Annotated in this window: 51 protein-coding genes and 1 pseudogene (2 of these 52 running past the window's edge); 12 read left to right on the plus strand and 40 right to left on the minus strand. The window is 46.9% G+C overall.

All coding sequences use genetic code 11. From position 1 onward, the window contains the following. Together gcvPA and gcvPB are read left to right on the plus strand one after the other, a co-directional pair. On the plus strand, window positions 1–460 hold the 3' end of the coding sequence (gene gcvPA, locus MHI55_RS24075) for an aminomethyl-transferring glycine dehydrogenase subunit GcvPA (protein WP_340387306.1). The gene continues 896 nt to the left of window position 1, outside the view; 460 of the gene's 1,356 nt are visible here — the last part of the coding sequence; its start codon lies off the left edge, out of view; the stop codon is at window positions 458–460. Between the two features lie 137 nt (window positions 461–597). Continuing rightward, window positions 598–2,037 (plus strand): aminomethyl-transferring glycine dehydrogenase subunit GcvPB, encoded by a 1,440-nt coding sequence (gcvPB, locus tag MHI55_RS24080; RefSeq protein WP_253509277.1) that lies wholly within the window; start codon window positions 598–600, stop codon window positions 2,035–2,037. 237 nt (window positions 2,038–2,274) lie between these two features. Here gcvPB and ptsP read toward each other — a convergent pair whose 3' ends face one another. The 8 genes from ptsP to MHI55_RS24120 form a co-directional block, all read right to left on the minus strand. After that, window positions 2,275–3,987: a phosphoenolpyruvate--protein phosphotransferase gene (ptsP, locus tag MHI55_RS24085; RefSeq protein ID WP_047844045.1), complete on the minus strand. Its 1,713-nt coding sequence runs from the start codon at window positions 3,985–3,987 to the stop codon at window positions 2,275–2,277. Then, a complete protein-coding gene (locus MHI55_RS24090; protein WP_036617010.1) occupies window positions 3,980–4,255 on the minus strand; it encodes an HPr family phosphocarrier protein in 276 nt (91 codons plus the stop codon). Before MHI55_RS24090 ends, ptsP begins: the two co-directional genes overlap by 8 nt. Before the next feature lie 77 nt (window positions 4,256–4,332). Next, window positions 4,333–6,384 carry a glucose-specific PTS transporter subunit IIBC gene (gene ptsG, locus MHI55_RS24095; protein WP_036617007.1) on the minus strand — a complete coding sequence of 684 codons (2,052 nt, stop codon included), beginning with the start codon at window positions 6,382–6,384 and terminating at the stop codon, window positions 4,333–4,335. 287 nt (window positions 6,385–6,671) lie between these two features. Next, the gene (locus tag MHI55_RS24100; protein WP_047844046.1) at window positions 6,672–7,526 is read right to left on the minus strand and encodes a PRD domain-containing protein; all 855 of its coding nucleotides are present in this window, start codon (window positions 7,524–7,526) and stop codon (window positions 6,672–6,674) included. A 165-nt stretch (window positions 7,527–7,691) separates the two neighbouring features. Next, window positions 7,692–9,242 carry a flotillin family protein gene (locus MHI55_RS24105; RefSeq protein ID WP_340387308.1) on the minus strand — a complete coding sequence of 517 codons (1,551 nt, stop codon included), beginning with the start codon at window positions 9,240–9,242 and terminating at the stop codon, window positions 7,692–7,694. Between the two features lie 63 nt (window positions 9,243–9,305). Then, window positions 9,306–9,842 (minus strand): hypothetical protein, encoded by a 537-nt coding sequence (locus tag MHI55_RS24110; RefSeq protein WP_017686844.1) that lies wholly within the window; start codon window positions 9,840–9,842, stop codon window positions 9,306–9,308. Window positions 9,843–10,120: 278 nt separating this feature from the next. After that, on the minus strand, window positions 10,121–11,284 hold the full coding sequence (locus MHI55_RS24115) for an iron-containing alcohol dehydrogenase (RefSeq protein ID WP_076252929.1): 1,164 nt from the start codon (window positions 11,282–11,284) through the stop codon (window positions 10,121–10,123). Between the two features lie 92 nt (window positions 11,285–11,376). Beyond that, a complete protein-coding gene (locus tag MHI55_RS24120; protein WP_256720106.1) occupies window positions 11,377–11,964 on the minus strand; it encodes an MSMEG_1061 family FMN-dependent PPOX-type flavoprotein in 588 nt (195 codons plus the stop codon). 238 nt (window positions 11,965–12,202) lie between these two features. On the opposite strand from MHI55_RS24120, the gene MHI55_RS24125 reads away from it, so the two are divergent. Further along, the gene (locus tag MHI55_RS24125) at window positions 12,203–14,230 is read left to right on the plus strand and encodes a leucine-rich repeat protein (protein WP_076252930.1); all 2,028 of its coding nucleotides are present in this window, start codon (window positions 12,203–12,205) and stop codon (window positions 14,228–14,230) included. A 62-nt stretch (window positions 14,231–14,292) separates the two neighbouring features. On the opposite strand, the gene MHI55_RS24130 is transcribed toward MHI55_RS24125, so the two are convergent. Genes MHI55_RS24130 through MHI55_RS24140 form a run of 3 tightly spaced genes read right to left on the minus strand, consistent with a single transcriptional unit; the run spans window position 14,293 to window position 18,078 of the window. Continuing rightward, on the minus strand, window positions 14,293–15,891 hold the full coding sequence (locus tag MHI55_RS24130; RefSeq protein WP_076252931.1) for a UDP-glucose--hexose-1-phosphate uridylyltransferase: 1,599 nt from the start codon (window positions 15,889–15,891) through the stop codon (window positions 14,293–14,295). Window positions 15,892–15,905: 14 nt separating this feature from the next. Continuing rightward, on the minus strand, window positions 15,906–16,895 hold the full coding sequence (galE, locus tag MHI55_RS24135) for a UDP-glucose 4-epimerase GalE (protein ID WP_340387310.1): 990 nt from the start codon (window positions 16,893–16,895) through the stop codon (window positions 15,906–15,908). 1 nt (window position 16,896) lies between these two features. After that, window positions 16,897–18,078 (minus strand): galactokinase, encoded by a 1,182-nt coding sequence (locus MHI55_RS24140; protein WP_340387312.1) that lies wholly within the window; start codon window positions 18,076–18,078, stop codon window positions 16,897–16,899. Window positions 18,079–18,231: 153 nt separating this feature from the next. On the opposite strand from MHI55_RS24140, the gene MHI55_RS24145 reads away from it, so the two are divergent. Further along, window positions 18,232–19,206, plus strand: a complete 975-nt coding sequence (locus MHI55_RS24145) for an AraC family transcriptional regulator (RefSeq protein ID WP_243391440.1) — start codon at window positions 18,232–18,234, stop codon at window positions 19,204–19,206. An 81-nt stretch (window positions 19,207–19,287) separates the two neighbouring features. On the opposite strand, the gene mgrA is transcribed toward MHI55_RS24145, so the two are convergent. From mgrA to MHI55_RS24175, 6 genes are all read right to left on the minus strand, one after another. After that, window positions 19,288–20,295 (minus strand): L-glyceraldehyde 3-phosphate reductase, encoded by a 1,008-nt coding sequence (mgrA, locus tag MHI55_RS24150; protein ID WP_036616991.1) that lies wholly within the window; start codon window positions 20,293–20,295, stop codon window positions 19,288–19,290. A 78-nt stretch (window positions 20,296–20,373) separates the two neighbouring features. Beyond that, a complete protein-coding gene (locus tag MHI55_RS24155; RefSeq protein WP_340387315.1) occupies window positions 20,374–21,114 on the minus strand; it encodes an NAD-dependent protein deacylase in 741 nt (246 codons plus the stop codon). Between the two features lie 42 nt (window positions 21,115–21,156). Further along, window positions 21,157–21,924 carry an HAD family hydrolase gene (locus MHI55_RS24160; protein WP_340387318.1) on the minus strand — a complete coding sequence of 256 codons (768 nt, stop codon included), beginning with the start codon at window positions 21,922–21,924 and terminating at the stop codon, window positions 21,157–21,159. A 69-nt stretch (window positions 21,925–21,993) separates the two neighbouring features. Continuing rightward, on the minus strand, window positions 21,994–22,758 hold the full coding sequence (locus tag MHI55_RS24165) for an alpha/beta fold hydrolase (RefSeq protein WP_340387320.1): 765 nt from the start codon (window positions 22,756–22,758) through the stop codon (window positions 21,994–21,996). Window positions 22,759–22,852: 94 nt separating this feature from the next. After that, window positions 22,853–23,518, minus strand: coding sequence for a bifunctional 2-keto-4-hydroxyglutarate aldolase/2-keto-3-deoxy-6-phosphogluconate aldolase (locus MHI55_RS24170; protein WP_017686833.1), 666 nt, complete (start codon window positions 23,516–23,518; stop codon window positions 22,853–22,855). Between the two features lie 86 nt (window positions 23,519–23,604). Further along, the gene (locus tag MHI55_RS24175; RefSeq protein WP_340387322.1) at window positions 23,605–24,570 is read right to left on the minus strand and encodes a sugar kinase; all 966 of its coding nucleotides are present in this window, start codon (window positions 24,568–24,570) and stop codon (window positions 23,605–23,607) included. 222 nt (window positions 24,571–24,792) lie between these two features. On the opposite strand from MHI55_RS24175, the gene MHI55_RS24180 reads away from it, so the two are divergent. From MHI55_RS24180 to ilvD, 3 genes and pseudogenes are all read left to right on the plus strand, one after another. Then, the gene (locus MHI55_RS24180; RefSeq protein ID WP_340387324.1) at window positions 24,793–25,833 is read left to right on the plus strand and encodes a fucose 4-O-acetylase; all 1,041 of its coding nucleotides are present in this window, start codon (window positions 24,793–24,795) and stop codon (window positions 25,831–25,833) included. 122 nt (window positions 25,834–25,955) lie between these two features. Next, window positions 25,956–26,198 (plus strand): annotated as a pseudogene (locus MHI55_RS24185) (general stress protein); the annotation flags it as partial. 317 nt (window positions 26,199–26,515) lie between these two features. After that, complete coding sequence (gene ilvD, locus MHI55_RS24190) at window positions 26,516–28,201, plus strand: dihydroxy-acid dehydratase (protein WP_036616973.1); 1,686 nt, start codon at window positions 26,516–26,518, stop codon at window positions 28,199–28,201. A gap of 85 nt (window positions 28,202–28,286) precedes the next feature. Here ilvD and MHI55_RS24195 read toward each other — a convergent pair whose 3' ends face one another. Further along, window positions 28,287–29,690: a polysaccharide deacetylase family protein gene (locus MHI55_RS24195; protein ID WP_340387326.1), complete on the minus strand. Its 1,404-nt coding sequence runs from the start codon at window positions 29,688–29,690 to the stop codon at window positions 28,287–28,289. A 174-nt stretch (window positions 29,691–29,864) separates the two neighbouring features. Here MHI55_RS24195 and MHI55_RS24200 point away from each other — a divergent pair, with 174 nt between their 5' ends. Next, complete coding sequence (locus MHI55_RS24200; protein ID WP_340018259.1) at window positions 29,865–31,061, plus strand: AI-2E family transporter; 1,197 nt, start codon at window positions 29,865–29,867, stop codon at window positions 31,059–31,061. On the opposite strand, the gene MHI55_RS24205 is transcribed toward MHI55_RS24200, so the two are convergent. The 14 genes from MHI55_RS24205 to MHI55_RS24270 form a co-directional block, all read right to left on the minus strand. Beyond that, on the minus strand, window positions 31,040–32,851 hold the full coding sequence (locus tag MHI55_RS24205; protein ID WP_340018260.1) for a penicillin-binding protein 2: 1,812 nt from the start codon (window positions 32,849–32,851) through the stop codon (window positions 31,040–31,042). The two genes, MHI55_RS24200 and MHI55_RS24205, sit on opposite strands and share 22 nt — an antisense overlap. Before the next feature lie 122 nt (window positions 32,852–32,973). Further along, on the minus strand, window positions 32,974–35,256 hold the full coding sequence (locus MHI55_RS24210; protein ID WP_340018261.1) for a methyl-accepting chemotaxis protein: 2,283 nt from the start codon (window positions 35,254–35,256) through the stop codon (window positions 32,974–32,976). Window positions 35,257–35,496: 240 nt separating this feature from the next. Beyond that, window positions 35,497–36,825, minus strand: a complete 1,329-nt coding sequence (locus tag MHI55_RS24215) for a U32 family peptidase (RefSeq protein WP_100529071.1) — start codon at window positions 36,823–36,825, stop codon at window positions 35,497–35,499. 17 nt (window positions 36,826–36,842) lie between these two features. After that, window positions 36,843–37,772 carry a peptidase U32 family protein gene (locus MHI55_RS24220; RefSeq protein WP_222215759.1) on the minus strand — a complete coding sequence of 310 codons (930 nt, stop codon included), beginning with the start codon at window positions 37,770–37,772 and terminating at the stop codon, window positions 36,843–36,845. Between the two features lie 14 nt (window positions 37,773–37,786). Then, window positions 37,787–38,827: an endolytic transglycosylase MltG gene (gene mltG / locus MHI55_RS24225; protein ID WP_243391439.1), complete on the minus strand. Its 1,041-nt coding sequence runs from the start codon at window positions 38,825–38,827 to the stop codon at window positions 37,787–37,789. 76 nt (window positions 38,828–38,903) lie between these two features. Then, complete coding sequence (locus MHI55_RS24230; protein WP_047844066.1) at window positions 38,904–39,218, minus strand: DUF1292 domain-containing protein; 315 nt, start codon at window positions 39,216–39,218, stop codon at window positions 38,904–38,906. Further along, window positions 39,219–39,518, minus strand: coding sequence for a DUF1292 domain-containing protein (locus MHI55_RS24235; RefSeq protein ID WP_017686820.1), 300 nt, complete (start codon window positions 39,516–39,518; stop codon window positions 39,219–39,221). Window positions 39,519–39,530: 12 nt separating this feature from the next. Beyond that, the gene (ruvX, locus tag MHI55_RS24240) at window positions 39,531–39,947 is read right to left on the minus strand and encodes a Holliday junction resolvase RuvX (protein WP_036616953.1); all 417 of its coding nucleotides are present in this window, start codon (window positions 39,945–39,947) and stop codon (window positions 39,531–39,533) included. A 128-nt stretch (window positions 39,948–40,075) separates the two neighbouring features. Next, complete coding sequence (locus MHI55_RS24245; protein WP_036616950.1) at window positions 40,076–40,336, minus strand: IreB family regulatory phosphoprotein; 261 nt, start codon at window positions 40,334–40,336, stop codon at window positions 40,076–40,078. 242 nt (window positions 40,337–40,578) lie between these two features. Beyond that, window positions 40,579–43,209: an alanine--tRNA ligase gene (gene alaS, locus MHI55_RS24250; protein WP_074096207.1), complete on the minus strand. Its 2,631-nt coding sequence runs from the start codon at window positions 43,207–43,209 to the stop codon at window positions 40,579–40,581. Window positions 43,210–43,645: 436 nt separating this feature from the next. Beyond that, entirely contained in the window at window positions 43,646–44,713 is a 1,068-nt protein-coding gene (locus tag MHI55_RS24255) for an AI-2E family transporter (RefSeq protein WP_036616947.1), read from the minus strand. Between the two features lie 295 nt (window positions 44,714–45,008). Next, window positions 45,009–45,218 (minus strand): hypothetical protein, encoded by a 210-nt coding sequence (locus MHI55_RS24260; RefSeq protein ID WP_017686815.1) that lies wholly within the window; start codon window positions 45,216–45,218, stop codon window positions 45,009–45,011. 10 nt (window positions 45,219–45,228) lie between these two features. After that, on the minus strand, window positions 45,229–45,750 hold the full coding sequence (locus MHI55_RS24265; protein WP_017686814.1) for a PRC-barrel domain-containing protein: 522 nt from the start codon (window positions 45,748–45,750) through the stop codon (window positions 45,229–45,231). 164 nt (window positions 45,751–45,914) lie between these two features. Then, complete coding sequence (locus MHI55_RS24270) at window positions 45,915–47,066, minus strand: cysteine desulfurase family protein (RefSeq protein WP_340387328.1); 1,152 nt, start codon at window positions 47,064–47,066, stop codon at window positions 45,915–45,917. Window positions 47,067–47,198: 132 nt separating this feature from the next. Here MHI55_RS24270 and MHI55_RS24275 point away from each other — a divergent pair, with 132 nt between their 5' ends. Next, window positions 47,199–47,573, plus strand: coding sequence for a hypothetical protein (locus MHI55_RS24275; RefSeq protein ID WP_076252947.1), 375 nt, complete (start codon window positions 47,199–47,201; stop codon window positions 47,571–47,573). Window positions 47,574–47,750: 177 nt separating this feature from the next. On the opposite strand, the gene MHI55_RS24280 is transcribed toward MHI55_RS24275, so the two are convergent. Then, window positions 47,751–48,170, minus strand: coding sequence for an Rrf2 family transcriptional regulator (locus MHI55_RS24280; RefSeq protein WP_017686811.1), 420 nt, complete (start codon window positions 48,168–48,170; stop codon window positions 47,751–47,753). A gap of 321 nt (window positions 48,171–48,491) precedes the next feature. On the opposite strand from MHI55_RS24280, the gene mnmA reads away from it, so the two are divergent. Continuing rightward, window positions 48,492–49,616, plus strand: coding sequence for a tRNA 2-thiouridine(34) synthase MnmA (gene mnmA, locus MHI55_RS24285; protein WP_047844071.1), 1,125 nt, complete (start codon window positions 48,492–48,494; stop codon window positions 49,614–49,616). 130 nt (window positions 49,617–49,746) lie between these two features. Here the strand turns inward: mnmA and crcB are convergent, their stop codons facing one another. From crcB to MHI55_RS24305, 4 genes are read right to left on the minus strand one after another with little or no spacing between them, the layout of a single operon-like run. Further along, window positions 49,747–50,106, minus strand: a complete 360-nt coding sequence (crcB, locus tag MHI55_RS24290; protein ID WP_340387330.1) for a fluoride efflux transporter CrcB — start codon at window positions 50,104–50,106, stop codon at window positions 49,747–49,749. Then, on the minus strand, window positions 50,103–50,504 hold the full coding sequence (locus MHI55_RS24295; protein WP_340387332.1) for a CrcB family protein: 402 nt from the start codon (window positions 50,502–50,504) through the stop codon (window positions 50,103–50,105). The genes crcB and MHI55_RS24295 overlap by 4 nt, the downstream gene beginning before the upstream one ends. A gap of 33 nt (window positions 50,505–50,537) precedes the next feature. Beyond that, on the minus strand, window positions 50,538–51,845 hold the full coding sequence (locus tag MHI55_RS24300) for a replication-associated recombination protein A (protein WP_282320419.1): 1,308 nt from the start codon (window positions 51,843–51,845) through the stop codon (window positions 50,538–50,540). A gap of 42 nt (window positions 51,846–51,887) precedes the next feature. Next, on the minus strand, window positions 51,888–52,778 hold the full coding sequence (locus tag MHI55_RS24305; RefSeq protein WP_076252950.1) for a LysR family transcriptional regulator: 891 nt from the start codon (window positions 52,776–52,778) through the stop codon (window positions 51,888–51,890). 136 nt (window positions 52,779–52,914) lie between these two features. On the opposite strand from MHI55_RS24305, the gene MHI55_RS24310 reads away from it, so the two are divergent. Then, window positions 52,915–53,658, plus strand: a complete 744-nt coding sequence (locus tag MHI55_RS24310; RefSeq protein ID WP_076252951.1) for an SDR family NAD(P)-dependent oxidoreductase — start codon at window positions 52,915–52,917, stop codon at window positions 53,656–53,658. Beyond that, window positions 53,655–54,557, plus strand: coding sequence for an EamA family transporter (locus MHI55_RS24315; protein ID WP_076252952.1), 903 nt, complete (start codon window positions 53,655–53,657; stop codon window positions 54,555–54,557). The genes MHI55_RS24310 and MHI55_RS24315 overlap by 4 nt, the downstream gene beginning before the upstream one ends. A gap of 123 nt (window positions 54,558–54,680) precedes the next feature. Here MHI55_RS24315 and MHI55_RS24320 read toward each other — a convergent pair whose 3' ends face one another. From MHI55_RS24320 to MHI55_RS24330, 3 genes are all read right to left on the minus strand, one after another. Next, complete coding sequence (locus MHI55_RS24320; protein ID WP_076252953.1) at window positions 54,681–56,861, minus strand: UvrD-helicase domain-containing protein; 2,181 nt, start codon at window positions 56,859–56,861, stop codon at window positions 54,681–54,683. A gap of 137 nt (window positions 56,862–56,998) precedes the next feature. Then, entirely contained in the window at window positions 56,999–57,169 is a 171-nt protein-coding gene (locus MHI55_RS24325; protein ID WP_164783408.1) for a hypothetical protein, read from the minus strand. 45 nt (window positions 57,170–57,214) lie between these two features. Then, window positions 57,215–57,671, minus strand: the 3' portion of a protein-coding gene (locus MHI55_RS24330; protein WP_164783407.1) for a DUF4097 family beta strand repeat-containing protein. Its footprint extends 335 nt past the window's final position; 457 of the gene's 792 nt are visible here — the last part of the coding sequence; the start codon falls outside the window, past its right edge; it ends in the stop codon at window positions 57,215–57,217.

The following is a 57,671-nucleotide window of genomic DNA, read 5'->3' on the forward strand; positions in this document are numbered from 1 at the left end:
GACCACGGATCGCAATGGCAAGCGTGGTTTTGTACTGACATTGCAAGCACGTGAACAGCACATCCGACGCGAAAAGGCGACATCCAACATCTGTTCCAACCAGGCTTTGCTTGCACTCAGCGCATCTGTATATATGTCCATCATGGGTAAACAAGGAATGATCGATGTCGCGGATCTGAATTTGCAAAAGAGTCATTACACCCTCAATACATTAACTGCGATTTCTGGAGTTAGCCTTACTTTTAATGCACCAACATTTAATGAGTTTGTTATTAAGCTTCCTGAAGGAACCGACGTGGATACTCTTCAGTTGAAACTGCTGGATGCAGGCTTTATTGGTGGCTACGAACTCGGACGTGATTATCCGGAGCTTGCCGGACATATGCTGATTGCTGTTACGGAACGGCGCACTAAGGAAGAGATTGACGAATTCGCACGAGCATTGGAGGGATCGCTGTGACTCAGGAAACGACGACGACAACGACAACATCGGTACACGGACAATCGGAAACAGGTACCTCTGTCTCCACTTCGGTTCAACCTGAGACGGATACAACATTTAGTGCACAGACCTTATCTCCTGCTTCGGAACAATCATTGATTTTTGAACTCAGCAGCCCTGGGCGTGTCGCTTATTCCTTGCCAGAATGTGATGTTCCTCGTCAGGCTGCCGATACGTTGATTCCCCGGGAAATGCTCCGTTCGGAAGCAGCGGCACTGCCGGAAGTGTTTGAGGTAGATGTTATTCGACACTATACCGCGCTATCCCGTCGCAACTTCGGCGTAGATAACGGATTCTATCCACTGGGCTCTTGTACGATGAAATACAATCCAAAGATCAATGAGGATGTTGCTCGTTATAATGGATTCGCCAAAATCCATCCGTACCAGCATGAATCCAGCATTCAAGGTGCACTAGAACTGTTATATACGTTGCAAAACGACCTTGCAGGTCTGACAGGTATGGACGCTGTGACCTTGCAACCAGCAGCTGGTGCCCATGGAGAATGGACTGGACTTATGATGATTCGTGCCTACCACGAAGGTCGTGGCGAACAACGTACCAAAGTCATCGTGCCCGATTCTTCGCATGGTACCAACCCGGCAAGTGCAACCGTTGCAGGATTTGAAACTGTGACGATTCCATCCCGCGCAGACGGACTGGTCGATCTGGACGCACTCCGTGCAGCAGTCGGTTCGGATACGGCAGCATTGATGCTGACAAACCCGAATACACTTGGTCTGTTTGAGAAAGACATTCAGGAGATTGCATCCATCGTACACCAGGCTGGTGGCTTGTTGTATTACGACGGAGCCAACTCCAATGCCATTATGGGCATTACCCGTCCAGGTGATATGGGCTTTGACGTGGTGCATCTGAACTTGCACAAAACGATGAGTACGCCTCATGGCGGTGGTGGACCAGGTGCCGGACCAGTTGGTGTGAAGAATCGCCTGATTCCATTCCTGCCTAAACCAATGGTGATCAAGAATGATGATGGTATGTATGCATTCGATCGTGAAGGCGATCAATCCATTGGCCGGGTGAAAGCCTACTACGGCAACTTCGGTATTCTGGTACGTGCCTATGCCTACATTCGCACCTATGGACCGGAAGGGTTACGCCGCGTCTCTGAATGTGCGGTACTGAATGCCAACTATATGATGGCCCGTCTTGCACCTTACTACGAGATTCCGTATCCGGGTGTATGCAAACATGAATTCGTCATGTCTGGTCGGGGTTTGAAGCAATACGGTGTGCGCACACTTGATGTTGCCAAGCGATTGCTTGATTTTGGATATCACCCACCTACGGTGTACTTCCCGCTCAACGTGGAGGAATGCATCATGATCGAGCCGACAGAAACCGAAAGTAAAGAAACGTTGGATGGATTCATTGATACGATGATACGGATTGCCAAAGAAGCGGAAGAGACACCAGAATTGGTACTCAACGCACCTTACGGAACACCGGTCACTCGTCTGGATGAAACCACCGCCGCTCGCAAACCTGTACTGAATTGTGCTTGCAGTTAAGCACTAAGTGTATTACTAATCATGCTCTTGCTGATGTTAACTACACCAGTAAGAGCATTTTTTTGGCTAGACATTACAGGACCTTTCTCCTCGTACTCCCCTTCTAATTCCTATACGTTCGAGCAACAAAAAAAGCCAGTACCCGCTGTAACAGCGGATACCGGCAAAATCGCTGCATCAATGCAGCTCATTATCGGAAAAAGAAAAACCTCAAATCCGGAGGAAACCCCGGCAAAATTACGCTTGAATGCTTTGAACCAATTCAACAACTTGTTCAGCCGTTTGCATATCCAGAGCTTTAGCAGCCAGTTCCTGCATATCCGCACGGGACAGCTTGGTAATCTGACTACGAGCTGGCAGAATGGAGGTTGCGCTCATGCTGAACTCATCCAATCCAAGACCAAGCAGCAATGGAATTGCTGTTTCGTCTCCTGCCATCTCACCACACATGCCAACCCATTTGCCTTCACGATGCGCTGCATCGATAACCATTTTAACCAAACGCAAAATGGCTGGGTTGTAAGGCTGGTACAGATAAGCCACTCGTTCGTTCATGCGGTCAGCAGCCATCGTGTATTGAATCAGATCGTTCGTTCCGATACTGAAGAAATCCACTTCTTTGGCAAATTGATCCGCCAGAACTGCAGTCGAAGGAATTTCGACCATGATTCCGAGTTGAATGCTGTCAGAAACAGCAATACCTTCAGCAACCAGCTTCTCTTTCTCTTCGAGCAAGACAGCTTTTGCTTCACGGAATTCACCGAGTGTTGCGATCATTGGGAACATGACACGCAGGTTTCCATGTACGCTTGCACGCAGCAATGCACGCAATTGTGTACGGAAGATATCCAGACGGTCCAAACACAGACGAACTGCGCGGAAGCCGAGGAATGGATTCATTTCTTTTGGCAGATCCAGGTATGGAAGCTCTTTGTCTCCACCGATGTCGAGTGTACGAACAACGACAGGTTTGCCTTCCATTTTTTCCAGTACCGCTTTGTAAGCATTATACTGAATGTCTTCGGAAGGAAGCTTGTCTCTGCCCATGTACAAGAACTCGGTACGGTACAGGCCTACAGCCTCGCCGCCGTTTTCCAGAACACCCGTTACGTCATTTGGTGTACCAATGTTAGCTGCAAGTTCAACATGAACGTTGTCCACCGTTACCGTTGGCTCATCACGAAGTTTTCTCCACTCTGCACGTTGTGCATCATACTGTTCCTGTTTGGCACGGTATTCAGCAATAACTTCATCAGTAGGGTTAACCAGTACGTGACCATCCAGACCGTCAACGATAATCATATCGCCTTGTTTCGCTTGAGCCAAGATGTCCTTGGTTCCAACAACAGCCGGAATCTCAAGAGAGCGAGCCATAATTGCCGAGTGAGAAGTACGTCCACCAATGTTGGTTGCAAAACCTTTAACAAATTGGCGGTTCAATTGAGCCGTGTCGGAAGGTGTTAGATCCTCCGCAAGCACAATCACTTCTTCATTGATCTCAGCCGGACTCATGAAGTCGATACCAAGCAAGTGATTTAGCACACGTTTGGTAACGTCACGCATATCTGCCGCACGTTCCTGCAGGTAAGCACTCTTCATGTTCTCAAACATGGAGATAAATTGCGATGCCGTTTCGTTCAAAGCAAATTCTGCATTGATCATGTCATCCGCAATTCTAGCTTTAACCGGATCAATTAGTTCCGGGTCATTCAGAATGAGCAAATGCGAAGCAAAAATCTCTGCTTTTTTCTCGCCAAGCTCTTGTAAAGTACGCTCTTTGATCGCCTCAAGCTCAGCCTGGGATTTACCCAGAGCTGAGTCGAGTTTCGCGATCTCTGCGTCAACGTCGTTAATTTGGCGTTTTTCTACAGAGTAGTCAGGATGCTCCAAGATAAACGCCTTGGCGATAGCAATACCCGCCGAAGCCGCGATCCCGGAGACATTAAGCATTAATTTCGCCCAACCCTTCGTTAACCATAACGTCAGTCAAAGCTTGAAGAGCTTCAGCTTCGCCTTCGCCTTCAACGATAATGCTGATAGTGTCGCCTTGTTCCAATCCGAGGGAAAGAACACCCAGGATGGATTTCAAAGTTACTTTTTTACCGTTAGCTTCTGCAAAGGATTCTGCACCTTTGAATTTGTTTGCTGTATTAACCAGGGCTGTCGCCGGACGTGCGTGGATACCATCTTCGTCTGTAATTCTGAATGTTTGTTGCATTACAATCATCTCACTTTCAGTAGTTTGGTTTAGGCATTGCATATATTTACACTTGCTTGCCATCGTCGTAACACTTCTTATTTTATCTCAATGATTGGCTGTTCGCCAACTTTCAGCACTCCACTCTTCTTCAGAGTTACTGTAGAGCCCTCTGGAAGGTTAGTGAAAATAACTGGTGAAATGATCGAAGGAGCATTTGCTTTGACATACTCCAGATCCACTTCCATAATCGGCTGACCTGCCGATACCAGATCACCTTCCTGTACCAGTACGTTAAAGCCTTGACCTTTCAGCTTCACCGTATTAACACCTATATGAACAAGCACTTCCTTACCACCATCGGACATGATGCCCACGGCATGTTTGCTTGGAAATACATTAAACACTTTACCATACACAGGAGAAGTTATCGTACCATCATGTGGCAAAATTGCGAATCCATCACCTGTCATTTTCTCAGCAAAGACCGGATCAGGTACGTTTGTAATGTCCAGCAATTCACCATTGACTGGCATGACGATATCCTCAGCAACGATGCGCTCGCCCTGCTCACCTTGTGCCTTCTCCTCTTCAGGAGTTGGTTTGGCAGCTGCTGGCGTTGGTGCTGGAGTTCGTCCTGCAATAATATCCTGCATCTGAGATTTGATCGTGTCGGAACGTGTTCCGAAGATGGCTTGAACATTATTACCCACTTCAAGTACACCAGATGCACCCAATTGTTTCAAACGATCTTTTTTCACATTGGATTTCTCATTAACTTCAATCCGCAAACGAGTAATACAAGCGTCTAGATGTTTGATATTTTCCTTGCCACCAAAAGCTTCGAGAATGTTATGTGGCAGGTCATCCGTTGAACCAGATCCTCCGCCAGATTCGGTTTCAGGCGTTGCATCTTCACGTCCTGGTGTTTTGAGATTGAATTTGCGAATGATAAACCGGAAACCGAAGTAATAGATCACCGCAAGAACCAATCCGACAATAATAACGTCCCACCAAGGTGTACGGTTCGGAATAATCCCGAAGATCAGGAAGTCAATGAACCCACCGGAGAAGGTCATACCGATCTTGACACCCAGAATTTGCATCGTCATGAAAGACAAACCTGCAAAGATACAGTGTACTGCAAACAGGATTGGTGCTACAAACAGGAACGAGAATTCAAGTGGTTCTGTGATACCTGTCAGGAACGAGGTTAGCGCAGCTGAACCCATGATCCCTGCAACATACTTTTTGTGCTCCGGTCTTGCTTCATGGTACATCGCAAGTGCCGCTGCTGGCAAACCGAACATCATGAACGGGAATTTACCAACTTGGAATGTTCCTGCTGTGAGAGCAACGCCATCACGTAACTGGCTGAAGAAAATCTTCTGATCCCCACGAATAACATCTCCGGCTTTATTCACATACTCACCAAACTCAAACCAGAATGGGGAGTAAAAAATGTGATGCAAACCGAACGGAATCAATGACCGTTCCACAACTCCAAAGATGAACGCCGACAAGGTCGGACTTGTATCTACCATGAAGTGTGATACAGCATTCAGTCCATTTTGAATCGGAGGCCAGATAATCACCAGAAGCAACCCGATTACAAGGGATACTACCGATGTGATAATCGGAACGAAACGTTTACCTGCAAAGAAACCGAGGTAAGACGGCAGTTCGATTTTGAAAAACCGATTGTAACATAGCGCGGCGGCAATACCTATGATAATACCTCCGAACACGCCTGTACTTAATGTTGGGATACCCAAGATGCTGGCATAACCCGGTACTTCACCGATCATGGCCGGAGTAACACCTACCGCAGATCCTAATGTAACATTCATGACCAGGTAACCGATGATCGCTGCAAGACCTGCAACGCCTTCGCCACCGGCCAATCCGACGGCTACACCGACGGCGAACAGCAATGCCAGATTATCAAATACGATCTGACCTGCGTTCATCATAATTGTTGCGATCGAGTTCACCCAAGGGGTGTCGAGCGCCGTTACATATTGCAAGAAATCTGGATTAACCAGCATGTTACCAATTCCGAGCAGCAAACCTGCCGCAGGTAGAATGGCTACAGGCAGCATGAGAGCTTTACCTACTCTTTGCAATACACCAAAAAGCTTTTTGAACATCGCGTCGTTTCTCCCTTTCGTCTAATTTATATGTTGTGATGCAAGCAAGGGAACACAAAAAAAGGCATGAATTAATAAAGTAAACTGTGCCAACCTTGGGGTATAGCATACCCTGTACAAGGAAAGAACAATCACACTTTAATTAACTCATGCCTGATCGAGTCAGTAACACGTCGCTTATGTTTATTCAGTTGCTTGATTACGGAAACCATTGTAGCACCAGTTCTAATCTATTGCAAGCCTTTACACCAAAAAAATAAATTCCGCATTCCATCACTGGAATGATCTCACTTATTCTCTTCTTCCTTCCGCTGATTCAGCCTTTGCAGATGAATGGTCAGATAACCTACTTCCGCAGGATAAACCGGCAGTTTCAGTCTTTTCTCCATTACTTTGGTCAGTTTCCATGCAAGCGAGTACATTTCGGGATACTCCAACTTAAGCAGGGAATCCAACTTATGAAGCTCTTCCACTTTGTCTCCACGGCGAACACGCTCAAGGGCAAAACGAAGATGCGTCAGCAAACGAGAGTAATCCAGCGATTCCGTTTCAAACGAATAATCGAGTTGATCGGACACCAGGTTCACCAAATCAGTGATTAATTGTGAATGCTCACGTACCTGGGATATATTTTGATTGGTCATTGCGCTATAGATATGGAGGGCAACAAAACCAATCTCGTCCATCCCCAGATCTACACCCATTTTCTCTTTGATCAGACGAACAGCGTATTCTCCCATTCGATATTCTTCAGGATAAATCTCGCGGGTTTCATATAAAAATGGATTTTGTATGATAATGCCCTGCTCCTTGCGTTTTAACGCAAAAGAAATGTGATCGGTTAATGCAATATGAATATGTTCATTCAGAGGAACGTCCGTACGCTCTGCAATATACGTAATAACTTCGTTAATAATCTCGATCAGTGCTTCATCCACCTGTGGAAGAAGCTGTTTGTACTGCTCTTGCTCCTGCTGGTTTTTCAAAATGAACATTTTCTCCACAGCCATCAATGGAATGTGATCACTCGGTTTTCGGTTAAAGCCAATGCCTTTACCAATAACAACGACTTCCCCGTGTTCTGGATGCTGTGCAATGATTACATTATTATTTAGCGCTTTATCTACATGCAAGCTGCTCATTGTTTGCACCTCTTTTTCACACCATCTTAGGTGTGATTAAGTCACACCCTGTTACGAACGAAAAGACACCCGGAGCGGGCAAACCGCGCCGGACGTCTCGCTTAAAAAGTAACAAAAATTCGCCTTAAGGTCAATAGAGCAACCATGCAAGATTGGAAGTGCTTCTTACTCGTCAACTCCAGCTCTTTCCACAATCTTGTCGATTATAGAAGGAGTTGTAACAGCCTCGCTCTGTTGAATGGCAACTGGCGCAGGTGTTTTAGACTTCGTAAGGCCTTTAATCAGCTGCTCTACATCGATGCCGGATACACTTTTGAGCATCTCTGGAGCGGTCGCCATAAGTTCAGTAACATAGTTACTCACTCGCGCTGCACCTTCACCTTTACCTGTATCTACCACCGTCAGTTTATCAATGGATGCAATTGGCTCTGCAATTTTGCCAGCCAGTTCAGGCAGCATTTTGACAATGATATCGAGTACAGCTGCTTCGCCAAACTTCTGGAACGCTTCGGCCAGTTTTTCTTTTGCTTCTGCTTCTGCAAGACCACGCAAACGAATAACTTCTGCATCTGCTGTACCTTTGGCAAGTTCCGCATCCGCCATGGCCTGACCTTCAAGTCGCTTCTGCTCAGCTGTTGCTTTGGCATGTGTTTCGATGGAATACTGTACTGCATCGGCTTCACGCATTCTTTTGGCTTTATCCGCTTCGGCAGCCTGCTCTACCGCATAACGATCCGCTTCTGCCTTTTTCTTCACTTCGGCATCGTATTGCTTCTCACGTACGACGATTTCTTTTTCCTGGAGGTCAATCTCACGTTCTTTACGAACGAGTTCAACCTTCATTTCTTCTTCCACCACGGTCTGTCTCGCACGAGCTTCATGGATATGGTACGCCTGGTCGGCTTCCGCTTTGGCTGTATCCTGATCCCGCTTAAACGTGGCTACTTTCAGTTCTTTCTCTTTGGCTGCCTCAGCGATATTGGTATCACGCAGCAACTCTGCTTTTTGACCCTGCTCTTCCGCATTGGCCTTCTGAATACGTGCATCACGCATCGCTTCCGCTTCAGCTATCTCTGCATCCCGCTTCACTGCCGCAATTCTCGGTTTACCGAGAGCATCCAGGTAACCCTGTTTGTCACGCACATCCTTGATGGTAAATGAAACAATTTGAAGGCCCATTTTCTTCAGATCTCTAGCTGCTACGCCTTGAACCTCTTGCGCAAACCGATCCCGGTTCCGATATACTTCTTCCACCGTCATTGTACCGAGGATGGCCCGCAAATGCCCCTCCAGTACCTCCTGTGCTTCGCTTCTCAGCGCTTCTACAGGTTTACCAATGAATTGCTCAGCTGCCGTAGCAACGTCTTCTACAGCGCCTCCAACCTTGATAATAGCTACACCGTCAGCAATAACCGGAACCCCTTGCTCCGTGTACACTTCAGGTGTGGAGACATCCAGCTTGTGGGACAATAAGGAGATAAACTCGGATTGCTGGAATATCGGCAGGATAAATGCACCGCCACCACGAACAATCTTAATTTTCCGTCCAGAATCATCATCGGAGATATTTTTGCTACCCAGGAATGATCCCGTAACGATCATTGCCTCATCCGGTCCAACCGTTTTGTATCTCGCCCAGAAAGCCAAACCTAAAATTAGAATGACTCCGACTACAACTATAGGAATCAACAAAACATCCCAATCTAAATTTTCCATTCCACATCTCTCCCCTTATTCATTCATGATGAGTGCTTAAACTACTTAGGTGATAAGAATACTTTATAAATCTTTAAGTACATTTTCATCCCATTCCGACACACGCAGTACACCATCTACAACATCCACTACGACAACACGTGCTCCCGCCGCAATGGGGAGGTGTTCAAAGCTGGATGCCGTTTGAATCGTACTGCCGGAAGCAAAACGAATCATCACTTCGCCAAAACCTTTTTCCGGCACCGGAATGGTAATTTCCCCAATTTTCCCAGATAACTCTTTCATTGAAAATGCAATCGAGACATCGCTGTTACGCATCGGTTTGATATATGCGAAGAATACCAGCATGGCTGCAGCAATACCTATAAGCAGGGATAATATTAGACCCGACATCGCACTTAATGAACTATAACGTGTCAGCATAATGCCTGCCCCACCGAAGGTTGTAATGGAACCAGCTAACACAACGGGTTTGAAAAAATCAAGACCTGGCATTTCGAAGGCTCCGTCCAGCAAGCCGTCAATCAAGTCACCCAGCACAAGGCTGACAACCGCAAATATTGCTCCTCCGATCAGACACCCCCAATAAATTGTCTCCATCCCCTGTTCCTCCTCTCTCTGCCGCAAATTCATCCTAACTGGGCATTCCACATGTAAATAAATACGTAACTAACTTCAAAATGTTTCAAAATCTTTCCTCAAATGTATTCTGAACCCGATAATGGGTATTATCACGACATTCTGTTCTCCTTGCTTCATGTTCCTCCATCATTCACGTGTACAGCCCGAATACATGAAAAAACCGCAAGCCCCCATGAAGGAGACTTGCGGTTATTGGACAACTTGATGTGTCCTTTCACTTTGCAGTGATTATAGAATTACAGAGAAGCCTTGTAGATGGATACAACATCTTCCCGTTGCAGTTTCTTGAAATTACCGAATGGTCCAAACAGCATCGCTTTGTCTGCCATTACGTCGATCTGGCTATCATCGATATCGTAATCAGCCAAACGGTTAGGGGCACCAATGGATGTCCAGAATTTGCTGAGCGCATCGATACCTTCTTCGGCAATCTGTCTGTCAGACTTGCCTTCTGGATTCACTTCAAATACATTGATCGCCAGGCGTTTGAAACGGTCCACATTGACATCCAGGTTATGTTTCATCCAGTGTGGGAACAAGATTGCAAGTCCACCGCCGTGTGGGATATCATACACTGCGGATACCGCATGTTCAATATTATGTGTTGCCCAATCTCCTGCGAGACCCATATTCAGCACGCCATTCAGTGCCATTGTTCCGCAATACAAAACCGTTTCGCGCAGTTCATAGTTCTCCAGGTCTTCAACCAGACGAGGCGCTGCTTCCATGACAGTACGCAGAATCGTCTCACAGAAACCGAGTTGAACCGGTGTATTGGCATCCAGATGGAAGTAATGCTCCAATACGTGGGACATCATATCCACCATGCCGTATACCGTTTGGTCCAGTGGAACAGTGTATGTATTCACTGGATCCAGGATAGAGAATGCAGGGAATGAGTATGCGCTACCCCAGCCCAATTTTTCTTGTGTATCCTGATTCGTAATAACCGAACCGGAGTTCATTTCCGAACCAGTTGCCGCCATGGTCAATACGGTACCGAGTGGAAGAGCGTCCTGTGCCACGGCTTTGCGCTGAGCAAAATCCCACATATCGCCATCATATTTGGCACCTACAGCGATAGCTTTGGAGCAGTCCAGTACACTGCCGCCACCTACAGCGAGGATCAGGTCGATGTTATTTGTTTTACAGAGGTCTACCCCTTTATGCACCGTAGAAAGACGTGGGTTAGGTTCCACACCTGCCAGTTCAGTCACTTCTGCTCCAGCTTCCTTAAGCAAACCGATCACTTGATCGTACAGACCACTGCGTTTGATACTGCCGCCACCATATACAAGCAGAACCCGTTTACCGTATTTCGGCACTTCTGTCTTTAATGCTTCCAGTTGTCCTTTGCCGAAAATCAGCCGGGTTGGATTATAGAATTGGAAAGATCTCATATCTATTGTCGCCTCCAATGGAGTTTAGTATTTTTGTGCAACTCCAATTATAGTACCCTGTTTATAGAAAAACAAATCGATAGTCACTCACTTTATAACAACCCGTTAATCTCCAAATGAGCTCGAAACATCTCGCTTGATGAAGGCAAATTCTCAGCATCCACCCATGTTTCTGTGTCCCATAATCCAGCCTGTTTGAATGCCCGCGGACAATGGATAAAACACTCTTCCACATCTACAATAACAGCCGCACCTATGGTTTTACCACTCCAGCCCATACTGGCGATGAATTCCTCATCCTTAGTAATGGATGCTGTGCCATTAATACGCAGCACTTCATTCATACCCGGAATCAAAAAGAGCATACCAATACCAGGGTTCGACAACATGTTCAACAACGAGTCTATCCGCCGATTGCCTGGGCGTTCGGGATAAACGAGCCGATATGTATCATAGACTTTCACAAATCCTGCTCCATCACCCCGAGGTGACACATCACTTTTTCCATCACGATCGGAGGTGGAGAGGAAAAATAATGGTGACATGGATATAAAGTTCTGAACATGTGAATCCACAAATGAAATTGCCTTGTTACGCACATGTTCATGCGGTTCACCCACCATGCCTTGCAGTTCCTCAGCATCTGTAATCAACGGAATATTCAATGCCTTCTTTTCCAATTATTCGTCCCCGTTTCTTCATTGAGTTATGTTTTCAATGGCTTTCCACCATTATACATGCGGGAACTGACATCTTCCATTTCTGAGAACGAGTATGAGTGCCGTCATTCAAATACCGGGCCCCCATGTCCCCTCGGGTCACCTATTGGAGATTCAGTATTGTTAATCTCATCTAACAGTTGTACTGTAACCAAAAGAACTTCAAAATTCTTAATATAAATATAAGGAGGTTATTGGATTGAAAAAAGCAAGCATCTTCGTCTTTGCTCTGCTAATGTTCCTCGCACCCTGGGGACAGATGGTTATGTATGCTGAGCCGAATAAAGAAAAAGACTTCATAACGAGCGCTAATGCTCATGGAATCACAATAAACGACTATGTGGGCACTTCGAAAGATGTCATTATTCCCGAAACCATTGGCGGTCAACCAGTTACTTCTATTGGTGAAAAAGCATTTTACAGCGATCATTTGACTTCTGTAGTTATTCCGCATACCGTCTCCACTATTGGAGAAAGGGCATTTGAAATAAATCAACTGACTTCTATCGTCATTCCAGAGACTGTCACGACTATTGGAGACTTGGCATTTGCATACAACCGGCTGACCTCTGTCGTCATTCCGGACAGTGTATCCACGATTGGGAACTCCACATTCACTAACAACCAACTGGCCTCTGTCGTTATTCCCGAGACTGTTATGTCGATCGGAAATAGTGCATTTACAAACAATAAACTGACTACTGTCGTTATCCCAGAGAATGTCTCAACTATTGGGAACTGGGCTTTTGCATCTAACCAGCTGACTTCCATTGTTATTCCAAATCGTGTCTCTTCCATTGGACATGCTACATTTATGGACAATCAACTGACTTCTGTTGTCATTCCGGATAGTGTCTCCTCTATCGGGGCGATGGCATTTGCGGACAATCGGTTGGCGACTGTCTTCATTCCAGCTAGTGTCTTGTCAATTGGTTTCTTAGCGTTTGATGGTAACTCATCCCTTATTATTACGGGTTTTGATCCTTCAGAGGCTCAAGATTTCGCTTACTGGGATAACATTCCCTTTCAAAAACTGAATGTGGTCGTCTCCTTTGACTCCATTGGAGGGAGCCCGGTTGCAGTCACTCAAGCCACTTATGGGCAAACCATTGTTACTCCCACTCAGCCTACCAAGGACGAGTTTTTGTTTGAAGGCTGGTACATAGATTCGGTATACTCCCTTCCCTGGGATTTTGCCAGAGATACCGTGACTGGGGACATCACACTGTACGCCAAGTGGACGAGTTCAGTGACAACTGCGTCCAAATATACGAATAAGGAAGATCCCATTTCCGCTTTGACCGTCTCTTTTGATTCTCAAGGCGGAAGCCCCGTTTCCTCTACTATTACTAGGAATAATCAAGCAATAGCACCTCCCACTCAGCCCAGCAAAAGCGGGTTTTCATTTGATGGATGGTACATAGATTCGGCATTATCTCTTCCCTGGAATTTTGACCGAGATACCGTAAGTCGGGACATAACGCTATATGCCAAATGGGTAAAGACTGCTAGCTCTAAAAACCATGGTGGCAGTTTTTCTTCTTTCTGGACCAGCAGTTCTCCTACTTCCACATCTCCCCAGGAACCTGATACAGAAACGGAATTTAAAACCGAACCTAAACTTAAAGTTGAACCTGAACCTAAAGTGCCAATAACATCATTGACCCCAGTTGTATTCAGTGATATTTCAACCCATTGGGCACGCTTGATGATTGAAAGTATCGCTGCACGTGGTCTGATAACGGGATATCCCGATGCCACATTCAGGCCTAATCAGCCAATCTTGCGTAAACACATGGCTGGTATAATCAACGGAGCGTTTGAGCTACCCATAATCCGAAAGGCTGCTCCCTTTGAAGATGTAGAGCCCACACATCCCTACTTTGATGCTATATCTCGACTACAGGAGGTCGGCCTTATTGATGGATTCCATATTTCAAACGGCTTAAATGATTTCTTCCATCCGGATGCGGTACTTACACGGGCCGAGGCAGCAAAAATTCTGGTGCTCGCGCTGGACCTGCCGCTGATCCAAACGAGTTATTTTGAGGATGTCCCCTCCTCCCACTGGGCTCACGACTACATAGCCACACTGGCCCAGACTCGAATGGTTGTTGGATATCACGGACAGTTCAGGCCGGATGACTCCCTAACCCGAGCAGAGTTAGCTGCCCTGATCTATCGTTCAATTCCAACAGAACAAACGACTGGCTCACAACTCCGTTAAAAATCATATTCAAAAAAACACCAGCCCTTGTATTATGGGCTGGTGTTCATCGTTATACATGTCTATTCAGTGTATCCCATGCTGCTTACAAAACGACGGAAAGCTTGACGTCCTGCTTCATCATATTTGTAGACCCCTGCATGTTCCAGAATCTCGGCGAATTTCAAGCCAACTTCCTGTTGTACAATGGCAACGGCTTGTTCTTTGTCCAGGTTAGGACCAAACCGTTCAATCAATTCTTCCGCCCAGCCCAGGTGTTTGTTCAACACATGATCAGAAGCTTTGGCGGATTCAGCGAGTTTGGCATCTCCAGCGAGGATATCCGCGATACTGTCCAGTTCTTCTTTCAAACGACCTGGCAGGATGGCAAGCCCCATCACTTCGATCAGACCAATGTTTTCTTTCTTCAGATGGTGCATTTCACGGTGCGGATGGAAAATGCCTTCTGGATGCACATCATTTGTGCGGTTGTTACGCAAGACGAGATCCATCTCATACCCACCGTCTGCACTACGACGAACGATTGGTGTTACCGTATTGTGTGGTACTTGTTCCCCGTCTACTTCACTGAATGCTTCGATATCCACAGCAGAATCACTGTAGACCTTCCACGCTTCATATACGGCGTTACCCGCTTCTAGCAACTCTGCAGGATCGTGTGAAGCCAGACGCATCACAGACATTGGCCATTTCACAAGACTCAATGTAAGTCCAGGTGCATCCGCATGGCGGAAGACCGCCTCTGGCTGTGCATTTTGAATAGCGAATGTATGACGTCCACCCTGGAAATGGTCATGTGTCAGAATCGACCCACCTACAATCGGCAGATCCGCGTTAGATCCGATAAAGTAGTGTGGGTACTCCCCGACAAAGGCAAGCAGTCTGCGCAGTGTATCTTTGGTTAATTTCATCGGCACATGATCATGATGGAAAATGATGCAGTGCTCGTTATAGTACACATACGGCGAGTATTGGAACAACCAAGGCTCGTTGTTAAGCTCCAACGGAATAACTCTCAGATTCTGGCGGGCCGGGTGATTCACCCGACCAGCGTAACCTACATTTTCACGACACAGTTGGCATTTTGGATATACCGGAGGCGGAAGCAATTTCGCCATGGCAATTTCCTTTGGACTTTTCTCCGGTTTTGACAGGTTGATAGTAATCTCCATGTCTCCATAGGCCGTGTCCTGTGTCCAGTAGACGTTCTTCGAGATCCGATCCATCCGAATGTAGTTGGAGTTAATCGACAAGTCATAGAATTGAGATGTGGCCGCCTCAATGCCTTCCGTCTGCTCCGTGTGGCGGAATGTGCGTACCACTTCAGATGGGCGTGCCATCAAGTGGCCCATGATTTTGGCATCCAGCAAATCACGGAATGTATCGCTATTTTCAGGAATGAGTCCAATAGTGAATCCATAATCGATCAACGTATCCAGCATCGCCTGTGGGCCATCGGGCACTGTCGTGTCCAACGCTCCGGCATAAGGCTCTGAGAATCCGAATTGTTCCAGCAAGAGGTTGCGGCTGTAATCCCAATCCGCCTCCTCGATTAATTGTTTCTGCAAGGCAAATGCAACCAGACGTTCAATGGCATGCAGTGCTTCCTGCTGCTCCGGTGTCCGCTCTGTGGCACCTGCTGCAATATGAGTCTGTGACATAAGGTGTTCGCCTCCTAGTTTTTTCCGTAGCCGTCAGGACGTGATTGGTGCCAGCTCCAAGCGCTTTGAATGACATCTTCCAGATTGGTCCATTTTGGATTCCAACCCAGGACTGATCTTGCTTTTGCAGATGAAGCTACCAGCACAGCCGGATCACCTGCACGACGTGGCTCCTGTACAACCGGGATATCCAGGCCAGTCACTTTTTTAGCTGTTTCGATCACTTGTTTTACCGAGAATCCTGTACCGTTACCAAGATTGAACACATTACTGTTCTCACCTTTACGAAGATAATCTACTGCACGCAGATGTGCATCAGCCAAGTCGCTCACGTGGATATAGTCACGGATACATGTGCCATCTTCTGTTGCATAGTCGTCACCAAACACGGCGATGTGCGGGCGTTGTTTCAATGCTGTTTGCAGTACAAGTGGAATCAAGTGACTCTCTGGTTGGTGATCTTCACCAATTTTGCCGCTGTCATGAGCACCAGCTGCATTGAAGTAACGTAAGGAAACGTATTTGATATCCTGAACTTTATCGAACCATGACATCATGCGTTCCATCATCAGCTTTGTTTCGCCGTATACGTTGGTTGGTTCTGTACGATCACTCTCTTCGATTGGCACTTTCTCAGGCTCACCGTAGGTAGCTGCTGTAGAGGAGAAGACGATGCGGCGTACGTTCGCTGCATTCATCGCTTCCAACAGACAGAGTGTACCAAACACGTTGTTGTCATAATATTTAACCGGGTCTTTCATACTCTCGCCTACGAGTGAGTTGGCTGCAAAGTGAATGACTGCATCGATTGAATTCTCAGCGAACAGCTTCGCCAGAATTTCTTTTTCACGCAGATCCCCTTCATACAACTTACCGCCGAGCAACGCTTCACGATGCCCTGTCTGCAAGTTATCCAGTACAACAACTTCTTCTCCACGTTCCAACAATGCTGCTACCGTATGAGAACCAATATACCCTGCTCCACCTGTCACCAAAATTGCCATTTTACTTCGCCTCCTTCAATTCTTTAACACCGTCGCCTACACCGCATACATAGAAATCACCTTTGAGATTGGTACGCGCTTCATATGCAGCGCCCACTTCGCTTACAAAACGTTCGACATCATCTTCATGCACAAGTGATACGGTACAACCGCCAAATCCTGCGCCAGTCATCCGAGCACCAAGCGTGCCTGGAATCCGCTGAGCTTCTTCAACCATAACATCCAGCTCATCACAGCTTACTTCGTACAAGTCACGAAGCGATTCATGAGAAGCGTTCATCAGCTTACCGAAGGTTTCCAGATCGTTACCCTGCAATGCTTCGACTGATGCGAGAACACGTGCGTTCTCTTCCACGACATGCTGCGCACGCTGCCTTACTTTCTCATCCTTGATCTGATCCTGTAGTGTTACGAACTGCTCTGGCGTCAATTGAGCCAGATAATTCAGTGCAGGCAGCTGTTCCTTCAAGATGGCAAGTGCCTGCTCGCATTGGGAGCGACGTTCATTGTAAGCCGAATCCACCAGCCCGCGGCGTTTGTTTGTGTTACCGATGACCAATTTGTAGGAGCCTGTACGGAAAGGAACCTTTTCGTACTCCAGTGTGTCACACATCAGCAGAATCGCGTGATCCTGAGCACCGTTTGCGACAGCGAACTGATCCATGATCCCACAGTTGACACCGACAAACTCATTCTCTGCCTTTTGCGACAGAAGCGCCAGTTGAACTGTATCAATATCCGCTACGCCCTCCAAAGACTGAATCGCGAATCCGGTGAGTACCTCCAGAGATGCAGATGATGAAAGTCCTGCCCCGTTCGGAATCTCCCCGTGGTACAGGAAGTCGTAGCCTTTTGTTACATTCACGCCTTTGCCCTGCAATTCAACCATGACACCAACAGGATAGTCGGTCCATTCTCCGGTTTTTTCCTTACCTATGGAGGAAGTGTCTAGTACCCCTTCATAAGACATGTTCGTGGAAGCCAGTTGCAACTTGTTGTCCTTACGCTCACGAATGATCAATGTTGTTCCGAATTCAAGTGCTGCCGGAAGCACGTAGCCACCGTTATAGTCAATGTGCTCACCGATCAGATTCACACGCCCAGGGGCATGAAATACACGGATGTCCGCTCCACTCTCTCCGTACTTCTCAATAAACTTTTGTTTCAATTCAGTTACGTTCACTGCTGGTGCACCTCGCCTCGTTGTTGTGGTTTTCTTAATGTTATTATATAAGAAAGCGGTGCCTCTTGTAATGCAACCATGTGTGTTTCATATGGATAAATGTGACCTTAAGGCGTATAATGATCGGAGCATCCCGGAAAGAAGGAAACGACCATGTCAGATCAATCCAACCCCAAGAAAGAATCCCTTGCATCTTCTAACGAAAAAATACAGGAATCACCTTCCGGTAAAAGCGGAGCACTCAGTTATTCGGTTGCCTCCAATCCGGTCTATTATGAACAAGGCGCACTGCATGTCCTGTTTGCCGGAGCAAGCCAGACCCTTCCGGGTCACGCCCTCGGTCCTAAATTGTTTGATTATTATCTGCTGCATTATGTAGAAAAAGGGGCGGGTACGTTCCGTACCGAACTGCACACCTACGAGTTATCCGCAGGTGATTGTTTCCTCATTCATCCTGGGCAACTGGTAAGTTACCAGTCTCACGCCCGCAACCCATGGCAATATCGCTGGATTGCCTTCACAGGCAGCCAGGCTGGCCAACATACCGAGGAAGCCGGGTTCCGCCCGGAGAAGTCCGTTTTTCATGCTGGACCATCCTGTGGAATATCCGATTGGCTATCCGTGATGCAGGATGCTTTTGCCGAGCGCAAAGAAAGCTCCCATTTCACATCACTGGGTACGTTATATATGATTCTAGCCGAAGCACAGAATCACCTTTCGCAGGGTCAAACCTTAATTCCCGGTGAATCCTCCATCCGACGTACGGTGAAACAGATGATTCAATATATGTCTACTCAATATGCCTATCCTGTCTCCATTGAACAAATGTCAGCGAGTCTTGGATACAATCGTGCGTATCTATCTCGTATTTTCAAACAGGAAACCGGTCTTTCACCAGTCACCTATCTGCTAAAACTACGGATCGACAAGTCGCGCCAACTCCTGAGAGAACGCCCGGATCTGTCCATCGAACAGGTATCTGCATCGGTTGGACTGCCAGACGCGCTGTATTTCTCCAAACAGTTCAAACGATTTCACGGTGAAGCGCCCAGCTTGTATCGAGAGAAAATACTGTCCCGACCACTACATCAGGGGTTGCAGCAGAATGCTCAACAAATCAAACGGTGAGCAACATAACGGACGGAACCACGTACGACAAAAAAAGGTGCATTCCGCCATTATGGCTAAGATGCACCTTTTACACTTTATTTATTTGTCATCAGGCTCTGGAGACAGGATGGATTCAATCCGTTCCAATTCCTCTGTAGAGAAATCCAATTGGCTGAGTGCAGCCACATTCTCTTCAATCTGGGAAGGACGACTTGCGCCAATAAGCGCGGAAGTTACCCTGCCATTACGCAGCACCCATGAGAGTGAAAATTGGGCCAAACTCTGACCACGGGCTGCTGCAATCTGGTTCAGCGCACGCACTTTGCGGAGCGTCTCTGGAGAGATGTTGTTTTCATTCAGGAATACCGACGGTCCTTTGGCACGTGAGTCTTCCGGGATACCATTCAAGTATTTGTTCGTGAGCACACCTTGTGCCAATGGACAGAATGCAATACTGCCTGTTCCATACTCATCCAGCACGTCCTGCAAACCATCTTCAATCCAGCGGTCCAGCAGCGAGTATTTCGGTTGATGGATTAACAGAGGCGTACCCAGACCTTTCAGAATTTCGGCAGCCTGTCTTGTCTGCTCTGCGGGATAGTTGGATATCCCCACATAAAGGGCTTTGCCCGAGCGAACAATATGATCCAGTGCCATCATCGTTTCTTCCAAAGGTGTTTCGGGATCATAACGATGTGAATAGAAAATATCCACATAATCCAGGCCCATACGCTTCAAGCTCTGATTCAGACTGGATACCAGATTTTTGCGTGAACCCCACTCGCCATACGGCCCGGGCCACATATAATACCCCGCTTTGGTGGAGATCACCAGTTCATCCCGATAAGGTTTCAGATCCTGGGCCAGTACCTGTCCAAATAACTGCTCTGCCGAACCTGCCGGTGGGCCATAGTTGTTGGCAAGATCAAAATGTGTAATACCCAGATCAAATGATCGGGTAATCATATTACGACCATTCTCAGCGTTATTGATACCGCCAAAATTATGCCACAGCCCCAGTGAAATCGCTGGCAGTTTCAAACCTGAACGTCCAACGCGGTTATATTTCATCGTTTCATAGCGAGTATCGCTTGCTACGTAGACCATTATGAATCCCTTCTTTCCCCAGGTTCCGCCTCTTGTACCCGGTCTATGCCGGAGAATGCGGTTATTCAGTGCATACGTTCAACCAAGAAGCTGGTCCACATTATTCATTACCTCGCCAATCGGCTCTGTAATCAGCAAATCAGCCCTGCGGTCGTAAGCGGTAGGTGTAGCGTTGAGCAGAACGGTATGTTTTCCCTGAAAATACGTAATTAACTGCGCCGCCGGATATACCGTCAGTGACGTGCCTCCCACAAGTAACAGATCTGCAGAAGACAGTGCATCAATGGAACGATACAATGTCGTCTGATCCAGCTCCTCTTCGTACAGCACCACATCCGGTTTGATCAAACCACCACATGTGGTACAGCGAGGCACGGTATCTTGGGACTGTATAATATCATTTAAAGTATAAAACTGCTTGCAATCCATGCAGGCATTACGATGAATTGAACCGTGAAGTTCAAAAACATTGCTGCTACCTGCCTTCTGATGTAGTCCGTCGATATTTTGCGTGATCACTGCCTGAAGTTTTCCCGCCTGCTCCAGACGGGCCAATAGTCGATGACACCCATTCGGTTCCGCATCTGGATGAAGCATTTTTCCACGATAAAAATCATAAAAAATATCAGCATGTTGATCAAAAAAATGCCGGCTTAATAACTCTTCCGGTGGATAAGGCGAATGCTGCTCCGTCTGATACAGACCCGCAGCCGAGCGGAAGTCGGGAATCCCGCTTTCCGTTGAAGTCCCTGCCCCTCCGAAAAAAACAATCCGGGAGCTTTCCTGAATCCAGGCAGCCAGTTGTTCTGTTGCGTTCATCCTCTCTCCTCCTTTTATATCGTTCAATCAGGTCAGGGTGACTTATAAAATAACGCTTATCTCATTATAATGACGAATAATGGCATGGGCATCAACCAGGTGAGATCCTTGATCTAACTGCGGACAGTAACCGAGGGTATAGGATACCTCTGCGTGCCGCCCCATCTGCATATCCCCATTGCTGTCTCCAACTACAACGGCCTCCGCAGGATCGATATGTAATTCACGGCAAGCCAAGAGTGCTGCTTCTCTATCCGGTTTGCCCTGGGTCACCCGATCACAGCCCACAATGGATGTGAAAAAGGAACGAATCCCCATCCAATCCAGATGTGTTTCTGCTGCCGCTGTACTATCTGAAGTGACGACTGCCAATGGTATGTCTGCAGCCCTGCATTTCTGCAAGAAATCCAGCAATCCTGACATTGGTTCAGCGGATTTGCGCTCTCTTACCGATCTCATGGCTACACTTGAAAATTGGCGTATCGTTGTGATCGCTTCATTCCATGGTATGCCTGCTGCATATAGCTGCCCAGCAAGCAATCCCGTGCACTCATCCACAGTCGCAATGGCAAGTGGGCCTTGCGGATCATATCCAACAATATGACCTTGCGGATTATGGGTAGTGCCCAGAACATGCTCCCGTTCAACTGTAAATGAAGCTCCGAGTTCATTCATACGTGATTGCAACTGATCCAGTAATGCCTCTGCCCACGGCCCCCATAGCTGAAGGAATTCCAGCAGTGTTCCATCTTTATCGAACAGGATCCCTTTACATGGGATCTGCGCTCCATTCACTTGAAGCATGGTCATCCATATCACCTCCATCAAGTTATGCTATTAATGCATACAGCCCTTAATGCAGAATAATTAAATCAAAACCTACTTGATGGTACTTAACCAAGCCAGCACCGTCTTGACCGTCTGATTCAGCTGTTCTTCTCCACTCACTTCCGGCTCGCCATCTCCTTTTTGATGACCATAATCACCAAACTGGGCGTGGTTACCACCTTCAATGGTGTAATATACCGTGTCTTCTGGAAGATACATCCGTCCACTCTGATACTTCGTAGCATTCACGACTTCATCTTTAGTACCTAGAATAGATAAAGCAGGTATTCCAAGTGACTTTACGCTCCCTTTTTCATCCGGGTAAGATGCCAAGAAGAAGATCCCGTGAAGTGCATCTGGATGTGCGGCTACATAACGTGCAGCCATGGACCCGCCGAGAGAGTGTCCACCCATAACAAATTGTTCGTCTGGATATGCAGCCAGAATCTCATCTGCCAAGTTTGGCTTAAGCACTGCCAGGTTAACTGGCATCTTGGCAATAATCGTGTGATGACCGGCAGCAGCCAGCTCATGCGCAAGTGGTGCATAACTTTCCGGTTTTACCAGTCCACCAGGGTAGAACAGAACGCTCTTACCAGTCGGTTTATCTGGCACAAAATCAATCCAGTTCTCTTGTTCGCTCACGGTCACCTTATTGGCTGTTTCCATGGCCGCTTGGGCTGTTTCCTGTGGACCGTATGGTGTGAATAATTTCCACGCAACAAATCCACATCCAATGACAATGAGCGCCAGAAGTACGAGCAGGAATTTCCCGATGCCCCTCTTCTTGCGCCCTATATTATACCGATTTCTCAACGTTAATCACCTTTCTTCACTTCCGCAGGTGCCGCGGCTCACAGAATTGGGAGCCTTTGTTTATCAGGCTCCCCTTCTACGAATTGAAAAAATATTATTCAGCCTTGGCCTTGCGGTAAGCATCCATATATTGTTCCGCTTTGCGACGGACATGACTCAGGTCACCCGTCTTCACAGCTTCCGATGTCAAGTCGGAGCCGATCCCTACAGCGACTGCTCCACCCTTGATCCAATCCCCCAGATTAGACAAGGATACCCCGCCAGTTGGCATAAAATTCGCCTGCGGCATAGGGCCCTTCATCGTTTTGATAATCGAAGGATCATACAGGTTACCCGGGAACAACTTCACAATGTCCACGCCGAGTTCCAATGCGCGTTGAACGTCAGCAATCGTCATCACACCAGGCAGAATCGGAATTCGATACAGGTTGCAGATCTGAACGGTATCCGGGTTCAGGGAAGGTCCGACTACAAACTCGGCACCCGACATGATGGCCGCTCTTGCCGTTTGCGGTTCAAGCACCGTTCCCGCACCAATAATCGCGAATTTCTCTGGATCTTGTGTGTTCCAATGGTATACACGGCTTAATTTTTCAATGGCTTTGAGTGCACTGGGTACTGTCATCGTAATCTCGATAACTTTAATGCCACCCGCAATCGCTTGCTCGGCCATGGCAATGACTTGATCAGCAGAATCTGCACGCAGAACTGCCACAACCCCATTGTCCGTAATCTTTTGCAACAGCTGAAGCTTCTTCATTTCATTCTCTCCCTTGTCAATGTGGTGGTTGTGTATACAAGCCTTACATTTAAGAACGAAGATGAGCCATATATGATTTAGAGCGACTAACGCTCAACATGGGCAACGTTGTTCAGCTTGGCCTCGACCTGCCCCCACGTCGGGAGCGCCTCCCAATCGCCAACAGCCTGTATAACCATGGAACCGGTCAAATTGCCGAGACGGGTTGCTTCCTGCGGGGAGTATCCTTTTAATATACCCGATAAAAATCCCGCGCAGAATCCATCTCCTGCTCCTACCGTATCCAGAACATTATCCGCCTTAAAGTACGGAACTTCAGTTAGGGTACCATTCGCCAATACATAGGTCAAATCAGGGCCACCCTTCACGATGCACACAGCATTCATGGCAGATAAACGCTCAAGTACTTTTTGATCATTTTCTTCGTTATATAGAAGTTTCATCTCGTCCAGACCCGGTAAAAAGTAGTCCGCCAGTTCAGCTAAACGCAGTATAACCGGACGGGCCTCATCCGCAGACCATAGTTTGAGACGCAGATTTGGATCAAAGCTTACTTTCACACCTGCCTGTTTGGCAATATGTATGGCAGCCTCTACCGTAGCAAGTCCGGACGGGCTTATCGCTGCCGTTATACCCGTAACGTGCAATATCTTCGCCCCGGCAATATAATCAGGATCCAGATCATCAGGTGTGATCGCACTTGCAGCAGATAGCTTCCTATAATAATGCACCGAGGCTTTCCCGGAAGCGTTCTCACGAATCATTAAACCAGTGGGCTCGTCATCACTTAAACGTACTCGGGATACATCTACGCCTTCACCGCGAATGGCTTTCAAAATCATACTGCCCATCGGATCATTGCCCAAGCGTCCAAACCAACCACTGGTATGCCCCAGGCGGGATACGCCAATAGCCAGATTGCTCTCAGCACCCCCGAAAGACTTGTCCAGTGTGGCTGCATATTCCAGCCCTCTTGTATCCTTGGCAGTCAGCAAACCCATACTCTCCCCAAACGTAATAATTTCCGGGCTTGGATAGGGACTCGTTGACATGATTTCTTCCCTCCTTATAGTTACATTCCCTCATCTTCTTTTTCTATTGTCATCCTCTATGCAACCGTTGTCAATCCCGTTGCGTTCATTTTGTTGTCACAGCTTTGATAAAAGATAACGCTTACTAATGTGAATTAAATCACAATAGATAATGAACATCCATATTACCCTTATTACAGATGCAAATGACCTTGCAAACAGGGTCTATAAGGGGGCTACACCATGAAAAATCAGACACTGATCCGGGATGATCAGGAATCTTTCTTTTACAATCTGCGCTTTATGCTTATCGTCTGTGTCCTAGCTGGTAATGCACTTGAACCACTCATTACACGTTTTGCAGGAGCGGAAGCTCTGTTCCTGTGGATATATACGTTTCACATGCCACTCTTTGTATGGGTAACCGGGTATTTTGCGACACACTCACTCCAAGGTGCATCTGGACGAAACGTTCTGAAGCAGATTGCACTACAGTATGTACTGTTTCAGTCCTTATACGCATTGATGGACTTTACCGTATTCCACACACCCCATATGCGGCTATCCTTCTTTGCACCTTACTTGCTGTTATGGTTTCTCGCGAGTCATTTCTGTTGGCGACTGTTGCTTCGTCTGACGATTTCCTGGAAACCGATATATCGGCTGATTGGATCAATTGCGCTCGGTGTAATTGCCGGGTATTTGCCCATCGACGGGTTCTGGCTCAGCTTCAGCCGTACGTTTGTATTTCTGCCGTTTTTTGTCATCGGTTATGACTATGGAGCAACCATCCGTTCACGTTTATTATCCGGTTGGGGGCGAAAAACCGCAGCCATCCTCTCTGCTGCACTGTTGGTATGGATCGGGTATGGTGGTTTGAACATTTCATCCGGATGGTTACTCGGCAGCATGACGTACGCCGAACTGGGTCACCACGAATGGTATGCCGGTATCTTCCGGGTGGGTGTCTACTTGCTGGAAATCGCATCGGCAGCACTGTTCTTGGCTTGGGTACCTTCCTTGACTTCCAGACTGACGGACCTTGGACGACGCACACTCTATGTGTTCCTGCTGCATGGGTTTCTCGTTCGTCTCGCGATCTGGTCCGGAGTCTACAGTTATATGGGAAGCTCGGCGTATATTCCAGTCATACTGGTCATTGCCGTACTCTTTGCAGTCACACTGGCTCTGCCGGCTGTACGTCACACGTTCAAACCCGTAATTGAACCGGATATATCCCGATTTTCTTTCAATCGACATGAAGTGTTTAAACGGTCGGCCTAATGCTCTGACGGATCTCTTCACCATCGATTCTATCCTAGTGAATTGTTTCAGGCTGGAAATAAGGTGGTAAATTAGGGATACGCGCTACAAAAACAACTTATCGTTGTAAGGAGTGATTTGTAATGGCACGTCAACCGACGTCAGAACACAAGATGAGCCGTGAGGAAGCTGGCAGATTAGGTGGCAAAGCGACTTCCAAGAACCATGATCGAAGCTTCTACCAGATGATTGGAAAAAAAGGTGGAGAAGCGACTTCAGATGCCCATGATACTGACTTTTACAAGCAGATTGGTCGCAAGGGCGGAGAAGCAACCTCCGAAACTCATAATAAGGAATTCTATCGTGAGATTGGACGCAAAGGCGGAAGCAACTAATGAATTCCGCTCGCCACATCGAAACATGATCATAGCTTTCCCGCAAATCAAGAAGTCTAATTCCATGAAAATGGTTTGAGGCTTCTTTCTATTGTTTGTAGAAATATGACGACGGTTGTGATAGACTCAATAGAAAAACCGGGTGTTCACGGGTTTAAAGCAGCAAAGAATTTCACAAACTACGGGGAGCTCGACACCGGCATGCCGGTCCTTTTTTTTAGAGTACGGATGAAATTAAACGACAGATGCACTGCCATTTACTTTTCCATTCATGTTGCTCAATATTATATATTTGGGGGGAATACACCATGTCAGCCAAGAAGATGCGTTCCGATATGATCAAAAAAGGTTTTGACCGTGCACCACACCGGAGTTTGCTCCGCGCAGCGGGCGTTAAAGAAGAGGATTTCGGCAAGCCATTTATTGCCGTATGTAACTCATACATCGATATCGTGCCCGGCCACGTCCACCTTCAGGAATTCGGTAAAATTGTAAAGGATGCTATTCGTGAAGCCGGTGGCGTTCCATTCGAATTCAACACCATCGGAGTAGATGATGGTATTGCCATGGGACACATTGGTATGCGTTACTCGCTGCCAAGCCGTGACATTATCGCGGATTCCGTGGAAACCGTTGTATCTGCACACTGGTTCGACGGCATGGTATGTATCCCGAACTGTGACAAAATCACACCAGGCATGATGATGGGTGCACTTCGTGTAAACATCCCTACCCTGTTCGTAAGTGGTGGACCAATGAAAGCTGGTCGTGACAGCAATGGTAAAGCTCTTTCCCTGACATCCGTATTTGAAGGTGTAGGTGCTTACCAAGCAGGTAAAATCGATGATAAGAGCTTGCTTGAACTTGAACAGTTCGGCTGTCCAACATGTGGATCATGTTCCGGTATGTTTACGGCAAACTCCATGAACTGTCTGGCTGAAGCGATGGGACTGGCTATGCCAGGTAACGGAACCATCCTTGCCGTTGCTCCTGAGCGTCGTGAGTTTGTTAAACAATCCGCTACCCAATTGATGGAACTCATCAAAATGGACTTGAAACCACGTGATATCGTAACTGTAGAAGCGATCGATAATGCGTTTGCACTGGATATGGCGATGGGCGGATCTACGAATACAGTACTGCACACGCTGGCACTGGCTCATGAAGCAGGTATCGAGTATCCAATCGAACGTATTAATGAAGTAGCTAACCGCGTTCCACATCTGGCGAAACTTGCACCTGCTTCCGATCTCCACATCGAAGACGTTCACAATGCAGGCGGCGTAAGCGCAGTGCTGAACGAATTGCTCAAGAAACCAGGCGCAATTCATGGAGACTGCATTACAGTAACAGGTAAAACAATCCGTGAGAACGTTGAAGGAAAAGAAATTCAGGATACAAATGTCATTCACCACCTGGATAACCCGCATTCCGAAAAAGGCGGCCTGGCTGTATTGTTTGGTAACCTTGCACCACAAGGCGCTATCATCAAAGTTGGTGCAGTTGATGCTTCGGTTGGTGGATACCACAAAGGTCCTGCCATCTGCTTTGACTCCCAAGAGCAAGCGCTTGAAGGTATTGCTAACGGCAAAGTAAAAGAAGGACATGTTGTTGTTATCCGTTATGAAGGACCAAAAGGCGGACCAGGTATGCCTGAGATGCTGGCTCCTACTTCCCAGATCGTAGGTATGGGATTGGGTGCCAAAGTTGGTCTGATCACCGATGGACGCTTCTCTGGAGCATCCCGCGGAATCAGTATCGGACATATCTCTCCGGAAGCAGCTGAGGGTGGTCCAATCGCCTTTGTTGAAGAAGGAGACATCATCGAGCTGGATCTGAACAACCGTATCATCGAATTGCACATCAGTGACGAAGAGTTTGAACGTCGTCGCGCAGGTTGGAAAGGCTTTGAACCAAAAGTAAAAACTGGTTACCTGGCTCGTTATTCCAAACTGGTTACGAACGCAAGCAACGGTGGCGTACTGAGTATCTAATTCACTAATAAATAAAGGGTTGCTCTTCTGCCAAATCTGGCGAAGGGCAACCCTTTTCTTTTGCTGGTAGGTGTGATCAGTCCGTTTAGTTCCGCTCTGGCAGTATCTCTTGTTCAATTAACAACGATTCATCTCTGGATTCTTCTACCGTTGCTGCTACCTGCATCGTATGTTGACCGTAACGTTCCAATAATAGATCCAGCGGCATGGCAATCATCTTGGGTACCAGTTGTTCAGTACGCTGTTTCAAACGTTTGGTTCCTGCCGGGTGGATTACACTTAACAGCAGCTTCAGATATACTTTGGATGCAGCACTGAACGGTCCAGGAGGCAATTCTTGTATGGTAAATCCGAATTTTTCTGGGCCTCTGTTAATCATACTCACACCGTATATGGCCTTGGCAGAGCGTAACTCAGGTTCGAGTGCTACCATGCGTGCCAGATCCGGCAATTGCTGTTCCATGGTCCGAATCATGCGAATAGCCAAGTGCATACTGGAACGTGACGTCACTCCAAGTTCAAACAACTTCTGATTGTCAAAATGCAGTTCTATTACCGGATCTCCATTTTGAATAACATGGCCATCATTCATCTCCACCCGTGCTCCGTGATATACACGTGATCTGAAGTGCAGCATTGGGTCCTCTGGCGAAGCCGTCCGTAGATGATATACCCAGTGGAACAACTTCTCCCAGCCCAGCCATAGGGCAACAACGATTCGTTTCCATAGTTTCAATGGTGTCTGTAATTGCGTTTTGTTCTGAGATTCGCTCACTGTGATACCTCCCATCAACGTATCAACGCGTACGCTTTGCAGGCCTAGCCGTTCAGCTTCCTGTAATACGACTTCCAGCGCCTGAAGCATCTGCTCCGGCGCGTGTGCATCAGCACCAAGGGTCGTTCCTCGATCATGCAGCAGCATGACCTCACCGCCTCTCAGTTCCTTCAGCATCCGTTCAGTCAATCTCTGGGCACCTACTCGGCTTCTCCAGTCTTCAAACATGGAAGACCACAGTACAATTTTTCGTTCTTTCTTGCTGAAAAAATCAAACAAATTCATAATCCCCCACGGTGGACGATAATAACAAGTCTTCACGCCGGTTACTTCATGAATAATCTGACCTGTTCGCTGAATCTGATCTCGAACGGTACGTGGCCGCATGAGCCAGTTCGTCTTGTGAATATAATTATGAATGCCAATAAGATGACCTTCCTCATGTATGCGCTGTATGAGTTCAGGATGACTCGCTGCATGTTCTCCAACGACAAAAAATGTGGCTTTTGCTTGATGCTGACGAAGCAGATCGAGCAGTCTTGGCGTATAATGTGGATCTGGTCCATCGTCAAACGTTAATGCAAATTGTGTATCACTTCTTCCCCGTCGAAATACACGAAAACCAAAAAGCCTACTGATCAAACTTGGAATAAAGGCGTAAAAAGATGAAAGATACAATAACCACAGTAAAATACTATGAAGTATCGTTGTCATGTTGCAAGCTCCCCACTTCTCCTGCTGAATTACGGTGCACTATGGCACTATCTAAAATAAACCGCCTTTAATTTTATCATAGTTCAGACTTTTCTTGAATCCTGTTTTCCCAAAAAGATAGCTATCGTGTACAATAAATACAATCTAATTATTGCCATCAAAGGAGCCATGTCCATGCTACCGCTTTACAAAAAATACGGGCGAACTGTCTTTGACATCGCATTGCTCGTATTAACCGTGTATGTTATCATGTACGGTTTCAGTCAATTATACCATGTGGCTGCACCGGTCTTTCTATCATTCATTGTGTATTGGATGATTGAACCGCTGGCTAAATTTTTACATCGCAAAGGATTGCCCAAGACACTTGGAGCCGCCATCTCCGTCTTGTTGTTTCTTGCATTAATTGTCGCTGCCTTTTTTGGGGTAGGCTTGATTATCATTTCACAAATTTCCAATCTTCAAGATAATTTCCCCGTATACATTGAAATGATACAACGTGAATTCACCAATCTTGTTTTATTCATTCAGGACAAGTCAGACGCTCTCCCTGATGGAGTTATGGAAAAAGCGAATGATTATTTTGCAACACTGACCGGGTTCCTGTCCAAATGGGTAACTAGCGGAGCGCAATTCGTAGTAGGTTTCCTCAGTTCATTCTCTTCGTTTATTACGAACTTCGGAATTGCGATTATTCTGGCATTTTTCCTCAGTATCGAGATTGAATCCTGGCGCAAGTTCGCCCGTGCGAAAACGCCCAAAACATTAAAGTTAGCTATTGAATTCATGCGTAATCACGTGTTCAAAACAATCCGCTCGTATCTGAAGGCACAGATGATCATGATGCTCATTACGTTTGTATTGATTTATGCAGGTTTGTTGATTTTGGGAACCTCTAATGCCTTTACCATTGCAGCAGTCTGTGCGGTTTTTGATCTGGTACCCTTGCTTGGCGTTCCTGTTGTGTTTATTCCATGGATCGTCTACTTGTTCATTATTGGCAATAGTAGCCTGGCGATTGGCCTGATTGTGATTCTGGCAGTAACGATGCTGACACGGCAGTTGCTGGAACCGAAAATATCGGGTAACTCGATTGGTGTATCCTCGGCGTACTTGATGCTTTCGTTTATGCTGATCTCTCTTTCGATCTTTGGCCTGGCTGGCGTAGTGTTATCTCCAGTGCTTCTGATCCTTCTGAAAGAACTGTTACAACAAGGATACTTGCAAAAGTGGATTCACCTGCCAAAAGATGAATTTGAGTCCTCTCCATTAGTCATGGACCCACCCGTTAATAAGGCCTCATCGAATTCTGCCGAATCTACTGTACAACGTCCCATTCCTGCGAAGGATCATGAGGACTCCGCCAAATAGTCCATCACCTTCCTGAAGAGAGCTGTCGCCTGATGATGGCTGTCTGGTGAGACATTTTGGACAAGAACAGCTACGGCGTACTTGGGTTGTTCTATCGGTCCATAACCAATGAACCATTGATTGTTACGCTTCTCTACATGTTTCTGTACCTGAGCTGTACCTGACTTCCCTGCAACATGCCACCGTGCACGCTGCAGGGATTTTCCTGTTCCCTCACGGACTACCTTATTCATCCAGGATATCAGTTTATGCGCTGTTGCGGGAGCAATCTGTCCTGATGCTGAAGGTGAATCATGCAAGGGCATTTCCAGCATGGTGCCACCATCCGCATATCGGATGCGCTTAACGAGACGTGGGGAACTAACCTTTCCATCATGTAACAGTGTAACGATCAGATTGGCAGCTTGCAGCGGTGTGACCAAGACATCTCGCTGACCAATTGCTGTCTGTATTTTCGCACCTTCATCAGCGGAAGAAACAGCCTCTGTTCTCACACGCCCGTGATCCTCATGATCAAAATGTCGTAACACAGGCATTCCTGCCATCTGCTTCCCCTCCCAGCCAATCGGACGCGCGAGTCCCAGACGATCAGCCATGTTCTCCAGTTGTTCCATACTAAGCCTGCGTGCCGTTTCCGCAAATACGATGTTACAAGACTTAGCGAATGCTTGCTCCAGATTCAGGTCTCCATGCCCATGCTCCTTCCAGCAAGACAACCCATATCTTCCGTACTCACCACCGCAATGGAATTCTTCTCCGTTAGAAACCGCATGATACTCCAATGCGGCAGCCGCAGTGACAATTTTGAAAATGGAACCCGGTACGGCTCCCTGTAATGCACGATTCCCCCAGGCCGATTCTTTAGGGTCCACATGTTGTGGCTGATAGAAAGGGCGGGAGATCATGGCGCGAACATCTGCGTTAGCGGCATCTAACACAACAATGGCCCCTTCTTGTAATCCAGATTCTTGCGTCAACTCCTCCAACCCACGCTGTAACTCAGCATCCACAGTGGTTTCCACACGTAAAGGATAATGGCTATTGGCTGGTGCAATGACGTGCGGTTGAATATCAGGGATAATCTCCCCACCACCCGAGACCATGCGTGATACAAGCGTAGGGCCAATTCCCCTTAACAGCGGTTCAAGTGTCCTTTCCAGTCCAGCTGCCCCTGATTTCATGGCAAATGGCTGTTTTATTTCATCCTGATGCCCTGTTAGAACTTTGGAGGACTCAGGCTGTTCAGCCAGATAACCCATCCACTGCATTCCTGTATGCCCCTGAAGGTACCTTGTCATCATCGGATAGATGCCAGCTCCTTGCAGGTGCAAACTGCGTAGACGCTCCACCTGAGCAGCGTTCAAAAGAACAGGCTGATGTGTACCTGCTGTCCAGAAATGAGGTATACTTTCCTGATTCCATTCCTTCTTCAATTGATCCGGATCGGTATGTAATATAGCTGCCAACTGTACCATCTCGGAGCCTTCTAATGCCCCATCCTTGCGTAATGTCTGTAATGGACTTGCCTGTGGAAAAAGAACCAGTCCCCATTGCAGCTTACCGGTCAATGCCTCACCCTTGTAATCTGTAAATTGCCCCCGCCCCGGGTCAAGCATCACCCCGCGTTCACGCTGCAATACAGACATTTCACGTACCGTTCGGTGAAATCCAGGCATCGTCTGATTCACCTGAACGATCTGAACCCATCCCAATCGTAATATAAGCAATCCAAAGACAAGAGTTAGAAGAATACAAGTTATATAGATTCGCCGTTTCGCAAGGAGATGCATCCCAATCTCACCTTTTGTCGTTTTGACATATTATTGCTGATATGACTTGGAATTATCCGGTAAACAAAAAGAAAACCTGTCCCATGTGCGGGACAGGTTCTCCTCATTTCAACCTTGGCTTGTTACACCGTAAAGCGTGACAAGGTTTCTTTCAGTTCAGTGGACACATTCTCCAGTTTGCCAGACAGATTGACCAGCTGGTTACTGATATTTTGCTGTTCACTGCTCAAGGAAGCTACTTCTTGGGACGTTGCAGAAGATTCTTCAGCTACAGCGCTGACATTGCTCATGGCTTCAGACAACGTACCTTGAGATTTGTTCAAATCTCCAATAGAACCTGTCACCATGCCCAGACGTTCCACAAATGCACCCATCTGTTCCTGTACGGAAGCAAAGATGACGTTGGTATCTTTAACCGCATCCATCTGTTCCTTGAATAACGGATAAGCTGCCGACAAAGCATCAACGGTCTCATTCATTTCAGTCATGATTTTGTCTGTAATCTCTCCAACCATCTCAATGGATTGTCTGGATTGAGCCGCGAGCTGACGAACCTCATCAGCCACCACCATGAATCCGCGTCCGGCTGCACCGGCACGTGCTGCTTCAATGGTTGCATTCAGGGAAAGGATATTTGTCTGTTTCGTTATGTTTTGCAGCACTTCAAGCACTTTCAGAACAGAAGACGTACTCTCTTTCAGCGAATCAACCTTATTCACCAGTGCACCAATCATTTCTTCTGTCTTCTGGGTTTTGGTCATCAACTGATTCAGATGTTGTGTTCCTGTCTGACTGGACTTCTCTACATGACGAGCAGAATCACCCATCTGTTCATTAGCAGCGATTACACTCTGCATCTGACGAGAGATATTGTCAGTTAATTCATTGCCACGTTCCGCTTCAGTTGCCAAACTGCCTGCACCGCCCGCGATCTCTTCTGTAGCTACGGCAATCTCCGAAGCAGACACAGCCGTTTTCTTGGATGCACTGCTCAGCTCAGAGGCCGTATCCAATACTTCCTGCGCAGAACGATTGGTTTGTTCAACCAGCTTAGTGATCTGCTCCATCATCAGATTGAAGGCGGTCGAGAGCTGACCAATTTCATCCTGGGAGCTATATGGTGTACGAACTTTAAGATTACCTTTTGCACCTTCCTGCATCAGGTCTTTCAATTTGCCAAGTGGACGAGCGATCATACGCACCATCCAGATCCCGATCAATACTGCAATCCCCGCATCAATCAGCGCCATCCACAGGGTCAGAGTCAGAATGCCTTTTGCGTCCTGAACCAAAACAGAGGTAGGTATCATACCAACCAGTTTCCAATTGGATGTATCCATCGTACTGTATACAGCCAGCATTTCCGTAGATTTGCCATCTACCGAATACTCCGTATTCGTACTACCTGCTGGTTCGGTCAACTCTTTGACAAATGCAAGCTCTGTTTCTTGTCCTGTACGATCCGAGATGGAGGATGCAACCACTTTATTATCCGGAGCAATTAATTGAAGAATAGCTCCTGGCCCAAGATCAAGCGATTTCAATTGTTCCTCCAAAACTTCCAGTTTCAGTTCAATAACCAGAACATACGACTGAGTCGTCCCCTGCAAGTTTTTCATGGAACGTGCAATTTTAAACGTTGGCGTTGAGCCACCTTCTTTGACCTCTGTTGGAAGCCAGCGATAACCGCCCGCTTCAATTAACTCACTGTACCATGCTTCCTGGCGAATGCTGCCCATGGATGAACTGTTGCTGCCGGTACCCATAATGGACTTTGTATCGTCCGTAGGTACCAAATAAATCGCTTCCATAGATTTATTTGTAAATGCAACATTGGACAGTTGCTTGTTGATGGAACTTGAGTTCACGAATGTATCATACGCAGTCAAATTCGTATCTGACATTTTTTGTAGCAAGGACTGCATTTCCGGATCAAAGAAAATCTGTGTGGATGTATCGACAAACCTCTCCAAAATGATGTCCATTTTTTGTTTGGTCTGATCAATGGTCTCCTGATTGGCACGCGAGGCATTTTTCTCTATCGTACCTTTGGCCTTCGAATAGGATAATAGACCTAAACTTACTACAAAAATCATAATTCCCGCAAAAAAGATCAAGAACAGTTTAACCCCTACGGATTTAACCGGATTTGCCTTCTTAATCTGTTGGAAAGAGGAACCTCCAATGTTTTTCCAATCCCGGTTTTTAAATTGTTTCTTTACCCAATCAGTCTTGATCCAGCCCAGGTTGAGCTTACTGCGGTTAATCTTAAACATTTTTTTGCCACTGCCTGTTGTTTTGCTTTTGACTACTTTTTCTTTCTTCACTTTCTGAACCTTCTCAGGATTAACCTGCTCGGCTTTTGTCACTTGCTCCCCACTGTCTTCCTGCTTCTTTTGAACCAATCCCATTCACCTGCCAGTAATTTACTTGTTAGATTTTTCTTTCTCTCCCCTATAAATATGTAGTATTCGACAGCTTTCTTCGTTCCCCTTTCACTTCCCAGAAATATTTTACAACTTTATTCCTATTTTTCTATAAAAAAAAGACCCCCATCTGCCGATAAACGGAGGTCCCCATGTAAATTTCATAACACTATGTTGTTAAATCATAATACAATATTGACACATTATAGGTATTTGAGCCTACTTCTTTTTTCTCATCATATCGAAGTACGAAACCGGTTGATCTACCTTCATTTTAATCAGTTGCAACGGGTGACGAGCAGCATCTAGAACATTGCCTTCTTCATCCTGTATTTCACCGACGACCTGTTTGAAAAAGTGACCACCCGGACCGAAAAATTCGATTTCCTGTCCTGGTTTGAAGTGATTGCGCTGTTGAATGGTTGCCATTCCTGTTTCAGCATCATACCCCATGACCAATCCAGCAAAGTCAAAAGGTACGGCCTTTTCTTCCGGTTCATAGATATGATCTTCATGATCTGGTGTATCATAGAAAAATCCGGTATTCAGCGGGCGATTCGCCGCTTTGTTCATTTCTTCAACCCATTCAGGTTTCAGAACATAATTTTCCGGGTCTGCCATATAGGCGTCAATGGCTTGACGGTATACGTTAACCACAGTTGCCACGTAGTGGATCGATTTCATACGTCCTTCGATCTTGAAACTGTCCACACCCACATCAATCAACTCGGGAATATGTCCAATCATGCACAGATCCTTAGATCCCATGGAGAATGAATTATCCTGTTCCTCGAATAGGGGAAGCTGGTTCTCACCCAGTTTGAATGGTGCAGGTGCCTTCATCTGCATGTCCTCTTCGCTGACCCACACCGTATCTTCTCTCGCATCCTCGAACAGATCATACTTCCAGCGACAAGACTGGCAACAGCCGCCCCGGTTGGAGTCCCGATCCGTAAAATGGTTCGAGAGCACACAACGTCCGGAATACGACGAACACATTGCCCCGTGAATAAAGGCTTCAATTTCGATATCCACATTGGCCTTGATCTCTTCAATCTCTTCGAAGCTAGTCTCACGTCCGAGAACAACTCGCGGGAGTCCTTCATCTTTCCAGAACTTCACGGCTTGCCAGTTGAGTGTGGATTGTTGAGTACTTAGATGTACCTCAAGGCCTGGCACAGCACGAAGGGCTACTTCAATAATAGCCGGATCAGCTACGATGATCGCAGAGATTCCCGCATTATAGAGGTTTTGCAGGTACGTTTCGATACCTTCAACATCCTCATTATGTGCATAGATGTTCGTCGCTACGAACACTTTGGCTCCATACTTTTTGGCAAACTCCACACCTTCACGCATCTCTTCAAAGCTGAAGTTATCCGCGTTGGAACGCAGTCCATAGGCTTGTCCACCGATATATACGGCATCTGCACCGTAATGGATTGCAAATTTCAGTTTTTCCAGATTACCCGCCGGAGCTAGCAGCTCCGGTTTGTCCAGACGGTTACGTTTCCCCGAGAACTTCCGCTGTACCGCCACTGTTTCCATTCTGTTCACCTCGTCTATTAATACACTTGTTCTTTATAGAAAAATCCAAACGACAATTCACGTTCAGGGTCCTGTAACTTCCGCACCTCAGCGAGCCACTCTTCAGAGAACGCATATGCATCAGCATCGGCTATATAACTGTCAATCGCTGTCCGATATGCACGTACAACAGCTTCATTGTAGGTGAGTGATTTTAACATACCTTCTATTTTGAAACTGTGCACGCCCGCCTCCATCAACAGATGAAGATCTTCGAGGATACATATATCCTCTGAGCTCATAATGTGTGTACCGTTAATATCCTCGTAGATCGGGAATTTCTCATCCCGACGTTCAGCCTCGATCAGGAACAATCCCCGCTCTTTCCCCAGATGTCCCTCAACCGGCCGCCCTTGATGAGCCATATAACTTTGCACCAGACTGCGCTTGGAATGATAAATATTCGTCATACCATGCACCTGAACCTGAGCTTCCACTTTCAGAAAAGGGACCATTTCCGTCAACTCGTCCATATTCAACTCACGGGCAAGCACAACACGACTAGCTCCCTTGGTTCCCCAATAGTTGGCCGTCGCATAGTTCGTTGAAGTCATCTCCGCATTCCAGTGCAACTTCACATGTGGCGCGTATTCCTTCATGGTAGCCAGCACGGATGGATCATTAAACTCCACACCATCAATACCGATTCTGCCAAGTGCTTGAACATATTCAGGCAATTCTTTCAACAGTTCGTTGGACATCAGATTAGTCATGGATACATACACACGCGCCTGATGTTTGGCTGCAATGGCAACCACCTCTGCTGTCTCTTCCACGCTAAAGCTGCCTGGAAGACGCATGCCGAATCGATCATCTCCAATGACCAGAGCATCTGCTCCAGCCTGGAGAAGCACTTCTGCCTCTTTCACATTCGCTGCTGTAACGAGCAGTTCATGTTTCTTACTCATATAATCCCCTCCGCTTATTGCGCAGCCTTACTTTTGGCTATATTTTGCTGGTGTTCCTTATACGTTTTGGCAAATAGATGTCCAGACGAGCCATCCTTTTTTGTCACATAGAACAGATACTCCGAAGCTTCCGGATTTAGCGCTGCTTCAATGGACGGAAGACTTGGACTGGCAATTGGACCTGGTGGCAAGCCTTTGTTCAGATACGTATTATAGGGACTTTTCACCTTTAGATCCTTGAAAAATAATCGTTCCTTCGGTCTGTCGAGCAAATATTGAACGGTAGCATCAATCTCCAGCTTCATATCCTGATTGATCCGATTGTAGATTACACCTGCAACCAGAGCACGTTCCTCGTCCACTACAACTTCTTTCTCCACGAGTGACGCGATCGTCAGCAGTTCATGCAGGGAAAGGTTCTTTTCCTGCAGCTTGGCTTCCAAATCAGGAATGGAATTAATCTTGGTCTGGAATTCTTCCAGCATCCGTTGCATCACATCATGCGTGGAACTTCCCTTTTTCAGCTCATACGTCTCCGGGAATAGATACCCTTCCAATACGTAGCGAAGTTCTTCATCCACTGGAATATCTTTGATGATATCTACATCAAAGGCCGAAGGATCATTGGCCAGCTTGATGAATTCATCACGATCTACTACATGCTCATAAGAAAGCTTACCCGCCATTTGCAGAACGTTATAACCCTCCGGAATCGTAAATTTCACCATTTCTTCCGGTACAACTTCGCCACTACTCAGCTTGCTAACAATCTCATCATATGTCACGCCAGGATTCATTGAATATGTACCCGCCATGAAATTAGAACCTAGTTTCTTCCACTTTAAATACCCTTTGAAGGTTAACCCGCTTCGGATAAGGCCTTCTTCTTGAAGCTGATCCGCGATTTTCGAAGTTCCCGATCCGCTCTTAATCTCGAATACGACCGGTTCTGTAGAAGCTTCCACAGGACGCATCATACTCCACACGTAACCGCCTGCGCCTCCGACAAGAACTACAATGATAAGCAGTATGACTACAATTGCTTTCCCTTTCAAAAAAGAAACAACTCCTTTACACAACCAAAAAGAGCGGACTTCTCCGCCCTCCCGGTTTCTTCAATTTGAAGCTGATTTAATCTTCGTCAATGGGGAGTGTACACTCATCATACAGTTCCGAGATGTTCTCCCACTCATCATCATCGTCGATCGTAACTAACTCTGGCATGATCTGGTCTTCACTTCCAGGTGATACCCGCAGAAGTTCAACCTCGTCATAAGGTCGCAACGAACTGCGGAGCACCGCGTACTGCTGACCGTTCACTTCGAACTCAGCCAACAAGTCATACGGTTGTGATTTACCGTTCTCTTCCTCGAGCTCAACATGAGCACCGAATGCCAGACGCAGTGAATCTGTCCATTTCAGGTCTTTGCGGCTATATTCCGTCATTTAGTTCGCTTCCTCTTCATCTTCAGCAAGAAATGTATTAAACGTCTCCTCGACGATATCCCATTCGGCATCATCTTGGATGACGAAAAGTTTAATATCGTCGCCCTCTTCTTCATAACGGAATGCATATACATCCGTTTCGCCATCTTCAGGTTCAACCGGAGCAACCATCATGTACTTGGCCTCCGAACCATCTACTTCAAACTTCATGATGACTTCAAATTCCTCTTCATTACCCTCGTCATCCGCAATGTAAATAATTTCCGCTTCTTCTTCCATACCCAGTTGATCTTCAGCCATTGTTGATCCCCCTCACCTTCTACTATTGGCATCCAAATAATTTTGCAAAATCAAGCTTGCGGCCATTTTATCCACAACCTGCTTGCGTTTTTTCCGACTGACATCCGCTTCGATCAGCGTACGTTCTGCTGCCATGGTTGTCAGCCGTTCATCCCAAAGGTGAACAGGTAAATTCAGTTCATCCCGCAGGCGATCGGCAAAAGCAATGCATATCTCACCGCGCGGTCCTACGGTGCCGTTCATGTTTTTGGGAAGTCCGACTACGATCTCACTAATCTCATGCTCACGCACAAGTTCGGCAATCCGAGCGAACTCACCTTCATCACGGCGGCGTTCTAGCACTTCCAATCCCTGGGCAGTCCAACCGAAGGCGTCACTCGCGGCAACTCCGATTCTTCGGTCCCCATAGTCCAAACCTAATATTTTCATCCATGCTCTCCCATCCTGGGGCCTGCTCAGGTCGATTACAAATAATCGCCTTCTCAAGCTTCAGGCTGTCTTCTGTCGGTTCATTTCCCGCTGCCTGCAAGGCTGCAACACAGCGGAAGCGGCGTACATTACCGGTGATTGGCCAGATAGGAACGTACAAGCTCTTCAATCAGCTCATCGCGCTCCTTTTTACGGACCAGACTACGTGCGTTGTTGTGACGAGGAATGTATGCCGGGTCTCCAGAAATCAGATACCCAACAATCTGGTTGATCGGATTATACTCCTTATCGACCAATGCATCATATACCGTGAGAAGAATCTCTTTGGATGATGCTTCCTGTTCGTCACCTTTCACATTAAATTTAACCGTCTTATCCATGGAGTCCATTGATGACACCTCGCTCCTGCATGAACATGGGGACCATGTCCTGCCGAATTGATTTCTGTTTATATAATAACATATTCTGACTGCCACAAGTAAACAAAGGATAAGGCAATTGTGTTTTTTGCTTGTCCTTTACTGGCTTCAGCATATTGCATCATTCGATTCCACACGCTCTCGGGTACAAAAAATAAACGAACAGAACCATTTCGATTTATTTTTTGACGATTGAAAGCCGTTCAATGGATTTATGCATTATGCCCGCTAACCAGCGAAACCGCCAGTTTCAGCGCTTCATCCAGCTTGGTCGCATCCTTACCTCCGGCTTGCGCCATATCTGGACGTCCACCGCCACCGCCGCCGCATACTGCTGCGACTTCTTTGACGATTTTGCCTGCGTGTAATCCTTGTTTTACTTGTTCAGCAGGTACTGCTACAACAAAATTCACTTTGCCGTCCGCTGGAGCACCCAATACGAGTACCGCGTTAGGCAATTTTACTTTCAACTCATCTGCCACTGTACGCAGCGCATCCATGTTCGGAGCATCTACGCGTGCTGCCAGCAATTGTGTATTTCCTGCTTGTACCACTTGATCGGTCAATTGACCCGCTTCCATGGCACTCAGCTTGCTTTGCAGGGATTCAGTCTCTCTGGCTGCTTCTTTCAGTTGTTGGTTCAGACCTTCAATCCGTTTAGGTACATCAGCCACATTTGCTTTGAGCAGTGCTGCTGATTGTTTAAGCAGTTCCAACTGGCTTTCCACATACAGATATGCGCCGCGGCCAGTTACAGCTTCGATCCGGCGTACGCCGGAGCCAATTCCGCTCTCGCTCACCAGTTTGAAGATTCCGATCTCTGAAGTATTATTTACGTGACAGCCGCCACAAAGTTCCAAACTGTAGTCTCCGACTTGAACAACACGTACAATATCTCCATATTTTTCGCCAAACAGGGCCATTGCACCCATTTCTTTAGCTTCATCAATAGCTTTCAGCTCGATGTTCACGTTCAGACGATTCCAGATCTGTTCATTCACCTGACGTTCAATCTCTGTCAACTCTTCCGGCGTAATACTACCGAAGTGAGAGAAGTCAAACCGCAGACGTTGTGGCTCTACGAGCGATCCTGCCTGGTTTACGTGTGTTCCGAGCACATCTTTGAGTGCCTTGTGCAACAAGTGGGTAGCCGTATGGTTTTTGATAATGTCGCCACGTTTCGCTGAGTCTACTTCGGCATTAATCACATCGCCTACACGCAGTTCACCAGACTCCACAGTCACCAGATGTACATGTTGTCCAAGTGGAGCTTTGAACAAACCTTGTACTTTCGCTGATACACCAGCACCTCGCAGCAAGCCCTGATCACTCACTTGACCGCCACTTTCCGCGTAGAACGGAGTCTTGTCCAGAACAACCTGACACGTCTGTCCTTCGCCTACAGATTCAACAAGGGCGTCACCAGCTACGATGGCTACCACTTTTGCTTCCGTCAACAGGTCAGTATAACCAACAAACTCGCTTTTAACCTCCAGGTCAGCAAGTGGTCCGCCTTGAACTTTCATGCTCTCGTTCTCTTGGCGCCCAGCACGTCCAAGCTCACGTTGTTTCTGCATGGAAGCATCAAAACCTTCACGGTCCACAGTCAGACCATGCTCTGCGGCATAATCTTCTGTCAGGTCAAACGGGAAACCGTACGTATCATACAGTTTGAAAGCTTCAGGTCCGCTAATAACGGTGCGTCCTTCGGATTTGGCTGTGCCGCTGATATCAGCCAGAATAGCCAGACCATCTGTGAGTGTTTCGTGGAAACGCTCTTCCTCGGTTTTGATTACTTTGGCGATGAACTCCTGTTTGTCTACTACCTCAGGGTAGTACATGCCCATCACTTCACCAACGGTTGTTGTCAATTCATACAGGAATGGACGGTCAAGTCCAAGCACTTTTCCATAACGAACTGCACGGCGAAGCAAGCGACGGATGACATATCCACGTCCTTCATTACTTGGCAGAACGCCATCACCTACTGCAAAAGCAACCGTACGGATATGATCGGCAATGACTTTCAGTGCAACATCAATCTCTACGCTGTCGTTATATTTCACACCCGCAAGAGCGGCTGTTCTTTGAATCATCGGTTGGAACAGGTCTGTGTCGAAGTTGGAATCCACATTTTGCAGAATGGAAGCAAAACGCTCCAAACCTGCACCTGTATCAATGTTTTTGTTAGGAAGCGGTGTGTAGCTACCATCTTTGTTATGGTTGAACTGGGAGAATACCAGGTTCCATACTTCCAGATAACGTTCGTTTTCTCCACCTGGATACATTTCAGGATCACTCATGTCGTTTCCGTAAGCTTCGCCGCGGTCATAGAAGATCTCGGTACAAGGACCACATGGGCCTTCGCCGATATCCCAGAAGTTTTCATCCAATTTAATGATACGTTCAGCAGGCAGTCCTACTTTTTCGTTCCACAGTTTGAAAGCTTCTTCATCTTCCGGATATACCGTTACGGACAGGCGTTCCGGATCGAATCCGATCCACTCTTTGCTGGTCAAGAATTCCCAAGCCCATGTTACGGTCTCTTCCTTGAAGTAATCTCCAATAGAGAAGTTGCCAAGCATTTCGAAGAACGTATGGTGACGACGCGTTTTACCAACATTCTCAATATCATTGGTACGGATACATTTTTGGGAGTTCGCAAGACGCGGGTTCTCCGGCTTCTCACGTCCGTCAAAATATGGTTTGAGCGGTGCCATACCTGCATTGATCCACAAAAGAGAAGGATCGTTGTGAGGCACGAGCGATGCGCTCGGCTCAATTTTGTGACCTTTACTTGCAAAAAACTCTATCCATTTGGACCGGATTTCACTGGCTTTCATACTGGATGCCCCCATTAAATTATAATAGTCCGTTGCGTATTCGCTCCGGTTGGTCAACATTGTTTTGGTAAAAATAAACACAAAAAACGCCCCTGAATAAATCAGGGACGATGTTATCGCGGTACCACCCTGGTTATTGCTGTTCATCCCTTGCTGCCCGGACAAACAAACAATCTCCTCGTTCATGCGAAATAACGGTCGCTCCCGGCAGGGTTGTCCTGCACTCCGAAATTAGCTTTCCGCCGCTTCATCTTTCAAGACTCTTCCAGCCATCAGTTCAGGCTCACCCTGATCCGATGAAGTCTATTCTCTGAGGAAAGGAACCCTCGGCGTACTTTATTTCATCATCGATTTCATGTTCTCAACATACACACTCATTATATCGGTAGCACAAGCGGGTGTCAACGCGGCCTCGTTGATGTTTTAACCCTGCTATTTAGTCGGTCCTTCGTTTGATGTAATAGGCGAAAAAGTGTTGCACAATCACCTTCAGCACGGCAAAAACGGGTACTGCCAGAATTAAACCTACAATGCCTGCCAGTTCACCTCCGACGAGCAGTGCAAATATAATCGACAGAGGATGCAGATGCAACGTACGTCCCACCACCTGAGGAGAAATAACATTACTCTCCAACACCTGGCACAGTGTGTTCACAATGACAACAAGTAGTACCATTTTAAACGATACGGTTGATGCCATGACCACAGCAGGAGCAGCTCCAAGGAAAGGCCCCAAGTAGGGCACAATGTTAAACACAGCTACAATGCTTGCAAGCAGCAGGGCATACGGCATATCAATGACGATATAACCAATGTAGGCAAAGATACCAACAATGACACAGACAATAAACTGTCCCCGAATGTAGTTCCCCAGTGCAGTATCGATCTCTTTCATCACCGAGACAATCGCTTTCCGACGTGAACGCGGAAGATACGCCACAATAGTGCGCTCAAACACCTCAAAGTCTTTTAACATATAAAAGATCAGAAATGGCACGATAAACACATTGAATAACACATTAATGGTCGCCCCGATATTGTCCATGAGCACAGCAATTCCCTGAGTTAGTCGATCCTCCATCTGAAAAAACCAACTGTTCATGCCTGTTCGCACACTTGGCGGCATTAATTTGTGATCCATATTGTTCATCAGGCTCTGGGCACGCATGGACAGTTCCGGCATATGCTCGTTGAGTTCCCCTAGCTGTTCAATCAATACCGGAATGACATTCATCAGAATGACACCGAGGCAGGTCAGGAAAAAGGCATATATGAGTAGTACCGCAATCGTACGCGGCACCTTGCGCCCTCCCAGCATGCTGACAATCGGATTAAGTACATAGGATATGATAAGGGCTACGATAAAGGGTGCCAGCACTGTTTTCAGGAACGCATATATGTGAAGCAGTAAAGGCCGCAGCAGCCAAATAAAATATAAAATGATCAATCCGAGCAGCAGCCAGATCGCGTAACGGAACAGCTTGTTTTTGGTTAATTGCTCCACTTGCATCTCTCCTTTTGGACTGGCTCTGAGAGTCAGTATATGTAGGAAAGGTAATATTTATTAACACAGCGCAAAAGTGGAAAGGAGTAATCCGAACATTTTTTTCTTAAACCCAAAAAACGCCTCCTTCATTAGAGAAGGAAGCGCATTTTGCAGTACGGGTTAGCATATAATCAACCATACACCAGCCCAACCATTATGTAACCGCATCTATATACATCTGCCAACAATTAACGACAGCCTCCCATGACAGACATTGTCATGAAACCGCATATAGAGGAAGTTATTCTGCTTATTAAGAAGAAGCGTGAAGATGAGGGAAGTCTTGTGGCAGCTCGTCCCCGAAAAACAGATCATCCAGGGAACTCAGCGTACCGTCTTCTTCCACCTGATATACAGACATTTTCTCACCGTTCACCGTTAATTCGATAAAGCATCCCCAGCAATAAAACTGGTGGGAACCAATTTTCCCGATATCTTTGGAACTACAGTTTGGACATTTCATATTCATTCACCTATCCATTAACAGAATGAATGGCATTTTCCAAGCGTTGTTCACTCAGAGACGGCACCATAATGGCACTTTCCCCGATGGACATATCGCTTGTACATGGCAGCCATTTGCGGCCCTCGATCAGATCGGACACAAAACCGTCCGTAATTTCAATCCCTATTATTGTATTTCCCAACTCTTGGTCAAAATAAACATCGGAGACACGCCCGAGCAGCAAACCTTCTTCGGTGAGCACGGACATCTCCTTCAATTTAGACCGACCGAGGAGGTACGTGTATTTTATGTCGTCGGCTCCCGTCTTGCGGACAGCCTGTTGATTACGGATCATGACGGCATCTTCGCCGTAGGCAACGATATCTTGCCACTGCACGATTTTGACATGATTGGTAAACAGACCTTTGTTCTCAAGCTCAATGCCTTCGATCTCCCAATCATCATTCACAATGAAATCCTGGATTTTACCGACCTGCTTCCCGTCCTCAACATCAAAAACGGCAAGTCCGATCATTTCCTGAAGCTTCATCGCTGGGTCCCCCTCATCTTCTTATCATTAAATAGGCGCGGCGCTATTGCTAGGTATGCCCAAAGTTGATGAGTGGCAATCAGACGCCGTTCATCAAAACCGCTTCTATCCAACCGATGAAATGGAACTTCTTCCCTCCTTCTGTTCCATGTGTAAAGTTCCCCTTAGGGTCTATTACGCAGTCGTCCAAGAATGGTTCCAATTTTTTCGGCGGTTATCATGATTTCTTCCGTAGTATTACCCAATCCCCAGCTAAATCGAATCGCAGAGTGTAAAAATGTTTCAGGCAATTTCATCGCTTTGAGCACATGAGAGACTTCAAGTGAACCGGAAGTGCAGGCAGAACCGCTTGCAACAGCAATTCCTTCCATATCCAGATTCATTAACATCGTCTCTGTGGACACTTCTGGAAAGCTGATATTCAGGATGTTTGGCAGCGTCTGCTCCAGGTGTCCATTCACGTGAAAGTGCTCCGTACCCACATGAATTTCAAGCTGTTCCAACAAAAGTTTGCGCAATTCCAAATCATGCTGGCGATGCGCCTCCGTCTGTGCTGATGCAATCTTGAGCGCCTCTGCAAATCCGGCAATACCTGCGATATTTTCCGTACCAGCGCGACGCTGACGCTCTTGCAACCCACCGTGAGCTCTTGCTTCCAGCACAATTCCTCGCCGTACATAGAGTGCACCCACGCCCTGAGGTCCGTTGATTTTATGCGCAGAGAAGCTGATCAGATCCACAGGCAGATCCTTACAGGAAATATTCTGACTGCCCAGAGCCTGAACTGCATCGGTATGGAAAAGGATATTATGCTGACGGGCAAGCTCACCCACCTCACGGATCGGCTGAATCGTGCCTACTTCATTGTTGGCATACATCATGGTGATTAACACCGTATCCGGTCGAATGGCCTCTCGCAACTCATCCAGATTTATTCGTCCATGACGATCAACCGATAGATAGGTTACTTCATAACCTTGCCGCTCCAATTCCTGACACGTATGCAAGACAGCATGGTGCTCAATTGCGGTCGTAATGACGTGTTTCCCCTTATCCTGCCTGGATGAGACTGCACCAAAGATTGCCAGATTGTCGCTCTCCGTGCCGCCTCCGGTGAATACCAATTCGTCCGGGAAACAGCCCAAAGACGCCGCAATGACATCCCTTGCTCCGCTGACAGTCCGTTTGGCCTCACGCCCAAAGGCATGGATACTTGATGCATTGCCAAATTGTCCTGTCATGACGTTCATCATCGCTTCTGCGACTTGTGGATGCATAGGTGTCGATGCGGCGTGATCCAAATAAATTCGTTTCATTTATCTTCACCCCGTTATATGTTAAATTTCTATCTCATGGCAAACTGTCAAAATTGGAAACTGAAACGGATGCTCTATTGTCACATCTTCGTGTATAATGTTATATATCCATTTCAAAAAGGAGAGAGAGACATGAGTAATCCCATTCTCAGGCAGATTCTGAATCAGCTTCAACAAATGGACAAACGATTCGACAGTATTGATGGACATCTTGGAAAAATAGACCACCGGTTTGATGCTATGGAAGAGAGGCTCGGTGCCGTAGAGAGCAGACTCGACACTGTTGATCGCACACTCAATGCTATTGAGGAACAAACTAAAAACATTCCGCTTCTTCAACAAGCTGTTCTGGAAACATTGACAGTTACGAAACGTCTTGACGCTTCCCAATCCGCCTCTGAACGCAAAGTAACTACCGAATTGAATACCCATCAGCACAGCATTGATATTTTGAATCGCCGTCAGTTACGCTTGGAAGCTGATATAGAAACCTTAAAAAGTCGCTGATTTACAAGTGATCCAGTTAAGTTCACACTTGACCATCTTGTTAATCCCGCGGCTGAATACATAGCCCTGCTCAATTAAAATGATCTGCAGAAATTGAAGAACAAAGTACCCATTGGCATGTCTAAAGCCCCCAAATTGGAGGCTTTATTGTGTCTTCTGTGATGCGAATTAGTGACCTTAAATGTAAAACATGTAGCTGTCTTTTTTGTCCTGATCCTGGAAGGTAATCAGGTCTTTCAGTGTTGTGGAATCCAATACTTCCGCAATCCCGTCACGAATACGCAACCACAGATCACGCTTCGCTGGATCATCTTCCTCCGTGAAGTCTACTGGAGAGATTGGCCCTTCCAGTACACGGATTACATCGCCTGCAGTCACGGTTGCAGGATCACCTGCAAGGATATAACCGCCGTAAGCACCTCTAATACTTTTCACCAGTCCTGCATTACGTAATGGAGCAATCAGTTGCTCCAAGTAATGCTCCGAGAGCTGGTTGCGCTCAGCAATGCTTTTAAGTGATGTAGGGCCTTCGCCTATTCTGGCAGCAAGCTCCATCATGATTGTGAGGCCGTAACGGCCTTTTGTCGATATTTTCAAAGGAGTCACCTCTTTCAATTTTCAGAAACAATTGGAAACTTTATATTTAATCCTATGGTCCATGACCGTCTGTTTCACGATCTGTCCACAGCGGAGATGCATTGAGATTAGCATAAACCTTCTAATCCTCCGTATTCCGATCATAACCCTCAGCTAATGTTAACATATCTGCATGCTTTATGGAAAAGAAAGATTGACGATATTCCAAAATGTGCGTCTGTGGTGGACACTATCCAAAATTGGCCGGGTGTATCGTATCTTGAGTCCGGTTATGCTAGAATAAGAAACGAAACACATTTATATATAGAAATGGTGATAACGATGTCCAAAACAATTGAAAATACACGGGTCGTCGTTGGCATGTCCGGAGGTGTCGATTCTTCCGTTACCGCACTGCTGCTGAAAGAGCAAGGGTACGATGTCATCGGCATTTTCATGAAAAACTGGGATGACACCGACGAGTTCGGCCACTGTACCGCTGAAGAAGATTCAGAGGATGTACGCCGCGTATGTGAACAGATCGGCATTCCTTACTACACTGTCAACTTCGAGAAAGAATATTTTGATAAAGTATTTACCTATTTCCTTGATGAATATAAGTCGGGTCGCACGCCAAATCCGGATGTCATGTGTAATCGTGAGATCAAATTTGGTGAATTCCTGAACAAAGCTCTGGATCTCGGCGCAGATTATGTAGCTACAGGACACTATGCTCGCCTGATTGAAGAAGATGGCACACTCAAGTTGCTTCGTGGTGTGGACAACAATAAGGATCAGACCTATTTCCTTAACGCACTCAATCAGAACCAGCTGTCCAAAGCCATGTTCCCGATTGGTCATCTGCCCAAACCGGAAGTACGCAAAATCGCAGAAGCGGCTGGTTTGTATACCGCCAAGAAAAAAGACAGCACAGGTGTCTGCTTCATCGGTGAGCGTAATTTCAAAGAGTTCCTGAGTAACTATCTGCCTGCCAAAGGCGGAGACATGGTTGATATCGCAACCGGTGAAGTCAAAGGTCGCCACGACGGTCTGATGTACTACACACTTGGACAGCGCCAAGGTCTTGGCATTGGTGGTTCCGGCAATGGTGAACCCTGGTTCGTTGCAGACAAGAATCTGGAGGAGAATCAACTGCTTGTTGTTCAGGGCGATGCCCATGCAAGCCTGTACTCCACAGGTCTAACTGCAACGGGTGTGAACTGGATTGCTGGTGCAGAGCACATGCCTAATGTGCCATACCGTTGTACTGCCAAGTTCCGCTATCGTCAGCCGGATCAAGGTGTAACATTGACCTGGCAAGAAGATGGAAGTGTGGATGTACAATTTGACCAGCAGCAAAAAGCCATTACGCCAGGACAAGCCGTTGTTTTCTACGACGGAGAGGTTTGCCTGGGTGGGGGTACGATCGATCAGGTGCAAAAAGTACCTGTACCCGCAATGCAATAATAGAGCTTGTCCATTAAAATGCGGATTATACACAATACCGTGTATCCCTATTAAAAAAGCCGTCTTTCATGTATACCATGAAGGATGGCTTTTTTCCTGCTTATTTTTGCAAAAAAATTAAAAAAGTTCGTTATGCAGTCCACGAGACTCCTGCCCAGGCGGCCAACACCCCAACTACAACCGAACTGATGACGTAGAGCGCCGCGCTTGCATATCGTTGTCGACCCATAAGTCCTAAGGTTTCATAACCAAAGGTAGAGAACGTCGTGTATGCACCGCAAAATCCGGTTCCCCACATCACCCAGATTCCATCTGAGATCATTGCAGATACATGCCACCCATATAACAACCCAAGCAGCAGTGAACCACTGACGTTGATGATCCATGTTCCCCACGGAAAAGCCGGTCCCAGCAAGCCAGAGACCCATTTTCCCAGACTGTAACGCAGTACTGCACCCAACACACCTGCAAAACCAATCCACAGGATCATGAGGCATCACCCTCTTGTCTTTGTGCTCCCAACATACGCTTTCCAAGGCTCATTCCCAGCGCACAGAGCAACAATCCTGCCAACAGACTCACGATCATATAAATAGCGGCACTGATCCATTCGCCCCCTTCGGATAAACGAACAATATCAAGCGTAAACGTGGAGAATGTCGTAAATGCGCCAGTAAAACCTGTACCAATCGCCAGTCGAAGTTGTGGTGTTATTTTGCCTGGAACAGCTATGGTAAAGAACCAACCAAAAAAAAGGCTGCCCATCGCATTGATTAACAGCACTGCCCATGGGAACCCCCCATGGACAGTTGGTATCCCTAACTGTATGGCATATCGGGTCAATGTACCGAGAAATCCACCCGCCCCTATATACAAAAGCTCTTTCATGTTGTGTGCATCTCCCGAGTGATCTGACTGATCTTATAGATCTCTGCGCCGCTGTTGGTTCAGCCTGATCTTCGATTCGTTACCCTGCTCCGTTGCCTCATAGAATACTCTCCGTGAGAGCTGCTTTGGCAAATATTCTTGTTTCACGTAATGCCCCGGATAGTTGTGTGGATATTGATAGCCCTCATGTCCAAGCTTCACGGCACCTGAGTAATGCGTATCTCGTAAGTGAAGCGGAACTTCTGCCGATTTTACCTCATCAATCGCGTTCATGGCTTTGGAAATGGCGGTGTACACCGCATTGGATTTTGGACTTTCGACCGCGAACAGAATCGCTTGTGCAATGTTCAGCTTGGCTTCGGGCCAGCCGTTATTTCGGTACGCATCAAGTGCTCCAATCGCCTGAGTCATGGCTTGCGGGTTTGCAAGTCCAATATCTTCACTGCTCGCTGCAATCAGACGCCGAATGAAGGTCATCGGGTCCATGCCGAGCTTCTCCACCGCGTATAGAAACCAAAACAACGCCGCATCACTGGAACCCCGAATACTCTTGTGAAATGCAGACAGCACATCATACTGTGTGGATTCATCTGCCTTCACAATGGGGCGCCGAATAGACTCTTCAGCTACACCAAGCGTGATATGAATGGACCCATCCTTCTCCGGTGGCGTGGTCAACGCAGCCAGTTCAAGCGCATTAAGCGCACGCCGAATATCTCCGTTGGCCATCGTGGCAATATGCTCTAGCGCCTCATCGTCCGCCTGTAGTTCCATGAACCCCAGACCTTTGTCCACATCACTCAATGCTCTGCGCATTGCAATTAGGGAATGATCCTTGTTCAGCGATTCCAGCTGGAACAGGGTGGAGCGACTCATCAAGGCTCCATTGACATAATGAAAGGGATTCTCTGTTGTTGCGCCGATAAAAATAATCGTACCCTTCTCTACCGCTGGCAATAGCGCATCCTGACGTGAACTGTTAAACCGATGTACCTCGTCGAGGAACAAAATGGTTTTTGTTCCATACAGCTGTTTGTTCGTTTGGGCCTGTTCGATAACTTCACGCACATCCTTGACGGAAGCTTCCACTGCATTCAGACGTACGAACTGTCCTTGCGTTTGCTGGGAAATAATATGTGCCAAGGTTGTCTTGCCACATCCCGGAGGGCCGTATAACAAGATGGACGAAATCTGATCAGCCTCGATGGCGCGCCGGAGTAATTTCCCTGGTCCAATAATATGTTCCTGTCCAATATATTCATCCAGATGCTCTGGCCGCAAGCGGTCCGCGAGCAGTCTAGCTTGTGGTTTTGAGTCCTGTTGAAACGAAAATAAATCCATTGCTCATCACTTCCTTAACGGATTGCCTTGCCTTGATTACAATTATACTTCTGATGGTTCTCCACTCTCTATCATATCATACTCTCGCGGTAACATAGCCATAAATGCATGAAGTGCACTGCTGACAAAGGTATCCTTGCGAGTAATAAAATGAGTCATCATGCGATTCATACCTACGGGGAGTGTATGCGTGCGCAATAATCCATTTTTGATCTGATGCCTAATCACAATCTCTGGTAATAAGGAAATTCCCATACCGGACGTAACTCCACTAATAATCGCTTCAAGGGTTCCGAATTCCATAATTACTGGACGGGTAACACCACCCACCTCTAACCATTCCTCCAAAACCTGACGATAGGAACACCCCATGCTGTAGACAAGAATAGGTTTACTCTTAAGATCTTCATCCGTAGGACCCATACCAGAATAGACAACAAATAGTTCCTCATCAAATACGGGAATAGAAACGATATCAGGATGATCACAGGGACAGCCTATAAATGCTCCCTCCAATTCATACCCAATAACCTGATCCATAAGCATCTGCGAATTGCCAGTAACCAGTGACAAGGAGACATCTGGATACTGTTTGTAATATCTGACGAAAAGTTCAGGTAGCCGCACGGCCGCTGAGGTTTGTGTAGAACCTATTCGCATTGGACCCGATGGTGTGCTCGTCGCCCGAAGCGCCTTGGAAGCATCATTCAGCAAGCCAATAATTTTATCTGCATAGGTCAGCAGCATCTCTCCGGCTGGAGATAACGTCATGCCTCGGTTATGACGAATGAACAACGTTGTACCTACTTCTGCTTCCAGATGCCGAATTCGTGCCGTTACGTTGGATTGAACATACCCCAGTTTAGAGGCAGCTTTGGTCAGATTCCCTTCCTGTGCAACACACTGAAATATTCTAAGATCCCCGCTCTCCATGGTCCCTCCACTCTGACATCATTCAAAATGATATCCGCTTCATTACCAATCATTATACTTCATGTGTAAACCGGACTACAATTCATGTAGATCCCAAACCAGTCATCTGACTGGATGATGATAAGGAGTGTTCAGCATGACATACTGGAAAAATAGAGTTGCTCTGATCACAGGTGGTGGAACAGGTATAGGACGTGCTGTAAGTGAGATGCTCGCTGAACGCGGAGCCTTGGTCGCTGTCAACTATTCCCGCTCACAAGATGCAGCAAGAGAGACTGTTCAACACATTTTGGATACGGGAGGCCATGCATTCGCCGTTCAAGCTAATGTTGCCAATGATCTTGATGTCCGGCGGATGGTCACTACAATAACTGAAACCTACGGCCCGATCACTGCACTTGTAAATAACGCCGGAATCACGCGTCATATCCCCATGCACGATCTGGAGTCTGTTACAGATGACGTCTGGAATGAGCTACTTGATGTGAATGTGAAAGGCATGTTTCATTGCGCTCGTGCAGTGACGGAAGGCATGAGACAGGCTGGCGGTGGTTCTATCGTGAATTTGGGCAGCATCGCAGGCAGTACGGGCTCGGGCTCCTGCCTCCCTTACGCCGTCTCCAAAGCGGCCGTTCACGGTCTAACTTTATCACTTGCGCACGCACTCTCACCACACATTCGGGTGAATGCTATCGTCCCTGGCGCAGTTGCTACAAGGTGGTGGGCTGGAAACGAGGAGCGAATGTATCGTCTTGGTGGAGAAGTGTTATTACAGCATATTGCCTCACCTGAAGATATCGCACACATGATCTGTGCTGCGCTGGAACAGCAATCCATGACCGGGCAACTAATTACTGTAGATAGCGGACAGACGTTATGAGCTCCAGTCATGATAAAGATACCCGGATCATCAAACCATTGAAATATACATTATTGATCATTTTGACAACGTTAATCATGGGCACTTCTTTTCCAGTTGGCAAGATCGGCATGTTATATGCCCCACCTTTCCTGCTCATGGGCATACGTTATATACTGGCAGGTGGCTTGATGGCCTTGTTCCTTCGTAAACGTCCTTTGCCTACTGGATGGCAGTCTTGGTTGAAAATAATCCTTATTGGCCTGTTCCAATCCGCAGGAGTGATGGGCTGCGCCTACTACAGCATGAACTGGATTACATCCGGTGAATCCGCCATTATTACGTTTACCAATCCGCTACTGGTCATTATCCTCAGTGCTCTCTTATATAGAGTGACCTACCGTTTCAGTCAGTGGATCGGTGTTATACTCGGTTTCATCGGGATTATGTTAACCTTTGGAATGCAAATGAGCTTTAGCCCCGGAACCTGGATTGGATTTGGTGGAGCGATCTCCTTTGCCGTGTCCACATTGCTCATCAAACGCTGGGGCAATGGCTACGATACTTTTGTCTTAACAGCCTATCAGATGCTTGCTGGAGGTGCTGCGTTGCTTCTGCTGAGCGTATGGACTGAACAGCCTCACTTTACGATCAATACCACCTCGGTTATGGCGCTGCTCTGGTTAACGCTTGTTTGCTCCATCATTCAGTTCTCACTCTGGTTTTATCTGCTTCAGAATAGTGACCCAGCCCAAACCAGTTCGTATCTGTTTCTGGCGCCGTTCTTTGGTGTACTATCGAGTTGGATTTTACTAGGAGAGCACGTTCAGTGGTTTGCATTAGCAGGCGGTTTATTTATTGGTGTTGGCATATTCCTGGTGAACCGTCGCTCATCCAGAATGAGAAATAGCGTAACATAAACTTGAACTCCCCCATCGTTCTTCCTTGGAAGATTAATCATTTCTCGCACAAAAGCAAAAAAGGCATGCGCTTATGGGACTCTCCATAAACGTCATGCCTTTTTCTGTATAAATAAACTTTATCTAGCCAAGCTCTGGCCAACCCTGAATGGTTACGGACTCGCCATCGGGATTATGTGTTGCAGCCGCATAGATCGGCAGTTCACCGTCATGGAACAACCACAATTCGTGCAAGGCCCGTGTACAACCAACGTACAACAGCTTTGCATCACCTGCATTTGGCAAATAATGCTTCTGATCTACGTCTGCCACAATAACGGCATCAAACTCCAACCCTTTAGACAGATAGACCGGTAAAACGGAGTGCCCACCTGTGTACTGCTTTTTGCCACCATCGATCAAGTTTAGATCCCAGCCTGCAGCCTGTAGGTCACGGTGAAGTTCCTCTGCTTCATGCAGTGTACGAGTCAGGATGGAGACCGTTCGGTAGTCTTTGACCGTTAACAGCTTCAAAGCCTGCTCCAGACTCGCCGTCCGCCCTTCGCCTCCATAAGCCAACGTCCGAACCGGATCACCACTACGGAAAACAGGAATCGCCGTAATCCCGCTCTTGACACCACGTTCCAGAATCGTGTTGGCATAATCGATAATTTCCATCGTTGAACGATAACTTCGGGTCAATGCAAAGTATGCATTCTGTTCCTCAGGAAATAAAGAACTCATCTCTTCCCACGCATGAACACCACGGTACTCATGAATGCCTTGAGACAAGTCACCCAGTATGGTGAAGGAATGCCCTTTGACGAACTGATCCAATAACGCCACATGAAAAGGGGAAAAGTCCTGCGCTTCATCGATCACAATATGATCAAACCGCTCCGAGCCCTCAATATCATGGACCAATGTATGAATGTATACCAATGCAGGCAGATCCTCTTCACGGACGATATCCTGTTTCAGATCTGCTGCGGTTTGTTTCATGACTAGTTTTGGAATCAGCCCGCTGAGCGAGGCTGGCACACAGCCGCCCTTTCCAGCTTTGAACAGCTGTTTGTATAACGTAAGCGGCTCGTATTGAGGCCATTTTTTGGCATAAGCTTTCTCACGAGTAGACGCTTTTTTCTTGCGTTCTTTACGCACAGCTTCTGGCATCGGTTTCTTAAGTTCCATCTCAATCCAGCGGTGAACTCTCGCCATAACCCGTTCTTTGCGTTTGGCCAGTGGATAATGTTTGTATTCCTCACCGAACCAGTTCTCGATCTCTGTCTTGCTAAGCACCTTACCATCCCATGGACTGAAGTCCGTATCCGGTACGGAATCCGCTTCCATCCCCGACAACCATTCTCGAATAAGCTCCATGAAACGGATGGATCCTTTGTAACGCCCAGGTACATCATCATTCAATTCAGGTCGTGCATCAGGTTTTTCGAACCAGGTGTTCAATGTATCCGACGTATTCGCCAAAGGCATATCCAGCCCCAGCAGGTTCATCGCCCAATCCGGGAATGTCCGCTGTTGAATGTCCCCTACTCCAAGTTCCGGAAGCACATCAGAAATGTAGTCCAGGAACATATGGTTGGGTGCAAAAATAACCATTTTCTCCGCAGATACCTGCTCCTTATACTGATATAGCAAAAAGGCAAGTCGATGCAGGGCAACCGTCGTTTTCCCGGATCCAGCTACACCCTGAATGATCAATGCAGTGTTTCTCGCCGCACGAATAATCAGATCCTGCTCCGCTTGAATCGTAGATACGATATCACGCAGTTTGTTATCCTTGTTCTCTCCGAGACGATAAACGAGGAATTCATCAGATACCGCTGGCTGGTCGCTATCACGGTTATATGTATCCGCCACACGTTCCAATATCCGCTGCCGAATGACAACGTTTCGTTTCAGATATACGAGACCTTCAATAAGCCCTTCCGGGGCTTCATACGTAGCGGAGGCTTCCCCTCCCGTAAATGAGTAAAACAGGCTTGCGACAGGAGCACGCCAGTCGATGACGAGCGGATGCTCTCCCACCTCTTCGCGGTCTACGCCAATTTTGCCAATATACAGCGGTTTCCGTGCACCACTGCCCTGTTCTTCGAAATCCAAGCGTCCGAAATAGGGTTGCTGCGCGCTCTTGGACAAGGCGGTGCGGCGCTCTTCGCGTCCAGCTTCCAGCACTTGTTCTGTGAAGTCGTGGCCGGTGTATACCGGAATGTTCTGCAGTCGTTCCAGCTGACTATCCACTTCCTCCATCGTTCGCTCTAACCTGTACTCTTCTTCTTGATAGGCACTTTGAAAGCTGTCTGACATGTTTCAGTTACCTCCTAAGAATATGTTTTGCTCTGCATCGCCTAGATCTGGCAATACAAAAGGATACTTACTATATCACATAGGGCAATTGAAAGCCACATCCGTTTTTGTAGGCTTACTTTTGTAATATATGAGGCTCATCTGAATTGATAATTAATGATGGCACTGACAAGCGCACAACAACCAAACAGAATAAACCACCAGGCCCACTTGTTTCTGGCCAGCCTGCGCCTGCTGTTTAATGCGCCGTAAATCCCGATTAGCAGTACGATGGTGGAAAAACTAATCCCTACAATCCAACCAGCCATTATACCTACCGCCCCCCTTTGTTTTCAGTACACACGAACAGTCTCTCATTTCCTGGATTTTAGATGAAAAGCTCCTCCTCGAATATCCACTTGGAATTCACTTTTTCCACTTTTGTGTATTAGACAGTTGCTGTCCCCATGAAGGGGAGTCAAATCAAATTCGCTTTTTAACGCTCCTGATCTTCTTTTAAGTAAAATTCGGAAACCTTCGTTATCTGGAATGGAAACCACTACTTTTGATCCTGTGGATACGGAATGCAAGCTCTCCGGCATCTTGAGACAATCCATATTCAATCCTCTGCCTGTAGTTGTATACTGCAAGTGACGGAATTCCCCTGATATGTCGATCTTGGCTGAACTGGATTGAAGATTAAGCTTATCTGCACTAAGGTGCTGCCCTTTCACTATCGATGCCAATGCACACAGTTCAAGCTCATCCATCCTCCCTGATAGGTCTACACTACCTGAGGTGATCTTACATTGACAGCGAGTGGCCAGAAGC

The organism is Paenibacillus sp. FSL E2-0151 (genome assembly GCF_037993015.1).
GTDB classification, from domain to species: Bacteria; Bacillota; Bacilli; order Paenibacillales; family Paenibacillaceae; genus Paenibacillus; species Paenibacillus amylolyticus.

What these genes read in the sequence shown, in the direction of transcription:
- MHI55_RS24270 (WP_340387328.1), bottom strand. Translation starts at nt 47,066, where the DNA reads ATGAAACGAATTTATTTGGATCACGCCGCATCGACACCTATGCATCCA.
- ilvD (WP_036616973.1), top strand. Translation starts at nt 26,516, where the DNA reads ATGTCAGCCAAGAAGATGCGTTCCGATATGATCAAAAAAGGTTTTGAC.
- MHI55_RS24315 (WP_076252952.1), top strand. Translation starts at nt 53,655, where the DNA reads ATGAGCTCCAGTCATGATAAAGATACCCGGATCATCAAACCATTGAAA.
- MHI55_RS24090 (WP_036617010.1), bottom strand. Translation starts at nt 4,255, where the DNA reads ATGCAACAAACATTCAGAATTACAGACGAAGATGGTATCCACGCACGT.
- MHI55_RS24295 (WP_340387332.1), bottom strand. Translation starts at nt 50,504, where the DNA reads ATGAAAGAGCTTTTGTATATAGGGGCGGGTGGATTTCTCGGTACATTG.
- MHI55_RS24105 (WP_340387308.1), bottom strand. Translation starts at nt 9,242, where the DNA reads ATGGAAAATTTAGATTGGGATGTTTTGTTGATTCCTATAGTTGTAGTC.
- MHI55_RS24115 (WP_076252929.1), bottom strand. Translation starts at nt 11,284, where the DNA reads ATGAGATCTTTCCAATTCTATAATCCAACCCGGCTGATTTTCGGCAAA.
- MHI55_RS24275 (WP_076252947.1), top strand. Translation starts at nt 47,199, where the DNA reads ATGAGTAATCCCATTCTCAGGCAGATTCTGAATCAGCTTCAACAAATG.
- MHI55_RS24200 (WP_340018259.1), top strand. Translation starts at nt 29,865, where the DNA reads ATGCTACCGCTTTACAAAAAATACGGGCGAACTGTCTTTGACATCGCA.
- mnmA (WP_047844071.1), top strand. Translation starts at nt 48,492, where the DNA reads ATGTCCAAAACAATTGAAAATACACGGGTCGTCGTTGGCATGTCCGGA.
- MHI55_RS24130 (WP_076252931.1), bottom strand. Translation starts at nt 15,891, where the DNA reads ATGTCACAGACTCATATTGCAGCAGGTGCCACAGAGCGGACACCGGAG.
- MHI55_RS24300 (WP_282320419.1), bottom strand. Translation starts at nt 51,845, where the DNA reads ATGGATTTATTTTCGTTTCAACAGGACTCAAAACCACAAGCTAGACTG.
- MHI55_RS24180 (WP_340387324.1), top strand. Translation starts at nt 24,793, where the DNA reads ATGAAAAATCAGACACTGATCCGGGATGATCAGGAATCTTTCTTTTAC.
- MHI55_RS24145 (WP_243391440.1), top strand. Translation starts at nt 18,232, where the DNA reads ATGTCAGATCAATCCAACCCCAAGAAAGAATCCCTTGCATCTTCTAAC.
- ptsP (WP_047844045.1), bottom strand. Translation starts at nt 3,987, where the DNA reads ATGCTTAATGTCTCCGGGATCGCGGCTTCGGCGGGTATTGCTATCGCC.
- MHI55_RS24175 (WP_340387322.1), bottom strand. Translation starts at nt 24,570, where the DNA reads ATGTCAACGAGTCCCTATCCAAGCCCGGAAATTATTACGTTTGGGGAG.
- MHI55_RS24320 (WP_076252953.1), bottom strand. Translation starts at nt 56,861, where the DNA reads ATGTCAGACAGCTTTCAAAGTGCCTATCAAGAAGAAGAGTACAGGTTA.
- ptsG (WP_036617007.1), bottom strand. Translation starts at nt 6,384, where the DNA reads ATGTTCAAAAAGCTTTTTGGTGTATTGCAAAGAGTAGGTAAAGCTCTC.
- MHI55_RS24215 (WP_100529071.1), bottom strand. Translation starts at nt 36,825, where the DNA reads ATGGAAACAGTGGCGGTACAGCGGAAGTTCTCGGGGAAACGTAACCGT.
- ruvX (WP_036616953.1), bottom strand. Translation starts at nt 39,947, where the DNA reads ATGAAAATATTAGGTTTGGACTATGGGGACCGAAGAATCGGAGTTGCC.
- MHI55_RS24305 (WP_076252950.1), bottom strand. Translation starts at nt 52,778, where the DNA reads ATGGAGAGCGGGGATCTTAGAATATTTCAGTGTGTTGCACAGGAAGGG.
- MHI55_RS24160 (WP_340387318.1), bottom strand. Translation starts at nt 21,924, where the DNA reads ATGACCATGCTTCAAGTGAATGGAGCGCAGATCCCATGTAAAGGGATC.
- MHI55_RS24220 (WP_222215759.1), bottom strand. Translation starts at nt 37,772, where the DNA reads ATGAGTAAGAAACATGAACTGCTCGTTACAGCAGCGAATGTGAAAGAG.
- crcB (WP_340387330.1), bottom strand. Translation starts at nt 50,106, where the DNA reads ATGATCCTGTGGATTGGTTTTGCAGGTGTGTTGGGTGCAGTACTGCGT.
- MHI55_RS24235 (WP_017686820.1), bottom strand. Translation starts at nt 39,518, where the DNA reads ATGGCTGAAGATCAACTGGGTATGGAAGAAGAAGCGGAAATTATTTAC.
- alaS (WP_074096207.1), bottom strand. Translation starts at nt 43,209, where the DNA reads ATGAAAGCCAGTGAAATCCGGTCCAAATGGATAGAGTTTTTTGCAAGT.
- MHI55_RS24205 (WP_340018260.1), bottom strand. Translation starts at nt 32,851, where the DNA reads ATGCATCTCCTTGCGAAACGGCGAATCTATATAACTTGTATTCTTCTA.
- MHI55_RS24310 (WP_076252951.1), top strand. Translation starts at nt 52,915, where the DNA reads ATGACATACTGGAAAAATAGAGTTGCTCTGATCACAGGTGGTGGAACA.
- mgrA (WP_036616991.1), bottom strand. Translation starts at nt 20,295, where the DNA reads ATGGTCTACGTAGCAAGCGATACTCGCTATGAAACGATGAAATATAAC.
- MHI55_RS24110 (WP_017686844.1), bottom strand. Translation starts at nt 9,842, where the DNA reads ATGGAGACAATTTATTGGGGGTGTCTGATCGGAGGAGCAATATTTGCG.
- MHI55_RS24100 (WP_047844046.1), bottom strand. Translation starts at nt 7,526, where the DNA reads ATGAGCAGCTTGCATGTAGATAAAGCGCTAAATAATAATGTAATCATT.
- MHI55_RS24265 (WP_017686814.1), bottom strand. Translation starts at nt 45,750, where the DNA reads ATGAAGCTTCAGGAAATGATCGGACTTGCCGTTTTTGATGTTGAGGAC.
- galE (WP_340387310.1), bottom strand. Translation starts at nt 16,895, where the DNA reads ATGGCAATTTTGGTGACAGGTGGAGCAGGGTATATTGGTTCTCATACG.
- MHI55_RS24155 (WP_340387315.1), bottom strand. Translation starts at nt 21,114, where the DNA reads ATGAACGCAACAGAACAACTGGCTGCCTGGATTCAGGAAAGCTCCCGG.
- MHI55_RS24245 (WP_036616950.1), bottom strand. Translation starts at nt 40,336, where the DNA reads ATGGACTCCATGGATAAGACGGTTAAATTTAATGTGAAAGGTGACGAA.
- MHI55_RS24260 (WP_017686815.1), bottom strand. Translation starts at nt 45,218, where the DNA reads ATGAAATGTCCAAACTGTAGTTCCAAAGATATCGGGAAAATTGGTTCC.
- MHI55_RS24170 (WP_017686833.1), bottom strand. Translation starts at nt 23,518, where the DNA reads ATGAAGAAGCTTCAGCTGTTGCAAAAGATTACGGACAATGGGGTTGTG.
- MHI55_RS24325 (WP_164783408.1), bottom strand. Translation starts at nt 57,169, where the DNA reads ATGGCTGGTTGGATTGTAGGGATTAGTTTTTCCACCATCGTACTGCTA.
- MHI55_RS24195 (WP_340387326.1), bottom strand. Translation starts at nt 29,690, where the DNA reads ATGACAACGATACTTCATAGTATTTTACTGTGGTTATTGTATCTTTCA.
- MHI55_RS24230 (WP_047844066.1), bottom strand. Translation starts at nt 39,218, where the DNA reads ATGACGGAATATAGCCGCAAAGACCTGAAATGGACAGATTCACTGCGT.